Consider the following 56149-nt stretch of genomic DNA (forward strand, 5'->3'; position numbering starts at 1 on the left):
ATCCCATCCCGGCCGCCTGCGGTGCCAACTTGCCTAGACCGGCCTGCCGGCCCGGCTTGGTCCCGGACACGGAATTGCCCCTGGCCCTGGATAACCCTGCCGGCTATGCGGATCTCCGCCTGACTACGCGCCGAGCGAGACTACCGTTGCATTTCGTGCGCATCTGCCAGCGTGAAGACCTAATCCGACTAGGGGCGTGGCTGTCTCCAGGCCAGGGTGTTCTTGTCCCCGTCTCCGAAGGCTTCTACCTGGACAGGATCGAGGTGGTGAGCCGTCTGCAAACCCTGCGCCATCCAGTCATCTATAGCGCGAACTACATGCTCCGCGCCGGCGGCCTGATGGCGATCAAGCCCACCTCCGAGCCTACCGACGCTCCGCCGCGCGGCATTGAACTGGCCCGGCGCATTCTGGAAGGCGCGGATCCCGCGCGCATCCCCATCCAGCGCTCGGAAGGCTTCGAATTCATCATCAACCTGCGCGCAGCCCGGGCCATGGGCCTGACGCCGTCCAAGGCGGCCCTGCGGTCGGCCGACCGCCTGTTGCGCTGACCCTCACCCCCGCATCCCCAGCAGTTCACGATGCGTCCCGACCGCCCCCCCGTTGCCGCCCCACCCAGCGCGCCGCCCTCCGCCTCGCTGTGGCGCATGCGGCTGTGGCGCAAGCAGGCCCTGGCCTTCGGGCTGCTGGCCGCGCTGGTCATCCTGTTGTTCGGCGGGGTGGAGGTGTTCTTCGCCTACCGCGAGGCGGTGCGCTCCCTCAGTGCCAGCCAGGCGCTGCTGGCCCGGGAAGCAACAGGCGCCATCCAGGCCGAGCTGGGCTCGATCCAGCGCCACGTGCGGGCCACGGCCGGCCTGCCCTGGGACATTCCTGGCTGGCTGGCCGACAGCGACCGGCGCGATGAGTTCCTGCGCATCCTGAAGCTGGAACCGGCCCTGCAGGACCTGACCCACTACGACGCCCAGGGCCAGCCGCGGGTGCATGTGTCGCGGCTGGCCTTGTCCGAAGTGCCCGGCAGCGATCCGTCCGAGTTCACCCCCGCCACCCGCCTGCGCTGGGCAGACGGTTTGCCACCGGTGCAGGGCAGCATCGAATACGCCGAGGGCTATGAACCGCAGCTGCTGCTGGTGACGCCCGACCCGCGCATGGGCGCCGGGGTCACCGTGGCGCGCGTGAACCTGCGCACGCTGGCCCGCCACCTGGCCCCGGTGCTGCACAACGCCAACCTGGAGGCCTATGCGGTGGACCGGCGTGGGGTGGTGGTGCTGCATGCGGACACCACGCTGATGCTGGCCCAGCGCGCAGCCCCGCAGGGCACCACCACCACCACGGGCCCACGCCAGGCCCTGGCACGCGCCGGGCTGGAGGGCGCCCCGGTGCTGGCCAGCCAGTTCCCCCTGCCCGCACTGGGCTTGCAGCTGGTGATTGAGCAGCCGCGGGCGGTGGCCCTGGCACCGGTCTACAGCACGCTGGTGCGCACCGGCGTGGTCATCCTGCTGGCGGTGGCCGGGGCCATGCTGGCCGCGCTGTGGGTGGTGGGACGGGTGAGCCAGCCCATCCGCGCGCTGCACCAGGGTGCCACCGCGCTGGGCCAGGGGCATCTGGCCACCCGCATCGACGTCCACTCGGGCGACGAGCTGCAGGACCTGGCCGCCCAGTTCAACCACATGGCGGCCAACCTGCAGGAGCTCTACCGCGACATGTCGGCCAAGATCGCGGAGCGCACGCGCGACCTGGAACTGGCCAACCGCCACAAGTCGGAATTCCTGACCAACATGTCGCACGAGTTGCGCACGCCGCTCAACGCGATCATCGGCTTCTCCGATGTGCTGCGCGAGGAGCTGTTCGGCCCGCTGGGCGAGAAGCAGAAGGAATACGCCAACGACATCCATGCCTCGGGCGAACACCTGCTCTCGCTGATCAACGACGTGCTGGACCTCTCCAAGATCGAGGCCGGCCACATGGAACTGGCCCTGAGCGAGATCGACGTGGATGGCGTGTTGCACGGCACGGCCGCGATGATGCGGGAGCGCTGCACCCGCGCCGGGTTGCACCTCCAGCTGGATCTGGACGCAGCGCCGGACACCTGGGTGGTGGACGCGCGCCGCCTCAAGCAGATCTTGCTCAATCTATTGGGCAATGCGGTGAAGTTCACCCCGCCCGGTGGCACAGTCACCGTGCGGGCCGGCGAGAACGAGGCCGAAGGCCTGTGGGTCGAGGTGAGCGACACCGGCGTGGGCATCGCGCCGGAGCACCAGGCCATGGTGTTCGAGGAATTCCGCCAGGTGGGTGACGACATCCTGCGCAAGAGCGAGGGCACCGGCCTGGGCCTGCCGCTGGTGCGGCGCCTGGTGCGCCTGCACGGCGGCGAGGTCACACTGCACAGCCTGCCCGGCCAGGGCGCCACCTTCCATTTCAACCTGCCCCGACAGCCTGAGCCATGACCCTTCCGGTGCTCCACGTCATCGACGACGACAGCCGCAGCCGCAAGCTGGCGGCCGATGTCCTGGCCACCCAGGGCTTTGCCGTGCACCAGGCTGGCACCGCCGCCGAGGCCCAGGCGCAGCTGCTGGCCCACGGGGCCGACCTGGTGCTGCTGGACATCCAGCTGCCCGACAGCGATGGCTTCGCGCTGATCGCCTGGATCCAGCGCCAGCCCAGTCTGGCCGGGGTGCCGGTGGTGGCGCTGACCGCCTCGGTGATGCCCGCCTACCGTGGCCGCATCGACGAGAGCGGCTTTGCCGGCTTCATCGCCAAGCCGCTGTCCTCGGTGCGCGAGTTCGTGAACACGGTGCGCAGCCACCTGCGGCCGCCCACCCGGCCATGAGCCGCACGCCGCGTCTGCTGGTCGTCGACGACCAGGAGAAGAACCGCCGCCTGATGGAGGCCATGCTGGTCAGCCGCGGCTACGAGGTGCTGCTGGCCAGCGGCGGCCAGCAGGGCCTGGCGATGGCCCTGGAACACCAGCCGGACCTGATCCTGCTGGACGTGCTGATGCCCGACCTGGACGGCTTCAGCGTGTGCGCCCAACTGCGCGCGCTGGAGGGCATGCAGGCGGTGCCGGTGGTGATGGTCACCTCGCTGGACGCCAAGGAGGACCGGGTGCGCGGGCTGGACGTGGGCGCCGATGACTTCATCACCAAGCCGGTGGTGAAGGAGGAGCTCTGGGCCCGGGTGCGCTCGCTGCTGCGGGTCAAGGTGCTGTACGACGAGGCCCAGCGCCAGCGGGCCGAACTGGCCGCCTGGTCCTTCACGCTGGAGCAGCGCGTGAGCGAGAAGGTGCAGGAGGTGGAGCGGCTCTCGCAGCTCAAGCGCTTCTTCTCGCCCGCGCTGGCCAGCCGGCTGGTGGCCGGGGCCCAGGGCGACATCCTGCGCAGCCACCGGCGCGAGATCACCGTGCTGTTCGCCGACCTGCGGGGCTTTTCCGCCTATGCGGAGCGGGTCGACGCGCAGGCGCTGATGGACATGTTGCGCGAGTTCCATACCGCCATGGGCGAGCTGGTGTTCCAGCACGAGGGCACGCTGGAGCGCTTCACCGGCGATGGCTTCATGGTGTTCTTCAACGACCCGGACCCCCAGGCGGACCACAGCCTGCGGGCCGTGAAACTGGCCCTGGCCATGCGCGACCGGGCCCGGCCGCTGCAAGCGCGTTGGCAGTTCCTGGGGGGCCCGGCGGGCCTGGGCATCGGCCTGAGCCGGGGCGAGGCCACGCTGGGGGCCATCGGCTTCGAAGGGCGGCTGGACTATGCCGCGATCGGCTCCGTCACCAACCGGGCGGCCCGGTTGTGCACGGCCGCCCAGCCGGGCGAGATCCTGGCCTGCGACCACGCTGCCCAGACGGTGGCGGGGGCGGTGCAGTTCGGCCCCACCCGCTGGCTGGACCTGCGGGGCCTGGGCGCCGGGCAAGCCTGCCACCCGGTGCTGGACCTGCAACCGGCCTGAACCAGCCGCGCGCCTACCAGCGGTGCGGCAGGGCACGCAGCAAGCGGACGCGCCCCCGCTGCTGGGCCAGGTAGCCGCCCTTTTCCAGGTCCTTCATCAGCCGGCTGACCATCTCGCGCGAACAGCCGATGCGGTTGGCAATGTCCTGGTGCGTCAGACACACCTCCACCCCCACGCCGTCCGAGCCGAGCTGGGCGCTCTCGGCCCCCAGCAGCAGGCGCAACCGCCCATAAACATCGTTGAGGGCCAGCCGCTTGGCCGACAGCGTGACCGAACGGGCCCGCTGGATCACCATGGCCAGCAGCTCAAAGGCAAATTCGGGCTGCTCGGCGATGTAGCGCAGCAGCGTCTCACGCGTCAGCACCACACAGACGCTGGGTTCCAGCGTCATCACGCTGGCCGAGCGGGTGCCACCATCCAGGCTCATCTCACCGACGCACTCGCCAGCGCCGAAGCTGCCGTAAGTGATCTCCCGGCCCTGGTCATCGGCGCCAAAGGCGCGCAGCAACCCATGGAGGATGACGTACAAGGTGTCCCCGTGATCCCCCTCCTGGATGATCAGCGTCCCCTTGGCATAGCGCCGCACATCGCCCCGCCTCACCAGCCGCTGGAAGTGCGGGGAGAGGCGCAGGACGGCGGGAAAGTCAGCCAGTCCCGGACCGGGAACGCTGGCAAACGATGAAGGCCCTGGTGCAACCATGCCTCATCTTAGCCGGCCCGGCGGTGTCACCCGCCGGGACCGGGGATCCCCGGGTCAGTTGCGCACGCCGCCCAGCACGCTGAACAGGACGCCCATGTCCGAGAAGCCCGCCGAACGGGTCTCGCCCGACTGGCGCAGCGTGCCCACCAGCGGCGGCAGCACGGCCACCTGATGGATCAGGCTGCGGATGCTGTCCGAACCCGTCTTGGCCCGGATGTTGGCGATCTGGGTGCGCACCGTGGAGATGGCCACGCCATGGGACGTGGCGATCTTGGCCGGGCTGTCGCCGTCGCACAGGGCCACCAGCACCTGCTCCTCGCCCGGCGAGAGCTTGTGCGCCCGGGCAAAGCCCTGCACCGACAGGACGCCGCAGACCTGGCTCTTGCCCAGCACCAGCAGCGTGGCCGCAGCCGAGGATTCTCCCGGCAGCAACGGCAGTGGCACGACGGACACGCCGGCGCGCTGCTCGCCATCGCCCAGCGACAGCAGGCGGCGCAGGCCGCGGCGGCCGGCGCCTTGCAGGGCGTCCACCAGCGCGGTCTGGTCACGCAGGTCACGGGCGCGGAGTTGGCGCCCTTCGAGCATCAGTGGATGCTGGCCTTCCAGTTCCATCCGGGCGGCGTGGTTGGCGTGCATCACGCTGCCATCCTCGCCGATCATCACGAGGCCGTAGTCGATCTCGTCCAGCGCCAGGGCCATCAAACGGGCCATCAGGGCGGCGCCGGAGCGACGCTCAGGACCGCGGTAAGAAATGGCCCGCGTCAGTGCCGGCCAGGGGGTGCGCGGCGTGACAGTGCCGACGGACGGGGTGGGTTGGTTTTGTTCGAACACGGCTGACCTCCTTGATTTGAAGCCAGTGCGTCCATCCGCCTGTGGATGTCGATGACTCCAAGGCCTTCAGCTTAGAAGCCGGCCCTGCTAGTCCACCGTTAAGTTTGCACGGTCACTTGTGTGATGAATTCACACTCCGCGCCGCGGCAAGCCTCAAGTCCCCCCTAAATAGGGATTGAAACGACGTTCCCGGCCAAAAGTGCTCTCCGGGCCATGGCCGGGGATGAAGACCGTGTCGTCGCCCATCGGCCACAGACGCTCGGTGATGCTGGCGATCAGCGTGTCGTAGTCGCCCCCCGGGAAATCCGTGCGACCAATGGAGCCGGCGAACAGCACATCGCCCACAAAGCAGCGTTGGGCTTCGGCATGGTGGAACACCACATGGCCCGGCGTGTGACCCGGGCAATGGCGCACCACCACCTCGGTGTGGCCCAGCGCAACGGTGTCCAGATCGGACAGCCAGCGGGTCGGGGTGAAAGGCTCGGCCGGCGGAAAACGGAACATCCGGCTTTGTTCGGGCAGTTGCTCAATCCAGAACTGATCGCCCCGGTGGGGGCCGATGATCGGCAGGCCCAGGCGCCGCGCCATCTCGCCAGTGCCCCCGGCGTGGTCGATGTGGGCATGGGTGAGCCACAGTGCGGTGGGCGTGACCGCCAGGCGCTGCATCTCGGCGATCAGTCGGTCCACCTCGCCGCCGGGATCGATCACCGCGGCCTGCAGCGTCTCATCGCACCAGACGATGGAGCAGTTTTGCTGGAAGGCGGTGACGGGAACGGTGAGGTAGCGCAGCATCGTCGGCAAAGAAAGGTCATCCGGGGAAGGACGCCCTTCCCTCGCGTCCGATGTTAGTCGGGACGGCGCCCGACCGCTCAGGCGGCCAAGAAAAGGTCCGCCCGAACCGATTGGCATGGACAAGACCCCCAACTACCATCGTCCATGCCATGCTCCAGGAACCCACGTCCGCCAACGCCTCCACACCGGCCCCGCCCGACGGACCGGACACTCGCTTCGGCCCCTTGCGCACCCACGGACGGTTCGACTATCTGCCGATCACAGCGCGTGACCGCTATCGCTGGCCCAATGGCGCCCGTCTGGCGGTGTATCTCGGCTTCAACCTGGAGCACTTCGCCTTCGGCGAGGGCCTGGGCGCGAACCTCGGCCCACCGTCACCGCAACCCGACGTGCTGAACTTCAGCTGGCGGGAGTACGGCAACCGGGTGGGCGCCTGGCGCTGCCTGGATCTGTTCAGCGACCTGTCACTGCCCGCGGCCGCGATCCTCAACACGGCCTTGCTCGACCATTGCCCGGAACTCATCGAAGCCTGCCGGGCCCGCGGCGATGAGCTGGTGGCGCACGGCCACACCAATGCGCACCGACAGAGCGACCTCTCCCGCGAACACGAGGGGGATCTGATCCGCCACTGCCGAGAGCGCATCGCCGCCGCCACCGGGCAGGCGCCCACCGGCTGGCTGTCGCCCTGGATCTCGGAGACGGCCGACACCTGCGACCTGTTGGCGCGGGAGCACTACCGCTACACGCTCAACTGGTGCCACGACGACCGGCCGGTGCGCATGCGCACGGCCCATGGCCCGCTGTGGGCCGTGCCCTATCCGCAGGAAGTGAACGACATCCCGATGATCATCGGCCGGCAGCTCGACGGCGCCGCCTTCGCCGACATGATCATCGACCAGTTCGAGGAGATGCGCAGGCAGGCAGACCATCCCACGCGGGGCCAGCCGCTGGTGATGGGCATTGCGCTGCATCCCTATCTGGTCGGACAGCCCTACCGGCTGCGCCACCTGCGGCGTGCGCTCACGGGCATCGCGCAGGCGGCTCAGGCGGGAGACATCTGGGTGACGACCCCCGGGGCCATCGGTGCCCACATGGCCGTTGTCGAGGGTCAAGGCGACACGGCCATGTCGCCACGCACTGCGGTCGACGGGCAGAGCGGAACTCAGTTGGCCTGAAGCGTGAAGGCGCGCTCCAGAATGAGTTCCTGCGCCTTGGGGCGGGTCTGGGTGGCCGGGTCCAGATAGGTCCGCGAGGTGATCTTCATGTTGGTGCCAAACGGCACACCCACCGGGTTGTCGGCCGTGGGCTGCGGAATCGTCAGGCAGACGGGCTCGCCCGTGCAGTCATAGCTGATGGTCAGCGCATAAAGCTGGCTGTAGAGGGCGTAGCGCGGGTCGCTCGGATCCGTGATGCCCGCCATCTTCAGGGCGGAGCCGGCCAGCGCGGTGTTGTTGATCGCGACGACGCCGGTGTTGTTGTTCAGGTTCACCACCGAGTCACTGGTGTAGGTGGCCTTGCCGCTCTTCACATGGTCCACCCCGACAACCAGGATCTTGTCCTTCAGTTTGGCGGGGGTGTACTGGTAGGCGTCTTGCAGGTAGATGGCGTCGGGGTTGTCGCCATTGCAGACCTCGCCCATGTCCGCGCAGTAGTAGTTCTTGGTCTGCTGCAGCGTGGCCGCCACGTTGTTCTCGGTGATCGTGTACGCGGCGGCGTACTTGGCCTTGAGCTCGTTGACCAGTTGGTTGCGGGCCTGCTTCAGGTGGTCGGGCTCGGCCACGCCTTCACCCGGCACCTTGTAGGCGGGGGTGGGCAGGGGGGTCGACTCGCGCGATGCCAGCAGGGAGAGCTTCAGCGCGTTGATCGGAGCTGACGCCAGGTAGTCTGAGAAGGCGCTCTTGTTCGTGGGGTAAGCCGCCCGCATGAACAACGAATAGGTGTCGGCATCCGGGCCGGTGCCCATGTTCAGCGGCACGGCGGTGATCGGCAGGGCCAGCAGGTTGATGCCGGTGGTCGGGTAGCCCAGCGCGGTCAACTGGTTCACCACGTCCGAATAGGTGCGGCTGTCGGCCGTCATCACGAACACGGCCAGTTGGCTGAACGGCGCACCGCCAGGCGTGGGAGAACCCGCCGTCATGATGTCCAGTTGGTTGACGGAGTCATTCAGGGATTCAAACAACACCACCCTGCCCGACTTGGTCGGATCCGAGGGCAAGGGAGCGTAGTAGCGCGTGTTCAGGTAACTGGTGATGCCCAAGTAGCCCAGTTCGGGGGGCGTCTGCATGATGAGAACCAGGGCATCGGTCTTGTCGAGCCGGGTGGCGTAGTTCACGCTCCCCTTGAAGACGGCCGTTCCATACGGGGAATCTGGGTTGGCGCCATAGCAGTTCGTCATGCCGGCCGCGAAACAGGATTCCGGGGTGACAAAGGTCCAGGGGTATTGCTGGACGCTGAACGTGGTCGAGATGCCTGTGATGAACTGGTTGGTCAGGGTCTGGTAGTCATTGGCCGACCACAGGCGGACGGACGCCGCTGCCTGCGTGGCCATAACGGCAGGTGAGGCATGGACAGACGCCATGCCGAGAAGGCAGGACAGGGCGGCAAGCGCGAACTGGGGCTTCATGGAGGCTCCTGGAGAGGGGCAGACAGACGTGCATGACGCAAACAACCAGCACCCTCCAGCGGGTGCATGTGCATACCGCTAGTGGGCAGGTAAACCCTAGAGCTTGGCATCCTCTGACCTGAGGACTCGCCCGTCACATCCGGTCCGAAGGACCTGCGTCGCCCCACGGACCTGAGCCGTCAACGCGGCGCAAGCTGGGAAAAGCCAAGCAAGCAATGGGCCGAGAGGCCGGAAGAGGTGTCCTGTCTGGGTCAGACAGCAACGGTCTGACCGCCATCAACAGGCTCAAATGAGAACCCGGAGGATGGGTTCAAACGTCGTCACACGGCAGACCTTGTCGGCAAGACAAGGTGGCGCGCCCGGCTGGGATCGAACCAGCGACCCCTGGCTTCGGAGGCCAGTACTCTATCCACTGAGCTACGGGCGCGAAGTGTGGAAAGCATTGCATTCTAGCAGGCTCGCTGGCCCACCCGGACAGGGCCGTGGCGCAGGCCGGGAAATGAAGGGCCCTTGCCTATAATCAGAAAGCCTGCGATGCGTGGGGGCTATCCTGCGCGTTTTGTCCAGGATCGTGCGCCCGGTCTGCCTGCCACGATCCGCCGTCCACACCGTCCAGCGAACGAGGATTTCATGCGCCAAGCTCAAGACGCCCAACAGGCCTGCCAAGGGTCGACCAGGATGCACAAGCCGTCTGTGATGGGGACGTGGTCCGCCATCGTCCTGGCCATGGCCCTGCCCGGCGCCCTGCTGTCGGGCTGCAGCGGCCAGAGCGCCGGCGGTGACGAGCAAGCCATTGCGACCCGCATCCAGCCCGTGGGCACGGTGGAACTGTCGGCCGCCACCGGCGGCGGCGGCGGCAACCGCACCGGTGAAGAGGTCTTCAAGGCCGTGTGTGCCAGCTGCCATGCCACCGGCGCGATGGGCTCGCCCAAGTTCGGGGATGCCGCCGCCTGGGGGCCGCGCATCGCCACCGGCTACGACGCCCTGCTGCATTCGGCCCTGAACGGCAAGAACGCCATGCCGGCCAAGGGGGGCGCCACCGACCTGGCCGAGGTGGAAGTCGCGCGTGCCGTGGTCTACATGGCCAATGACGCCGGCGCCAAGTTCCCTGAGCCCAAGGCCCCGGCCGACGCGGCCAGCGGAGCCGCCAGCGGCGCCCAATAAGGCGTTCAGCGCCTGCCGACGACAGCCGCCCATGGGGCGGCTTTTTCATGCCCGCGCCTCAGGAGCGGGTGGCGGCCAGCGGGCTGCGCACAAAGCCGAAGCGCGCCGGCAGCTCGGCCGCACGCACGGGCTGCGGGTGCCAGCGCCCGGCCTCGACTTCGTCGGCGGCCACCGTCATGTCCTGGCTGTGCACCAGCCCCAGGCCCCGCTCGGTCTGCAGGTACAGGTGGCCGGTCTCGTCCAGCCAGAGGCCTTGCACCGCCCCCGCCGGCCACCCGGTGTGGGCCTGGATCTGCACCCCGCCCGCCGCGTCGCGCCGCAGGCGCCAGACCAGCGGTGTGGCCTCCAGCTCGACATAGACACGCTGCGGCCCATTCTGGAAGTACCAGCAACCCTGGGCATCGGCCTCGTAGTTGCGTTCGATGAACTCGCGCAGCTTGTCGTGCTGGATGCGGCTGCCCTTGCTCAGCGGGAAGGGCCCGGCGGCCTGGGTGCGGTCGTCGCGCATGTACCAGTCGCCCCGCGCGTCCAGCCCCAGCCAGCCATAGCAGTGGGGCACATGCGGCCACTTGGCCAGGGCCGCCTTCACCATCTCGTCCATCGCAGGCTCCTCGTCGTCAGCAGGGTGTGGCCAGCCAGTTCGCCACGGCCTCGGGCATGCACAGCACATGCCCGGGGAAGCGCCCGGCCGGAAAGCCCACGTGGCCACCGTGCGGGGGTTGCCACAGCGTGACCCAGCGGCCGACCGCCCCGGCCCGGGGCAGGCTGGCGATGGGCACGAAGGGGTCGTTGCGGGCGTTGAGGGCCAGTGCCGGCACCCGGATGCGGGCCAGGTGCGGCTTGGCCGAGGCGCGGGACCAATAGTCCTCCACACCCCGGAAGCCGTGCAAGGGGGCCGTGAACAAATCGTCGAATTCGTGCAGCGTGCGGGCCCGGCGCAGCCGCTCGCCATCGAACAGGCCCGGGTACTGCGCCAGCTTGGCCCAGGCCTTGGGCTTCATCGTGCCCAGGAACATGCGGCCATAGACCTGGTGGCTGAAGCCCCGGTCGATCGCCCGCCCGCCGGCGGTCAGGTCCAGCGGCGAACAAACGGCCGCCACCGCCGACACCACGCGGGCCGCGGTCTCGCCAGCCTCGCCAGCCCAGCGCAGCAGCGCATTGCCGCCCAGCGACACCCCCACCGCGCGCAGCGGCGCCGCACTGCGGGCGCGCAGACGCCCGAGGATCCAGCCAATCTCTTCGTGGTCGCCCGAGTGGTAGGCCCGGGGTGCCCGGTTGATCTCGCCCGAGCAGCCCCGGAAGTGCGGCACCGCGTAGGACCAGCCGCGCCGGGCCGCCACCTCGGCAAAGGCCTGGGCATAGGGGCTGGCCGACGAGCCCTCCAGACCGTGGAACAGCACCAGCCAGGGCGCGGCGGGGTCGGCGGCGGGCCGCAGGTCCACGTCGATGAAATCGCCGTCGGGGGTGTCCCAGCGTTCGCGCTGGAACTGCGGGGCTGGCCCGCGGTGGGCGCGCGAAACCCGCGCCGCCCAGATGGTCTGCAGGTGGCCGCCAGGTAGCCAGGACGGGGCCAGGAACGACTGCATCGGCCTTCGCTCAGGCCCGCAAGACGGCGTGGGCGCCCATCTCAGTGCAGCACGGCCGGGGTCTCGATGATCTCCGGCAGTTCGTCCTCGGAGGCGGGGCTGGCATGGTGCGCCACCATGCGCCAGCCCAGCGTCGTCTTCAGGTAGACGTTGGTGGCCATGACCCAGCCGACGCGCGGGCTGCCCTGGCTGCCCAGCATCTCGATGCGCTCCATCACGCTGTGCACGGCGCAGCCCAGGGTCTGGGTGCGGCGCACGTTCTCGGGTTGGATGGACACCGGGCCGTTGGCGCAGATGGCCTCGAAGGCCGCCCGCACCGCCGCCAGGCCGACCAGGCGCGGGCCGCCCGGGTGCACGCACAGCGGCTCATCCTCTTCGGACCAGACGGCCATGACCTTGTCGATCTCGGCCTCGCGCAGCCCTTCATAGAACTGCGCCTCGACATCATCCGGCGAGGCCATCAGCGCGGCGGTCTGGGCTTTGGCGCGGGGGGACGACGGCATGGGCAGGCTCCGAAAAGGGCAAGGTCAGGGGGTCAGCGGAAGACCACCGTCTTGTGGCCGTTGATCAGCACGCGGCGCTCCACGTGCCAGCGCACCGCGCGGGCCAGCACCACGCATTCCACGTCGCGGCCGACGGCGGTCAGGTCCTCGGCCGAGAGGGAGTGGTCCACCCGGGCCACGTCCTGCTCGATGATCGGGCCTTCATCCAGTTCCGGCGTCACGTAGTGGGCGGTGGCGCCGATCAGCTTCACGCCGCGGGCATGGGCCTGGTAATAGGGCTTGGCGCCCTTGAAGCTGGGCAGGAAGCTGTGGTGGATGTTGATGGCGCGCCCGCGCAGCTGCTCGCAGAACTCGCGCGAGAGGATCTGCATGTAGCGCGCCAGCACCACCAGGTCGATGCGCTCGGACGCGATCAGCCCCTCGATCTGCTTTTCCTGGGCGCGCTTGGTCTCGGCGTCCGAACCGCCCGCCAGCGGCAGGTGGAGGAACGGGATGCCGTAGCTCTCGACCAGGGACTGGAAGGTGGTGTGGTTGGAAACGATGGCCGGGATGTCCACCGCCAGCTGGCCGCTCTTCCAGCGGAACAGCAGGTCGTTCAGGCAGTGGCCATGCTGGCTGACCATCAACAGCAGGCGCGGGCGCTGGGCCGCGGCGCGGATGCGGGCCTCCATGCCGAACTGCTCGCGCACATGGGCGAACAGGTTCTCCAGCGTGGCCACATCGGCCAGGTGCGGCGGGGCCTGGAAATGCACCCGCATGAAGAACAGGCCGGTGGCACCTTCGCCCTGCACGTCGCCGAACTGCTGCGAGTCGATGATGTTGCAGCCGGCCTGGTAGAGCAGGCCCGAGACGTTGTGGACGATGCCCGTCGTGTCGACGCACGACAGGGTCAGGATGAATTCTTCTTCGGGGCGGGACATGATGGGCCGATTGTACGGAGCCCCTGCCGGGGCCGGCCCCGCGCGCCGATCCACCTGTTCTGGTGCGGTTCAGCCGTTTGATGCGCCTAAATCGGGCACCGATGGCACATGTTGAGGCACGGGCGACCGCCGCTCCCGGGGCACTCCCAGGGAAACGGGCCTGGCACGCGGGTTGCATATGACTTCCCCGTGACCCGTCCAGGTCACACGGTCAGGTTGTAAGGTACCAGAGCGGTTTTTGGACACAGGCGCCTCCCGGGCATCGTTTCCGGTGAGCCAGGAGGCGCCTTCTTTTTTACCCGCTCATCCTGCACTGACTGCTGCGCTCCAGGCGCCAGACCAACGACGGTCGGCCCGCCACACTCCCGCACCGCGCTGCACACGCTGCAGCGTGCGTCATCCCCCCAAGCGTCTCCATCACCCGGCCTGCGCCGGCGCCCGATGAAGACGCTTTTTGTTTTTCCGCCCCGCCCTTGTTTCCAGGCCTTCAGGAGAAGCCATGTCCTCGTCCAAAACCGTGATCGATCGTCGCCGCTTTGTCGCCGGGGCTGCCGCCCTGGCGGGTTCTGCCGGCCTGAGCCTGCCCGCGCTGGCCCAGAAGGCCGGCCGGCCGGAGAAGGAGGCACTGAAGTTCGGCTTCATCAAGCTCACCGACTGCGCCCCGCTGGTCATCGCCTACGAGAAGGGCTACTTCGAGGACGAAGGCCTGAACGTGCAGCTGGAGGCCCAGGCCAACTGGAAGGTGTTGCTCGACCGCGTGATCGACGGCCAGCTCGACGGCGCGCACATGCTGGCCGGCCAGCCGCTGGGCGCGGCCATCGGCTTCGGCACCAAGGCCGACATCGTCACCGCCTTCAGCATGGACATGAACGGCAATGCCATCACCGTGTCCAACGCCGTCTGGGCCGAGATGAAGAAGAACCTGCCGATGCAGGGCGGCAAGGTGGCGCACCCGATCAAGGCCGATGCCCTGAAGAAGGTGGTCGACGCCTGGAAGAAGGAAGGCAAGACCTTCAAGATGGGCATGGTCTTCCCGGTCTCCACCCACAACTACGAGCTGCGCTACTGGCTGGCGGCCGGCGGCCTGAACCCCGGCTACTACACCCCCGGCGACATCAGCGGCACCAAGAATGCGGACGTGCTGCTCTCGGTCACCCCGCCGCCGCAGATGCCCGCCACCATGGAGGCCGGCACCATCAACGGCTACTGCGTGGGCGAGCCCTGGAACCAGCAGGCCGTGGTCAAGGGCATCGGCGTGCCGGTGGTGACCGACGACGAGATCTGGAGGGGCAACCCCGAGAAGGTCTTCGGCGTCACCAAGGCCTGGGCCGAGAAGTACCCCAACACCCACATCGCCGTCGTCAAGGCCCTGATCCGCGCGGGCAAGTGGCTGGACGCCTCCATGGCCAACCGCGTCGAGGCGGTCAAGCTGCTGTCCAAGTCCCAGTACGTGGGTGCCGACGCCGCGGTGATCGGCAACAGCATGACCGGCACCTTCGAGTACGAGAAGGGCGACAAGCGCCCGGCGCCGGACTTCAACATCTTCTTCCGCAACTACGCGACCTACCCGTTCTACAGCGACGCCATCTGGTACCTGACCCAGATGCGCCGCTGGGGCCAGATTGCCGAAGCCAAGCCCGACAGCTGGTACCTCGACACGGCCAAGAAGGTCTACCGCCCGGACATCTACCTGAAGGCGGCCCAGGCCCTGATCGCCGAGAAGAAGCTGGCGGACAACGAGGTGCCCAAGACCGACGGCTTCAAGGGCGTGCAAAGCGGCTTCATCGATGGCGTGAACTACGACGGCCGCAAGCCCAACGACTACCTCGCCAAGTTCAAGATCGGCCTGAAGGCCCACGACAAGGTGTGATGCCATGGAACTCGCTGCCAAGTTGATTGCCCCGCTGCGCGACCCGCGCGAACTGGCCCGCAAGGCGCTGATGTCGCTGGGCGTGCCCCTGGTCGCCTTCGCGATCTTCCTGATGCTGTGGTCTGCCGTGGCCTCGCGCATCCAGACCAGCCTGGGCGCCGTCCCCGGCCCCATGGCGGTGGCCCAGCAGGCCGTGGCCCTGGTGCAGGACCACTTCGCCGAGCGCGAACGGGAGAAGGCCTTCTACGAACGCCAGGCCAAGCGCAATGCCGAGCGCCTGGCCGAAGACCCCAGCTACCAGCCGCGCGACTTCCGGTGGACCGGCAAGCGCACCTACATCGACCAGATCCTGACCAGTCTGAAGACGGTGTTCACCGGCTTCCTGCTGGCCACCGTGGTCGCCGTGCCGCTGGGCATCCTGGCCGGCACCTCCAAGGTGGTGCAGGCGGCCATCAACCCGATGGTGCAGCTGTTCCGCCCGGTCTCGCCGCTGGCCTGGCTGCCCATCGTCACGCTGATCGTCAGCGCGGTCTACGTGACCAGCGGCGAGCCGATGTTTGAGAAGTCCTTCCTGATCTCGGCCATCACCGTGACGCTGTGCTCGCTGTGGACCACGCTGATCAACACCGCCATCGGCGTGACCTCGGTCGACAAGGACCTGGTCAACGTCGGCAAGGTGCTGCAGCTGCCACTGGGCACCCGGGTGCGCAAGATCATCCTGCCCTCGGCCCTGCCCTTCATCTTCACCGGCATGCGCCTGTCGCTGGGCGTGGGCTGGATGGTGCTGATCGCCGCCGAGATGCTGGCCCAGAACCCCGGCCTGGGCAAGTTCGTCTGGGACGAGTTCCAGAACGGCAGCGCCGATTCGCTCAGCCGCATCATGGTCGCGGTGTTCACCATCGGCGGCATCGGCTTCGCGCTGGACCGCCTGATGCAGATGCTGCAGAACCTGGTCGCCCCGCGCTGAGGCGCCCCCACCGTCACTGAGGTCCGCCATGAACGTCGCCGTTCTGCCCCGTCCCGTGTCCGAAGACGCCGCCGCCCTGCCGCCCCACATGCGCCTGGTGCCCGCCACCGCCGCCCTGGAACTCCGCAACGTCTGCAAGGCCTACGGCCAGGGCAGCGGCCGCACCGAGGTGTTGCACGGGCTGAACCTGCGGGTGGAACCGGGTGAGTTCGTCGCCATCGTCGGCTTCTCCGGCAGCGGCAAGACCACGCTGATCAACCTGCTGGCCGGCCTGACCACGGCCGACAGCGGCGAGGTGCTCAAGAATGGCCAGCCCATCACCGGGCCGGGGCCGGACCGCGGCATCGTGTTCCAGAGCTACTCGCTGATGCCCTGGCTGAGCGTGCGCGAGAACGTGGCCCTGGCGGTGGACCGCGTGGCCCAGGGCAAGACGACCGCAGAGCGGGCCGCCATGGTCCAGCGCTATGTCTCGATGGTGGGCCTGACCCCGGCCATCGACAAGAAGCCGGCCCAGCTCTCGGGCGGCATGCGCCAGCGGGTCTCGGTGGCCCGCGCCCTGGCCACCGACCCCGACGTGCTGCTGCTCGACGAGCCGCTGTCAGCCCTGGACGCCCTGACCCGCGCCAACCTGCAGGACGAGATCGTCCGCATCTGGAGCGAGGACCAGAAGACGGTGGTGCTGATCACCAACGACGTCGACGAGGCGCTGATGGTGGCCGACCGCATCATCCCGCTGGAGATCGGCCCGCGCGCCCAGCTGGGCCCGTCCTTCACGGTGGACATCCCCCGCCCGCGCGACCGCCGCGCGATGAACCACGACGCCCGCTTCCAGCAGCTGCGCGCCGAGATCACCCAGCACCTGATCGCGCTGTCGCAATCGGCCGCGGCCGGCCAGGGCGGCCAGGTGGTGCCGCTGCCGGTGCTGACCCCGCGCCACGGCGCCGAACGCCCCGAGGCCCGCCGCACGCCCACGCTGGCCCGCCTGCTGGGCCTGCGCCATGCCGAGCTGGCCGAACGCATCGAAGCCGAAGCGGCCCTGCCCGACATGCCCACGCCGGACACCGACCGGGCCCCGCGCAGCGGCGACGAGCGTTTCGTCGAGTTCTCCCAGCTCATCAAGGTCTACCCCACGCCCAAGGGCCCGCAGACCGTGGTGGACGGCTTCGACCTCAAAGTCCGCAAGGGCGAGTTCATCTCGGTCATTGGCCACTCGGGCTGCGGCAAGTCCACCGTGCTGTCGATGATGGCCGGCCTGACCGACATCACCGACGGCGTGATCATCCTGGACGGTCGGCAGGTCACCCACGCCGGGCCGGACCGCGGTCTGGTGTTCCAGGCCCCCAGCCTGGTGCCCTGGCTGAGCGCCTTCGACAACGTGATGCTGGGCGTGGCCAAGGTCTTCCCGCACGCCAGCGAGGCCGAGCGCCGCGACACCGTCAGCTACTACCTGAACCGCGTGGGCCTGGGCTCGGCCCTGCACAAGCACGCCAGCGAGCTGTCCAACGGCATGAAGCAGCGCGTGGGCATTGCCCGGGCCTTCGCCCTGCAGCCCAAGATGCTGCTGCTCGACGAACCCTTCGGCATGCTGGACTCGCTGACCCGCTGGGACCTGCAGGAAGTGCTGATGGAGGTCTGGGCCCGCAGCCAGGTGACCGCGATGATGGTGACCCACGATGTGGACGAGGCCATCCTGCTGGCCGACCGCGTGGTGATGATGACCAACGGCCCGCGCGCCAGGATCGGCAAGCTCATGGACGTGCCGCTGGAGCGCCCTCGCACCCGCGAGGCCCTGCTGGCCCACCCGCAGTACTACGCGCTGCGCGAGGAACTGATCGGCTTCCTGGAAGACTGCGGCAGCCAGCACTGAGCCCATGCCCCTCAGGACATGATGAGCTGCAGGCTGCGCTCGTAGCTGTCGGTCAGGCGGTGGAACAGGTCCAGCAGGGCGTCGCTGGAGGCCGCCAGCACGCCCTGCACATCGATGCCCGGCCCACCGCGCAGGGCGCGCAAGAGGCGCAGCCATTCGTCGCGGGCGGCGCCCAAGGTTTCGCGGATGTCCGGGGTGGACAGCGGCGCCTGCTCCAGCTCGCGCAGCGTGGCCTCGAAGTCGTCCATCAACGCCGGCAGCAGCGCCAGCCGCTCGGGCTGGCTCAACAGACCGGCCAACAGGGCCTGCTTGGCCAGACGCTGCACCCGCATGCGCTGACGCCCGCACAGGTTGACGATGCGCAGCCCACCGCGCGCGCCGCCCGCCTCCAGCGCGGCGGTCAAGGTTTCGGCGGCCTGCAGCAAGGCTTCGGCGCGGGCATCGGCCTCCGCCAGCAGCGGCAGGCCCGGCTTGCCGGCCAGGCTCTGGCGCAGCGCGGCCCAGGCGCTCTCGGCGCCTTGCAGCGCGTCGCGCAAGGCCGCTGGCTGCGCCTCCAGCATTGGCAGGCCGGCCAGATGGGCCAGGTTGTCCTGCAGGCGCCGCGCGGCCTCATCCTGTGCCGCCCGCGCCCGCTTGACCTCCACAGCGGCCTGGCGCTGCGCGGCCAGCTTGACCAGGCGCTGCGACAGCATGCGCAGCTGGCCGGCGCGGTTGACCGCCTCGGCCCACTGGGCCGCCTCGATCACCGAGCGGGACAGGTCGCCCAGCCGCAGGTTGGCATGCATGGAGGCGCCGCGCAGCAGGCGGAAGGCCTCGTCCTCGCTGATGCCACGGGCGTTCATCAGCACCCCCTTGGCCTTGTCCACCCAGATGCGCTCCTCCAACTGGCGGCGCTGCTGCTGCTGCGCGGTGCGCAGGGCCTGCTCGTGCGTCCAGCGGGCGGCGTCCCACTGCAGGGCGCGACGCAGCAGCGCCGGGTCCTGCAACACGGTGCGCGGCCACCAGCCCGTCAGGCCCTGGTCCAGCCAAGTCTGCGGCGGCACCGCCGCCGGCAGCTCACCCACGCAGCTGACGGGCCCATTCAGCGCGGCCAAGCCCTGCGCCGGCCAGGCCTCGGCCGTCAGCACGATCTGAACCGGTGCAGTGCCCGCATCGGATGCACCGTCCTGGCGCAGGCGCAGAGCGTCCAGCCCCTCGCAGCGAACCGGCGGATCGGATCCTGCCAGGGCCGTCAGCAGCGCCTGGTCCCCCGATCCCGCGAGGACAACGAATGAGAAAGTCGACATGGGTGCAACGGTGCTCCGGGGCCGAGGATAGTCCATCCCCTGCCGGCCCGAGTTGGCATGCGGGTTGCATGCCAGGAGGCCACCAGTGTGACGATGCACTGCCCTGGTGAGGCTTCTGCAACGGAAGCCGTCCGGCCCGAACCGGCACCGATGACCTGTCTGGCGTGCGCCCTGTTCTTGGCGCGCCCCACCGCTCCCACTTCATTCAACCACCGCAGCCCCGGCCGTGCGCGCACGTCGGCGGTCGCTGCTCATTTTCCAGAGGTGCTGGCCATGTCCAAGTTCTCTGCATTTGCCCGCTCCGGTCACTGGCCCACGCTGGCGGCCTCGTTCCTGTACTTCGACTTCTGCTTCGCCATCTGGGTGCTGAACGGCGCCATGGGCCCGTTCATCAGCGAGACCTACGGCCTGACCCCGGCGCAAAAGGGCTTCATGGTGTCGGTGCCCATCCTGGCCGGCGCGCTGATGCGCTTTCCGCTGGGCGTGCTGTCGCAGTACATCGGGCGCAAGAACGCCGCGCTGGTGGAGATGGGCCTGATCGTGCTGGCCCTCGGCTTTGGCTACCTGTTCGTCGACAGCTACGACAGCGTGCTGGCCATGGGCGTGCTGCTGGGCATCGCCGGCGCCAGCTTCGGCGTGGCGCTGTCGCTGGGATCGGGCTGGTACCCGCCGCAGTACAAGGGCCTGGCGATGGGCATCGCCGGCGCGGGCAACTCAGGCACCGTGCTGGCCGTGCTGTTCGCCCCGCCGCTGGCCCAGGCCCACGGCTGGCAGACGGTCTACGGCCTGGCCGCGCTGACCATGCTGCTGCCGATGGCCGTGATGCTGCTGGCCGCCAAGGAGCCGCCCGACCGCGAGCACCAGAGCTTGCGCGAACACGTCGCCTGCCTGTTCGAGAAGGACGGCTGGGCCTTCAGCCTGATCTACGTGATCACCTTCGGCGGCTTCATCGGCCTGTCCAGCGTGCTGCCCACCTACTTCCACGACCAGTTCGGCGTGACCAAGATCCAGGCCGGTCAGCTGACCATGCTGGCCACGCTGATGGGCTCGGCGGTGCGGGTGCTGGGCGGCTGGATCTCCGACCGCGTCGGCGGGGTGAGCACGCTCAGCGGCGTGCTGGTGCTGGTGGCCCTCACGCTGGCGGCCTGCGGCTTCGCTGGCGGCTCGCTGCCGGTCACCACGCTGCTGTTCATGCTCTGCTTTGCCGCACTGGGTGCCGGCAACGGCGCGCTGTTCCAGCTGGTGCCGCTGCGCTGGCCGCTGAGCACCGCGGTCGCCGGCTCGATGATCGGTGAGGTCGGCGCGCTGGGCGGTGGCTTCCTGCCCAACGCGATGGGCCTGTCCAAACAGTACACCGGCAGCTACCTGGCGGGCTTCCTGGCCTTCACCGCACTGACGCTGGTGATGCTGGCCCTGCTGCGCGTGGTGCAGCGCCGCTGGACCCGCACCTGGGCTGAAAAAGGCGGTCGCGCCCGCGTCGGCACGCCCGCCGTGGCTGCCCGCGACGCCCTGTACTACCCGGCCGGCATCCGCCACGTCGGCTGACGCCCGCCACCACGGCGCTCTCTCGCCCAGACCCCCGTCATGACCCCTCTGAAACTCGTGATGATCGGCAACGGCATGGCCGGCGTGCGCACGCTGGAAGAGCTGCTGCGCATCGCGCCCGGCCACTACGACATCACCGTCTTCGGCGCCGAGCCGCACCCCAACTACAACCGCATCCTGCTGTCGCCGGTGCTGGCCGGTGAGCAGACGCTCGACGAGATCATCCTCAACCCGCTGAGCTGGTATGCCCGGCACGGCATCACGCTGCACCTGGGCAAGACGGTCACCCAGATCGACCGCATCCGCCGCACCGTGACCGCGGCCGACGGCACCCGCGCCCGCTACGACCGGCTGCTGATCGCCACCGGTTCGCAGCCTTTCGTGCTGCCGGTGCCCGGCGCGGACCTGGCCGGCGTGATCGCCTACCGCGACATCGCCGACACCCAGACCATGATCGAGACCGCCCGCACCCACCGCCACGCGGTGGTCATCGGCGGCGGCCTGCTGGGCCTGGAGGCGGCCAACGGATTGGCCATTCGCGGCATGTCGGTCACGGTGGTGCACCTGGGTGAATGGCTGCTGAACCGCCAGCTGGATCCGACCGCCGGCGCGCTGCTGGAAACGAGTCTGCGCCAGCGTGGCCTGGATTTCGCGCTGGGCGCCCAGACGGCCGCCCTGCTGGATGACGGTGCAGGCCGCGTGCGTGCGGTGCAGCTGAAGGACGGCCGCACGCTGCCGGCCGACCTGGTGGTGATGGCCGCCGGCATCGTGCCCCACACCGCGCTGGCCGAGCAGGCCGGCCTGCTGTGCCAGCGCGGCATCGTCGTGAACGACACCCTGCAGACCGTCACCGACCCGCGCATCTACGCGGTGGGCGAATGCGCTGCCCACCGCGGCGTGGCCTATGGCCTGGTGGCCCCGCTGTTCGAGCAGGCCCAGGTCTGCGCCACCCACCTGGCCGAATTCGGCATCGGCCGCTACGGCGGCAGCCAGACGCACACCAAGCTCAAGGTCACCGGCATCCACCTGTTCTCGGCCGGCGACTTCATGGGCGGCCAGGGCACCGAGGCCATCCTGCTGTCCGACCCGGTGGACGGTGTCTACAAAAAGCTGGTGCTCAAGGGCGACCGGCTGGTGGGCGTGTGCCTCTATGGCGACACCGGCGACGGCCCCTGGTACTTCGAGCTGCTGCGCGAAGGCCGCCCGCTGGGCCCGCTGCGCGACCGGTTGATGTTTGGTGAGGCGGCCTGCCGGCCTCTCGCCACCGACGCCCCCGCTGCCTGGCGCGAAGCCGCCTGATCGAGCGCCCGCGCGACCGCCTGTCCAAGGACCTGTCATGACCGAAACCCGTTCCACCTGCCCCTACTGCGGCGTCGGCTGCGGCGTGCTGATCGAACACGATGGCCAGCGCATCACCGGTGTGCGCGGCGACCCGGACCACCCGGCCAACGCCGGCCGGCTGTGCACCAAAGGCGCCACCCTGCACCTGACCGCCGCCGAGAGCGTGCAGCAGCAGACCCGCCTGCTCGCGCCGATGCAACGCACCCGGCGCGGCGTCGCGCCGCACACCGTGGACTGGGACAGCGCGCTGGACGACGCCGCCGAGCGCCTGGCCGCCATCCACCAGCAGCATGGCGCCGACGCGATCGGCGTCTATGTCTCGGGCCAGTTGCTGACCGAGGACTACTACGTCTTCAACAAGCTGGTGAAGGGCCTGCTGGGCACGAACCACATCGACACCAACTCGCGCCTGTGCATGTCCAGCGCGGTGGCCGGCTACAAAGCCACGCTGGGGGCCGACGCGCCGCCCTGCAGCTACGAGGACTTCGCCCACGCCGACACGGTGTTCATCACCGGCAGCAACCTGGCCTGGGCCCACCCCATCCTGATGCGCCGGCTGGAGGACGCCCGCCGCGCCCGGCCGCAGCAGAAGTGGATCGTGGCCGACCCGCGCCGCACCGAGACGGCTGAGATGGCCGACCTGCACCTGGCCCTGAAGCCCGGCAGCGACGTGGCGCTCTACCACGGCCTGCTTCACCTGCTGCTGGCGCAAGGCCTGACCGAGCCGGCCTACATCGCGGCCCACACCACCGGCTTCGAGGCCCTGGCCGAACGGGTACGCGCCTTCCCCCCGGCCGAGACGGCCCGCCTGACCGGCCTGGCCGAGGCCGATCTGCACACCGCCGCGCGCTGGTTCGGCGAGAGCCCCGCCACGCTGAGCCTGTACTGCCAGGGCCTGAACCAGAGCAGCCACGGCACCGACAACAACGCCGCCCTGATCAACCTGCACCTGGCCACCGGCCAGATCGGCCGGCCCGGCGCGGGCCCCTTCAGCCTGACCGGCCAGCCCAATGCCATGGGCGGGCGCGAGGTGGGCGGCCTGGCCAACCTGCTGTCGGCCCACCGCGACCTGGCCAACCCCGCCCACCGGGCCGAGGTGGCGCAGCTCTGGGGCCTGCCCTCGGTGCCCGCCACCCCGGGCCGCACCGCCATCGAGATGTTCCAGGCCGCCGCCGACGGCGCGGTCAAGGCGCTGTGGATCGTCTGCACCAACCCGGCCCAGAGCCTGCCGGACCAAACCCTGGTGCGCCGCGCGCTGGAGCGGGCCGAGTTCGTCATCGTGCAGGAGGCCTTTGCCACCACCGTCACCTGCGCCTACGCCGACCTGCTGCTGCCTGCCACCACCTGGGGCGAGAAGGACGGCACCGTCACCAACAGCGAACGCCGCATCAGTCGGGTGCGCGCCGCCCTGCCGCCGGCCGGGGAGGCGCGCCACGACTGGGCCATCGCCGCCGACCTGGGCCGCCGCCTGGCCGCCCGCATCGCCCCGGCGCGCATCGCGCTGTTCCCCTACACCACGCCCGAATCGGTCTGGAACGAGCACCGCGACAGCACCCGCGGCCGCGACCTGGACATCACGGGCCTGAGCTATGCACGGCTGGAAGAGCAGGGCCCGCAGCAGTGGCCCTGCCCCGAAGGCGCCCGCGAAGGCCGCAGCCGGCTCTATGCCGATGGCGTCTACCCCACCGCCGATGGCCGGGCCCGCTTTGCCGACGTGTCGCTGAGCCCGCTGGCCGAGGCCCCGGATGCCGCCTACCCCTTCAGCCTGCTGACCGGCCGCTTGCGCGACCAGTGGCACGGCATGAGCCGCACCGGCCTGCTGGGCCGGCTCTACGGCCACGAGGGTCTGCCCGCGATCGACCTGGCGCCGGCCGACATGGACCGCCTGGGCCTGCACGACGGCGACCTGGTGCGTGTGGCCTCTCGCCGCGGCACGCTGGTGCTGCCCGCCCGGGCCCGTGACGAGCTGCCAGCCGGCCAGGCCTTCATCCCCATGCACTGGGGTGAAGAGGTGCTGAGCGGCCACGACGACCAGGGCCGCACGCTGAACGGCGTGAACGCGCTGACCACCCCGGCCTTCTGCCCCAAGTCCAAGCAGCCCGAGCTCAAGCACGCGGCCGTGGCCATCGAGAAGGTGGTCCTGCCCTGGCGCCTGTCGGCCATGGCCTGGCTGCCGGCCGACCAGGCCCTGGCGGTGCGCGAACAGCTGCGCCCGCTGCTGAAGGCCTTTGGCTGGGCCAGCTTGCTGCCCTTCGGCCGCGAGCCCGATGCCCAGGGCCGCGTCGGCCTGGTGCTGCGCGCCGCGGCGACCGCACCGGTGGAGGCGGCCCTGCTGGCCACCGCGCGGCGGCTGCTGGCCCTGGAGGGCCCCGAGGTGCTGCGCTACCGCGACGACGCCCAGGCGCAGGACCGCGCCCTGCGCGTGCAGCGCACGGCCGACGGCGCCACCCATCTGCAGGGCTTCTGGCTGGCCGGCGACGCCAGCGGCGAGGCCTGGCTACGCGCCCTGCTGGACAGCGACGAGGCCCTGCCCGGCCCGGCCCGGCTGCTGCTGGCCCCCGGCGGCCTGGCCCAGGCGCTGATGGGCGATGCTGCCACGCCGGCCAGCCCGCAGGTCTGCACCTGCTTCAACGTGCGCGAAGACACCATCCGCGCCACGCTGGGCGGCTGCGCCGGCTCGCCGGCGGAACGCCTGGCGGCCCTGATGGGCGCGCTGCGCTGCGGCACCAACTGCGGCTCCTGCCTGCCCACGCTGCGGCGCCTGACCAAGGAAGTCCCGGTGCGGCAGGTTCCCGCCGCGGCCTGAGGCGAGAGAATAGGTCACCCTCACTTTCTCCCGTTCTGCCATGAGCATCGCCCCCTACCTGCGAGAGATCGGCCGCGGCAAGGAAGGCGCCCGTTCGCTGAGCCGCGAACAGGCCTGCGACCTGATGAGCCAGCTGCTGGACGACCGGCTGACCGACCTGGAGAAGGGCGGCTTCGCGCTGGCCATGCGCATCAAGGGCGAGACCGCCGAGGAGCTGGCCGGCTTCATGGACGCGGTGCGGCCGCGCCTGCTGCCGCTGGCCGCGCCCAGCACCGCGGTGCTGCTGCCCAGCTACAACGGCGCGCGCAAGCTGCCCAACCTGACCCCGCTGCTGGCCCTGCTGCTGGCGCGCGACGGCGTGCCGGTGCTGGTGCACGGACCGCTGACCGACCCGGGCCGCGTCACCAGCGCCCAGGTCTTCGAGGCCCTGGGCCTGCCGCCCGCGCTCAGCCCCGAAGCGGCCCAGGCCCAATGGGCGGCCGGCCAGCCAGTCTTCATGCCGCTGTCGGTGTTGCACCCGGCGCTGGACCGGCTGCTGGCCCTGCGCCGCGTGCTGGGCCTGCGCAACCCCGGCCACACCCTGGCCAAGCTGCTGCCGGCGGTGCCCGGTGGCGTGCGGGTGGTCAACCACACCCATCCCGAGTACTCGGTCAGCCTGTCACAGTTCCTGGAACTGACGAAGGCCGACGCGCTGCTGCTGCGCGGCACCGAGGGCGAGCCGGTGGCCGACGCCCGCCGCTGCCCGGCGCTGAAGGTCTTCGTGCAAGGCCAACTGAGCGAGGTGCTGTCGGTCGAGGCCCAGGGCGGCTCGCTGGCCGAGCTGCCCGACCTGCCCCACCTGGACCCAGCCGAGACCGCCACCGCCATCCGCGCCATGCTGGCCGGCCAGCGCCCGGTGCCTGCCCCCATCGACCGCCAGCGCCGCGTGCTGCTGGCCCTGCGCGACGCCGCCGTTGCCGCGGCCGACACCGACTGACCTGCCCCCGGAGCACCGCCATGGCCCCCGTCCTCCACCCCGTCCACCTTGTCGGCGCCGGCCCGGGCGACCCGGAGCTGCTGACCCTGAAGGCGCTGCGCGTGCTGCGGGCGGCCACCGTCATCCTGGTGGACGACCTGGTGGGCGAGCAGGTGCTGGCCAGCGCGCTGGATGGCCTGCAGCCGATGCCGCGCATCGTGCCGGTGGGCAAGCGCGGCGGCTGCGAATCCACGCCCCAGGCCTTCATCGAGAAGCTGCTGGTGCGCGAGGCCCTGGCCGGCGAGAAAGTGGTGCGGCTGAAGGGCGGCGACCCACTGGTCTTTGGCCGCGCGGGCGAGGAGATCGCTGCCCTGCGTGAGGCCTGCGTGCCGTTCGAGGTGGTCAACGGCATCACCGCCGGCCTGGCCGCCGTCAACGCGCTGGGCACCGGCTGGACCGACCGCCGCCACGCCCAGGGTGTGATGCTGGTCACCGGCCACCCGCAGACCGGCGGCGCCGGGCCGGACTGGGACGCCATCGGCGCGGCCGCCGCCAGCGGCCTGACGCTGGTCATCTACATGGGCGTGACCCAGGCCCCGCGCCTGGTGGACCAATTGCTGCCCCGGCTGGGCGCCGACTGGCCGGCCGCGGTGGTGCAGGCCGCCAGCACACCGGGCCAGCGCCAGGTGCTGGCCACGCTGGGCACGCTGGTCGAGACGATTGCGCGCGAACAGCTGGGCAGCCCGGCGGTGCTGGTGCTGGGCCGGGTGCTGGAGGCCTCGGCCCTGGCCGGGCTGGCCGCGCAGGCGCAGCGCCAGGCCAACGCCTGAGCGCCCGCCCGTCGGCGCGGGGTGCGGCTCATCCCGCGCCAGCGCCACTTGGTCGCAGGGCGCTGGCGACCCGGCCGCCCACCGGCGACAGTCTCTCCAACGGCCCCGCCACGAGGGCTTCTGGAGAAACCACCATGACCCCCGTTCCGACCCCGTCCTTCCTGCAACGCGCCAGCGCCCTGGGCCTGGCCGCCCTGGTCACGTTGAGCGTGCTGCACAGCCTGGGCGGCATCGCCGACCGGCAGGTCGATGACGCCGTGCTGGCGCTGCGGGCGCAGAGCTGCTCATCGGTCGCACAGACCGCGGCGCCCCACCCCGCCCGGGCCGTGTGAAGCTCAGAATTGCCAGGCCAGGCGTGCCCAGACCCGCGGGTGCCGCTCGGGCGTGATGGTCACCGACTCATGGTCAAGCGCCCAGGCGGCGTCGACACTGACGCTCCAGGGCCCTTCGGCCCAGCGCCCCCCCAGACCGGCGCCGGCCAGACGACGTCGGTTGTCGACGCCAGCCTCCCAGGCGTGGCTGTTGATCTGCACCATCCCGGCGTCGGCAAACGCCACGGCCTGCCAACCCGACGCCCATTGCCACGCGAGTTCGGCCGTGCCAAGCCAACCCCGGTCGCCAGAGGCTTCGCCTTCGGGATAGGCCCGCACGCCCTGGGCCCCCCCCAGGGTCATCTTCTCGGCAGAGGGCAGGTTGTTGTCTGCCGTCTGGGCGCGGGCGCTGAGCATCAAGGTCCAGGCCGGCGCCAGGGCCTGCCAGCGCTGAGCATCCAGGCCCAACTTGGCAAAGCCGGCGTCCGTGCGGGCCCCCTGCGCGTCCAGCGCCCGGCTGGTGGCGTCCAGCCGCACATCGCCCACCTGGGCGGACAGGCTGGCGCGGCTGCTGGCGGACTGGCCCAACCAACCGTCCTGCCATTGCGCCTGCAGACTGAAGGTGGGGGTGAAGATGTGCTGCTCGGTGCGGGTGCCCACACTGTGGATGCGGTCGATCAGGTGCTTGTTGTCCAACTGAGCGGAAGCGTAGACGGTGGCCTCGCGACCGCGCACCAGGGGCTGACGCCAGTACACGCTGACCGTGCTGGCCTGGCCATCGGCATCCAGCACCTCGAACGCCTTGCCCAGTTGGTAGTCCATGGCGGTCACAGCCACGCCGACGCGGCCGCCCTCCCGCCCCACGGGCAGTTGATAACCCGCCATCAGGGCGTGCTGGGCGTTCTCGGACACCTGGGCCCGCAGGCTGAGCTGATCCCCCACGCCCAGCGGGTTGTTCCAGGCCAGGCGAGCACCCGCGCGCACCGCCCCGGTGCTGTCGCTGCCTTGGTTGTCCAGGTCCAGCCCGCCCGTCCAGGTGGTGTCGGAGGCCACATCCACCAGCAGTTCCGAACTGCCCACCGTTTGCCCTGGCCGCAAGGTGGCGGACACCTTCACCCCCGGCAGATCACGCAAGGCCATCAGCACCGACTCCAGCTGATCCGACCGCAGCACATCGCCTGCCTGCAGGGATGTCAGCGGCAGCAGCGCATCACCGCCCAGGTCCGCACCGCCTTCGCGCGTCACCCGGTCCAGTCGGCCCTCGACGACGGCGATCTCCACTGCGTCGCCACTGACCTTCTGCGCCGGCAAATAGGCGCGCGCCACCAGGTAGCCGGCCTGCCGATAGTGTTGGGTGATGCGAGCCGCCAACGCCTGAAGCCCCGCCAGGCTCAGCGGACGCCCCCGTCCATCGGCCAGCAACGCCTGCAGCTCGGCCTGCGGGAACACCGTGACGCCAGAGAGGCGGAACTGGTGAACCGTGACCTGAGGGCCACCCTCGGCGACAGGTGTCAACGCGGGCTCGTCGATGGTCAGCGCGCCGCTGGGCGCCGCAGGCATCTGCCTCGGCACGGTCTGCAAATCTTTCAGCAGCTGGCCCGCGTCGGGGCTGGCCGCCAGGGCCGAACCGGTGGACAAGGCCAGCGCCGACAGGCTCAGCACGGACAAGGTCAGGGGATGTCGCATGGAAGCGTTCTTCATGGGGAAGGGGAAATGTCCGTTCATGTGTCTCAGCGCGACACGGCGCAGGCTTGCTCCGCCTGAACGCCCCAGCAGGCCACCTTCAGCCCCAGGGACTCCAGGCCCGTCGCGGGGACGCCGGCATCGGGGGTGGCTGCTTCAGGCGGGGAACGCCGGGGCGCCGCCGTCCCACTGGCACTCACCGTGGCCGTCAGCCCTGCGCTCTGGCCGGAGCCTGAGCTGGCCGCCGCCTGCACCGATGAGGTGGCTGCCAAATCGGCAGGCCTCAGGGGCTCGCGGGGGGGGATAGGTGCTGGCGCGGGTTCAGGCACGGGAACGGGCGTCGGCGTCGGCGTCGGCGTCGGCGTCGGCGTCGGCGTCGGCGTCGGCGTCGGCGTCGGCGTCGGCGTCGGCGTAGGCGTAGGCGTCGGCGTAGGCGTAGGCGTCGGCGTAGGCGCAGGCAGTGGCTCGGTCGGAATGGGACTGGGAGGCGGCTCATGCACGGAGAGGAGCCCGCTCATGTATTCGATCGCGTAGTTGCGACTTTCCAACCCAGAAGCCGTGATGACATAGACGCCGGGCAGCACAGCGCCTTGCGCGCTGCCACCATAGACCAGGCTGCCGCCCAGCACGCTGGCATCCTCACCGTTCACGAAGCCGCGGAACGTGACCCCAAAGCCACCACTGAAGGGTAGGCCGCTGGCAATGATGTAGTCATCGACGACGTTCACATTGAGCCGCGTGGGGTTGATGCTGGCCGTGGCCGTGGCATTGGCCACCAGGGTGTAGTTGCCCGCATCCTCGCCATCCAGTCTGCTGCTCACGTTGACCGTCTTGCCATTGCCTGCGTCCTTGTCCACAAAACTGCCGCTGCTGCTCGCGCGCAAGTGGTCACCCAGTACCATCCCACGGAGCGAGGTGCTGGTACTGGCGCTGGTGGTGCCGTCGTAGAACTTGTCTTCCGCCCTGATCACCAATGTGATCTCCTTGGGCGTGATGCTGGCCGTGGTCGTGGCATGGGTCGTCACGGTGTAGTTGCCAGCGTCTGCGCCGCTCAGGCTGCCGCTCACGTTCACCGTTTTGCCACTGCCTGCGTTCTTGTCCGCAAAGCTGCCGGTGCTGACCAGGCTCACCATGTCACCCGCGATCACGTCGTTGACGTTGAGCGCGCCGCTGACACTGGCCGTGGATGTCCCGTCGTACACCTTGTCGGCCGCCACGATCGCCCCGCTGATCGCCTTGGGCGTGATGCTCACCGTGCCTTCGGTGTAGCTGATGTCATAGCCTTGCTGGCCGGAGTACAGACCCGAGGTCTGCGTGGTGTAGACGCCCACGTTCCTGTTGCCGGTGCTGACCACGGCGGTGCCTTGCACCAGGCTGCCGTCCACGCCGTCGGCAAGGCTCACGCCCAGGCCGGTGTCGGTGCGGCCGTCATAGACCTTGTTGCCGCTGTTGACCGTCACCGTCGTCGCGGTCAGGAAACTGCGCAGCAGCGGAGCCGTCTGGCCGTCGTAGATGCGCCAAACCGCGGTGCTGCCCCCTTGGGTGGCCACATCCCAACCCGCGTCGGTGTATGTCCTGGCGTCCAGGGCCTCGCTGGCGCTCAGTCCGCGGGTGAACGAGTCCACCGTGCCCGGGTCATCCCCAATCCCCGCCAGACTCGCGCCGCTCTGCCAGAAGGAAGCCTGGATCAGGCCGCTGTTGGTCCCCACCAGCGCCCCCGCCACACCGCCGGGGCTGGTCACGGTCACACTGCCCGTGGCATAGCTGTTGGTGATGTTCTGCAGGTTTTCTCCGGCCAGACCGCCGACGTAGTTCGGGCCGGAAACGTTGCCCGTGGCGTAGGCGTTTGACAGGTCCCCTCGCTGCTCGCCAATCAGGCCTCCGGTGTTGTCGCCGGTGGCAGTGACATTCCCGGTGGCGTAGCTGTTGGTCACGGTGGCGTTGTTCTGCCCCATCAAGCCCCCCGTGGCCATGTCAGCCGACACATCCCCGTGGGCCACACTGCCGCTCACCGTGCCGTTGTTCTCGCCGATCAGGCCCCCGGTGCGTACCTGGCCTTGCACCGTCCCTGACGCCGAGGCCTGGCTCACCGTGCCGTCGTTGCGGCCGATCAAGCCGCCGGTGCCCCACCCGGTGCCCACAACGGGCACGTTGGCGCTGACGCCCGTGACCGTGCCATTGTTGAACCCCACCAAAGCCCCTGTGTCGTCACCCCCCGTCACCCCCCCGCCCGTGAGACGGAGATTGCTGATGACGCCATCGCTGAAGCCAAAGAGGCCAACGTAGGATGAACCGCCCCGGTTGATCGTCAGCCCGCTGATCTGGTGGGCGTCGCCATTCAACATGCCCGCGAACATGTCGATCGGGGCGAAGCCACTGCTGGTCCACATGCCGCTGGCGTCGCCGCCGCTGGTGGCGCTGGCGTCGATGTCGTTGGCCAGGGTGTAGCTGGCGCCCAGGTCCACGCCCATCAACTGCAGCTGGTGGGCGTTGCGGATGACCGTGCTGTATTCGCTGTAGAGGAAGGGGCGGGTCGCGCCCTCGATCATCGCCCAGGTGTTGCGGCTGCCGTCGTTGGCCACCCAGACGCCAGAGCCCGGGGTCGCTTCCGTCCAGGTGCCCAGGTTGGCATAGCTGGCGTGGTTGTAGGCGGTGCTGCTGGTGACGTCGCTGACGTTGCTGAAGCTTCCTCCGATATTGAAGGGGGTCGCGCTGGATTTGCCGGTGCTGCTGCTGTCCCAGTACGAATTGCTGATGTCGCAGAAATCACACCACCCGACCAATCCACCGGCAAGGCCACTCACCCCGACCCGGCCCGTCGCATAGACATTGCTGAACGTGCTGTGTCGGGCATAGCCCACCAACCCCCCCATCGGGGCCGCGCCGCCCCCTGCCACCGCGCCTGTCGCGTAGACGTTGCTGAGGGTGCTGTGCTCGGCATAGCCCAACAACCCGCCCAGATAGTTCCGCCCTGTCACTTCGCCGGTGGCGTAGGCGTTGCTGAGGGTGCCGTCGATGTGGTAGCCGACCAGCCCACCGACATTGGTGTCCCCCCAGACAGAGCCCGTCGCGTAGACGTTGCTGAGGGTGTCGCTCTCGGCATGACCCACCAGCCCCCCCACATCGAAGCCCTGCCCCGTCACCCCGCCTGTGGCGTAAGCGTTGCTGATGTTGCTGCCACTCAGGGTCTGGCCGACCAGGGCGCCGACGCGTGCCCCGCCGGTCACACTGCCCCCCACCAGCCCGATGTCACGGATCGTGCCGCTGTTCTGCGCGAACAGGCCGACGGAGTCGCTGCTGGGCGCGTTGATCACCAGGTTGGACACCGTGTGGCCCAGGCCGGTGAAGGTGCCGCTGAAGACATTCGCGTTGTCACCCACCAATGCGCCGGCGTAGGTGCTGCCGGTGGCATCCAGGTTCTGCGCCAGCGCGTACCGACCACTGAGGTCGTTGTCGATCGCATCGAACTGGGTCAGCGAGTGGACCAGCGTGTAGGCCTGCCCGTTCATCGTCAGGCCTGCGCTGGCGCCGCTGAGCGTCACCGGCGCGGCAATGGCGTAGTCCCCTCCATAGTTGAGCACCAGCCCGGCGCTGCTGCCCGTGGCCGTGATGGGGGCATTGACGTTGATGTTGCGTGCCGCGGTCAGTGTCAGCGTGGTGTTGGCGCCCCAGCCCACGGCCGCGTTGACATGGATGTCCCCGCTGTCACTGCCGCTGGCATCGGTTTGCAGCGTCACGTTGTTGCTGGCCAGCTGGGTGTTGAGCGTGTCCGCCCCGATGCCCGAGGGGGTCTGGCTGCCGCTGCCCGCGCTGATGGTGAAGTCGGTCGGGTCCACCAGCCAGGTCCCGGTTTTGCCTGCGCCGGACAGGGTGCTGATCCGCGCCCCGTCGGCCACCTTCACATGCGCGCCGCTGGTTTCGATGAAGCCGCCGCCGTGCGCGGTGGAGGAGGCATCCAGCGTGCCGGCCACGCTCACGGTGCCGCCATTGAAGCCGCCCAGCAGCTCGATGGTGCCGCCGTCGCTGCGGATACCGCGGGCCTGGATGAGGCCGCTGTTGTTGACCACCGTCTCCAGCAGCGCGTCCTTGGCCGTGGCCGTCATCAGCACCGTGCCGTCATCGGCCTGGATCAGACCCCGGTTGTCCACCAGCGCCTGATAGGTGCCTTTGTCCACCAGCACCGACAGCAGGCCGTTGCCGGCAAAGCTCAGCGTGACCGCGTCCCCGGCAGCCAGCGCCGTGGTGCCCCCCGCTGTGGTGACAGCGCCCTGGTTGCTCACCTGTTTGCCCAGCAAGGCCACGTAGCCGCCCGTCAGGCTGCCTTCGTTCGTGACATGGCCCTGCCCGCCATTGGCGCTGAAGCTGTAGCGCCCGGCCAGGAAGTCCGTGTCCGACAGGTTCAGCGTGGAGGCCACCAAGCCCCCGGTGCTCACCTGGGCCGTCTTGCCGAACAGCACGCCGTTGGGGTTGAGCACCCAGACCTGCCCGTTGGCCTTGAGCGCGCCATCGATCACCGAGCCGCCGCTGCCGGTGACCCGGTTGAGCGCAATGGCCGATGACCCCGGCTGCACAAAGGTGACCGACTCGCCCTTCCCGATGTTGAAGCCGCCCCAGTTGATGACCAGCTTGCTGCTGTCCTGGGTGATCGTGGTGGTGGTGCCCGACTGGACGATGTGACCCGAGCCGGACGACACCGCGCCCCCGGACGGTCCGGCCCAGACCGGGCTGGTCAGGCAGACCAACGCCGCCGCGGCCAACGCATGGCGGCGCTGGCGCCTCCGCCCGGAGCCACCAGGCCCCCCGTGGGAACGGGCGCACTCGGGCGCGGGCACAAAGCTCTGGCTCTGGTCGTTCCAGACCAGTCGGTGACTGTGGTTCATCGCAGAAGACGTCGGGCGACCTGATGCAGCCGTCGGTGGGTGAATGTGGGTGACATGACGTTATCGGTACCTCGCGGACACAATGGAGCAAATTGGACCGGGAGCCACGGCCATTTCCGCCCGGCGCGCTAAGCTTGCGTCCCCGAGCTTTTCGCTTGCCGCCCCCGACCTGACCCGATGCGCCTGCTGCTGGTGGAAGACGACCGCATGATCGGCGAGGCCTTGCGCGCCGCGCTGCGCCCCGAGGGCTTTGCCGTCGACTGGGTGCGCGACCTGGCCGCTGCCCGCGCCGCGCTGGGCAGCGAACGCTTCGACCTGGTGCTGCTGGACCTGGGCCTGCCGCCCGGCGGGCCGGGTGCCGCCACGGCGCCGGAAGCCGACGGTCTGAGCCTCTTGCGCGAGCTGCGCCAGCGCAGCGACACCACGCCGGTCATCGTGCTGACCGCCCGCGACGGCCCGGGCGACCGGGTGCGCGGCCTGGACACCGGGGCCGACGACTACCTGGTCAAGCCCTTCGAGTTCGACGAACTGACCGCCCGCATCCGCGCCGTGCTGCGCCGCCAGGGCGGCCATGCCCAGCCGGTGCTGCGCCACGGCGCCATCACGCTGGACCCGGCCACCCGCCAGGTCCAGGTCGGCAGCGAGCCGGTGCTGCTGTCGGCGCGCGAGTTCGCGGTGCTCGAAGCCCTGATGCAACGCCCCGGCGCCCTGCTCTCGCGGGCGCAGCTGGAGGACAAGCTCTACGGCTGGGGCGAGGAGATCGAGAGCAACGCCGTCTCGGTCTATGTGCACCAGCTGCGCCGCAAGCTGGGGGCCGAGCGCATCGGCACCGTGCGCGGGGTGGGCTACTTCCTGACCCCGGTGGACGCCGCATGAGGCTCTGGCGCTCGCTGCGCTGGCGGCTGCTGCTGTCGCTGCTGGCGGTGCTGGCCGCCGCCGCCGCGGTGGTGGCCGGGCTGACCTACCGCTCGGTGCTGGCCGACACCGAGGCCTTGTTCGACTACCAGCTGCAGCAGATGGCGCTGTCACTGCGCGACCAGGGTGCCATCGCGCCCGACCAGGCCCGCGCGCTGGCCGACCAGCGGCTGGACTTTGTCGTGCAGGTCTGGAGCGAGGACGGCCTCAGCATCTATGCCTCGCAGCTGCCGCAGGCCCTGCCCGAGAAGGCGGTGCTGGGCCTGGCTGACATCGCGGTCGGCGGCGAGGTCTGGCGCAGCTTCGCGGTGGCCTCGGCCGGCCGGGTGATCCAGGTGGCCCAGCCCGAGCGCATCCGCCGCGGCCGGGCGGCCCAGGCCGCGCTGCGCAGCGTCGCGCCCCTGGCCTGGCTGGCCCTGCCGCTGGTGGCCCTGCTGTGGTGGCTGGTGGACCTGCTGACCGCCCCGCTGCAGCGCCTGGCACGCGACGTGGGCCGGCGCGACGCCACCGCCCTGTCGCCCCTGCCCGAGGCCGAGCTGCCCGACGAGGTGCGGCCCCTGGTGGCCGCGCTCAACGCCCTGCTGGCCCGGCTGGGCGGCAGCCTGGCCACCCAACGCGCCTTCGTGGCCGATGCGGCGCACGAGCTGCGCTCGCCGCTGACCGCGCTGAAGCTGCAGCTGCGCGCGCTGAAGGACGCCTCTGCCGAAGCCGAGCGCGGCGCGGCCATCCAGGCCCTGGGCGAAGGGATCGAGCGCGCCGCGCGCCTGGTCGAGCAGTTGCTGGCCCTGGCCCGCAACGAACCCGGCAGCCCGCCGCCGGAGCCGCAGGCGCTGGACCTGGCCGAACTGGCTGGCGAGGCCCTGGCCGACCTCTGGCCCCAGGCCCAGGCCCGCCACGCCAGCCTGGCGCTGGAGGCCGAGCAGCCGGTGCCGATGCGCGGCGACCGCGCCGCCCTGTCGGCGCTGGTGCGCAACCTGGCTGACAACGCCCTGCGCTACGGCCGCGACGGCGGCCAGGTGCGGCTGCAGGTGAGCGCCGAGGCCAACGGCCCATGCCTGACGGTGGACGACGACGGCCCCGGCATCCCGCCGGCCGAGCGCGAACGGGTCTTCGACCGCTTCTGGCGCCGCGACACCGGCCGCGCCGACGGCTCCGGCCTGGGCCTGGCCATCGCCCAGGCGGTGGCCCAGCGGCATGGCGGGCGGATCACGCTGGCCGATTCGCCGCTGGGGGGCTTGCGGGTGCAGGTGCGCTTTGCGGCCACCCCGGGGCCGGCCGCGCCCTAACCTTCGCTTCATCTTCGCCTCACGAAGGCCTCATCGCCCTTGTCCACCATGCAGGCAAGCGGTTCTGCCGCGCCCATCCACGACAAGGAGTTCTGCGATGAACAGCCGTACCAAGACCCTGTCCACCATCGTCATCACCGCCGCCGCGACCACCGCGATCGTCGCGGCGGCCAGCGCCGGGGCGATCGACTTCAAGCACCTGTTCTCGGGCAACGGCCAGACGCCGGTGGCGGCGGCCGCCGCCGCGGCCGTGGTGCCCGCCGCCCCGGTGGCGCCGCTGCCCCCCGGCGCGGTGCCGGACTACCGCGCCATCGTCAAGCAGGCCGGCCCGGCCGTGGTCGGCGTGATGGTCTCGGGCGAGCGTCAGCCCGACCCGAACGAGGACGGCCCGGACATCCAGAACGACCCCTTCTTCCGCTTCTTCCGCGGCATGCCGGGCTTCCAGATGCGCGGCGGTCAGCCGCACGGCAAGGTGCCCTTCCGCGGCCAGGGCTCGGGCTTCATCATCGCCTCGGATGGCCTGATCCTGACCAATGCCCACGTGGTGCGCGACGCCAAGACGGTGACGGTGCGCCTGACCGACCACCGCGAGTTCGAGGCCAAGGTGCTGGGCTCCGACCCGGTGACCGACATTGCGGTGCTGCGCATCGCCGCCAAGGACCTGCCCACCGTGCGCCTGGGCAATTCGGACGCGGCCGAGGTGGGCGACCGGGTGCTGGCCATCGGCGCGCCCTACGGCCTGGAGCAGACGGCCACCCAGGGCATCGTCAGCGCCAAGGGCCGCTCGCTGCCCGACGACACCGTGGTGCCCTTCATCCAGACCGACGCCGCGGTGAACCCCGGCAACTCCGGCGGCCCGCTGTTCGACGGCAGCGGCGCGGTGATCGGCATCAACGCCCAGATCTACACCCAGAGCGGCGGCTTCCAGGGCCTGTCCTTCGCCATCCCGATCAACATCGCGATGAAGGTCAAGGACCAGATCGTCGCCACCGGCCATGTGCAGCACGGCCGCCTGGGCGTGATGATCCAGCCGGTCAACCAGGCCCTGGCCGACTCCTTCGGCATGGCCAAGCCCGAGGGTGCGCTGGTGTCCAAGGTGGAAAAGGGCAGCGCCGCCGCCGAGGCCGGCATCAAGCCGGGCGACGTCATCACCCAGGTCAACGGCAAGCCGGTGACCGACGCCGGCTCGCTGTCCAGCCAGATCGGCCTGGCCGCGCCGGGCGAGAAGGTGACGCTGACCGTCTGGCGCGACCACGGCAGCAAGACCATCGAGGCCAAGCTGGGCAAGGCACAGGACGACAGCGCCTCGTCCGGCAACGCCGCCGGCGAAGGCCCGCAGCTGGGTCTGGCCCTGCGCAACCTCAGCCGCGACGAGAAGCGCCAGGCCGGCGTGGACGGCGGCCTGCTGGTGGACGACGCCGAAGGCGCGGCCGCGCGGGCCGGCATCGAGGCCGGCGACATCGTGCTGGCCATCAACGGCAAGCCGGTCAAGGGCATGGACGACATCCGCAGCGTGCTCAAGACCCATCCCAAGCAGGTGGCCCTGCTGATCAAGCGCGACGACGAGACCCTGTTCGTGCCGGTGCCGCTGAACTGACTCCATCGCACGCCGCCGCGTCACATCCTGTCACGCCTGGGGGCGGGGCGACGTCACGGAACGGGGGTACAACCCCGGACCGGGGCGCCGCCCGCCCCCCATGCATTCCAACCGTGACAGGGACCCCGATGATCCGTTCGATGCACGCCCGCCTGCGCGCGGGCCTGGCCGGCCTGATGCTGGCCGGCACCCTGGGCAGCCTGGCCATGCCGGCTGCCGCCGCCCCCAGCTGGGCCACCGATGTGGCCGGCGGCCAGGACCACCCGCTGCTGCAGCGCTACACCGATTCCTGGCTGATCGCCTACCAGCAGCAGTCCTTCGCCCAGACCAGCTTTCCCGGCAAGCTGGGCCTGGACAGCAAGAACCACTTCCTCGCGCCGGTGACGGTGGAGGGCCAGGTCACCCGCCTGGTCTACCTGGCCCCGCCGGGCAAGACCCCGCTGGAGGTGCACCGCAACTACGAGCAGGCCCTGGCCGCCGCCGGCTTCAAGGCGGTGGTCAGCTGCACGCCCAGCCAGCCCCTGTGCGAGAAGATGCGCTACGGCTTTGCCGACGAGCGCTACGACCAGCTCAAACAGGCCAACTTCGCGGCCAGCCGCGACCGCCAGTCCGACCCCCAGCTGGCCCACGCCATCAACGGCCTGGGCGGCGTGAACATGGTGGGCACCGAGGACCTGTTCTTCAGCTACGGCACGCTCAACCGCAACGGCGCCACCGTGCATGTGATGGTCAACACCGGCAAGGTCGACAACAGCCCCTTCGTCGGCACCTACATCGAGATCGCCGAGCCCAAGGCCATGCTGGGTGGCCAGGTCACCGTCAACGCCGACGCGCTGAAGAACGGCCTGCAGGCCGAGGGCAAGATCGCCCTCTACGGCATCTACTTCGACACCGGCAAGGCCGCGCTCAAGCCCGAGTCCAAGGCCCAGCTCGACGAGATGGCCCGGCTGCTCAAGACCCAGCCCGCGCTGAAGGTCTATATCGTCGGCCACACCGACAACCAGGGCACGCTGGCGGCCAACCTGACGCTGTCGCAGCAGCGCGCGCAGGCGGTGGTGGATGCGCTGGTCAAGCAGTACCAGATCCCGGCGGCCCGGCTGGCCGCCCAGGGCGTGGCCAGCCTGGCCCCGGTGGCCGCCAACGCCGCCGAGGCCGGACGCGCCAGGAACCGCCGCGTCGAGCTGGTCGTGCAGTGAGCCCCACCGCCCCGGAGCAGAGCGCGCTACACTGCGCCTCGCTCCGGGGTGCGCGCGCAGCGCTGAGAGGGTGACCCACCCAACCCGAGAACTTGATCCGGTTCGTACCGGCGGAAGAAGAGCGCTAGACCCACCCTGAGGGCGTGGTCCGTGGCTCGGGCGCGAGCCCGGCCGTGGCCCCGCCCGCATCAGCCGGGGCGGGGCGGTCTCCGGAGCAGTCCATCTGTTCCTTTCAGGAGACCGCCATGAACGCGCCCGAGAAGCCCCCCTTCGCCTCCCTGCTGGCCCAGGCCTGCGCGCCCTTTCCCGCCTCGCGCAAGGTGCATGTGCCCGGCACGCGGCACCCCGGCGTGGCCGTGCCCCTGCGCGAGATCGCGCTGAGCAACGGCGAGCGCGTCACCGTCTACGACACCTCCGGCCCCTACACCGCACCGGGCTTCACGGCCGATGTGCGCGCCGGCCTGCCCGCGCTGCGCGCACCCTGGCTGGACGCCCGCGGCGACACCGAACCCTACGCCGGCCGGGCCCCGCAGGCGGTGGATGACGGCGACCGCCGTGACACCCCGGATGCCGAACGCCTGCAGGCCCTGCGCCAGCAGGCCGCCGGCCTGCAGCGCACCCCGCGCCGGGCCCGCGCCGGCCAGTGCGTGACCCAGATGCACTACGCCCGCCGCGGCATCGTCACACCGGAAATGGAGTTCGTCGCCCTGCGCGAGATGGGCCGGCGCGAGTGGATGCAGGCCTATGGCAGCGACGCCGAGCGCGAGGCCCGGCTGCGCGGCGACGCCCGCGGCGCCCGCATCCCGGAGGTCATCACCCCCGAGTGGGTGCGCGACGAGGTGGCCGCCGGCCGGGCCGTCATCCCGGCCAACATCAACCACCCCGAACTGGAGCCCATGGCCATCGGCCGCAACTTCCGGGTCAAGGTCAACGCCAACATCGGCAACTCGGCCGTCAGCTCCGGCATCGAGGAAGAGGTGGAAAAGCTGGTCTGGTCCACCCGCTGGGGCGCCGACACGGTGATGGACCTCTCCACCGGCCGCCACATCCACACCACCCGCGACTGGATCCTGCGCAATGCGCCGGTGCCCATCGGCACGGTGCCCATCTACCAGGCGCTGGAAAAGGTGGGCGGCGTGGCCGAGGACCTGAGCTGGCCGATCTTCCGCGACACCCTGATCGAGCAGGCCGAGCAGGGCGTGGACTACTTCACCATCCACGCCGGCCTGCGCCTGCCCTTCATCCCGCTGACCGCCAAGCGCCGCACCGGCATCGTCTCGCGCGGGGGCTCCATCCTGGCCAAGTGGTGCATCACCCACCACCGCGAGAACTTCCTCTACACCCACTTCGCCGAGATCTGCGACATCATGCAGGCCTACGACGTGAGCTTCTCGCTGGGTGACGGGCTGCGCCCGGGTTCGCTGAGCGACGCCAACGACGAGGCCCAGTTCGCCGAGCTGCGCACCCTGGGCGAGCTGACTCAGATCGCCTGGCAGCACGACGTGCAGACCATGATCGAGGGCCCGGGCCATGTGCCGATGCACCTGATCCAGGCCAACATGGACGAGCAGTTGAAGCACTGCCACGGCGCTCCCTTCTACACCCTGGGCCCGCTGACCATCGACATCGCCCCCGGCTACGACCACATCGCCAGCGCGGTGGGCGCGGCCATGATCGGCTGGATGGGCACGGCCATGCTCTGCTACGTCACGCCCAAGGAGCACCTGGGCCTGCCCGACCGCGAGGACGTCAAGCAGGGCCTGATCGCCTACAAGATCGCCGCCCACGCGGCCGACGTGGCCAAGGGCCACCCTGGCGCCCGCGCCCACGACGACGCGATGAGCCAGGCCCGCTTCGAGTTCCGCTGGGAGGACCAGTTCAACCTGGGCCTGGACCCGGACACCGCGCGCAGTTTCCACGACGAGACCCTGCCCAAGGACGCGGCCAAGCAGGCCCATTTCTGCTCCATGTGCGGGCCCAAGTTCTGCTCAATGAAGATCAGCCAGGACGTGCGCCAGTTCAGCGCCGAGCAAGAGGCCGCGGCCGAAGAAGGCATGGCCGCCAAGTCGGCCGAGTTCAAGGCCGCCGGCGGCGCGCTCTACATCCCCATCCAGCCGGAGGCCTGAGATGAGCGCCTCATCGCGACCCCATGCCGGCATTGCCGGCGCCGGCGTGCTGGGCCGGCTGCTGGCCTGGCGCCTGGCCCACGCGGGCTGGCGCGTCAGCGTGGTGGACCCGGCGCCCGATGCCCTGGCCCCGGCCCGCGGCAGCCTGTTTCACGCACCCCATGCGGCCGGTTTCACCGCCGCCGGCATGCTCAGCCCCCTGGCCGAGCTGGACCAGGCCGAGCCTGACGTGGCCGCACTGGGCTGGCGCTCGCTGGACCTGTGGCAGGCGGTGGCCGCGCGGCTGCCGGCGCGCGCCGATGCGCCGCAAGGCCTGGTGCGCCGCCAGGACAGCCTGCTGCTGGCCCACCCCAGCGACCTGGGCGCGGCCCAGCGGGTGCTGGCCCGGCTGGAAGCCGCCCGCGCACAGGATCCGGCCTGGCCCGCCGCCCAGCCGCTGGACGCCGAGGCCCTGCACGCCCTGGAGCCCGCCCTGGCCCCGCGGCTGTGGGGCTGGCGCCTGCCCGGCGAAGGCCAGGTGCTGGGCCCGGCCCTGCTGGAGGCCCTGGCCGCCGACGCGCCCGGCGTGGCCTGGCACTGGGGCCGGCGGGTCACCGACGTGTCCCCGCACCGCCTGACGCTGGAGGACGGCCAGGTGCTGAACGTGGACCTGGCCATCGACGCCCGTGGGCTGGGTGCGCGACCGGAGGCCGAAGCCCAGGCTCATCTCATGAGCCCATCGGACCCGCGGCCCACCTTGCGCGGCGTGCGCGGCGAGGTGGTCTGGCTGCACGCCCCCGGTGTGCCCCTGAATCGCCCGCTGCGCCTGCTGCACCCGCGCCACCGCGTCTACCTGGTGCCGCGGCCGGGCGACCTGGTGCTGCTGGGCGCCAGCGAGCTCGACAGCGAGGACCGCTCACCGGTCAGCCTGCGCAGCGCGGTGGAGCTGATGGCCGCGGCCCACAGCGTCATCCCCGAGCTGGCCGAGGCCCGCATCGTCCACCTGGAGGCCAATCTACGCCCGGCCCTGCCGGACCACCGACCCTGGGTGCAGACGGCACCGGGCTGGCTGGCGATCAACGGCCTGTTCCGCCACGGCTGGCTGCTGGCCCCGGCGCTGGTGGAGCAGGCCCTGACCGGGCTCGGCCTGCCCACCCTCACGCCCGATCAGGAGGCCGCCCATGCCTGAGACCACGCCCACCGTGACCCTCAACGGTGAACCGCGGCCCTGGCGGCCCGGCCTGAGCCTGGCCGACCTGCTGGCCGCCGAAGGCCTGGCGTCCGAGGCCGTGGCCAGCGCGGTCAACGCCTGCTTCGTGCCCCGTCCCCAGCGCGCGGCCACCCTGCTGCAACCGGGCGACGAGATCGCTCTTTTCCAAGCCATCGTCGGAGGCTGATGCCCATGTCCCTCGACACACTCGATTCCCCCTGGACCCTGTACGGCGTGCCGCTGCGCAGCCGCCTGCTGCTGGGCACCGCCGGCTACCCCTCGCCCGAGGTGCTGGCCCGCGCCCTGGCCGCCAGCGGCGCCCAGGTGCTCACCGTGGGCCTCAAGCGCACCCTGGCCGGCGGCGACAACGGCTTCGTCGCCGGCCTGCGCGCCCACCTGCGCGACCACGGCGGCCACCTGCTGCCCAACACCGCCGGCTGCCGCAGCGCGCGCGAGGCCATCGCCCTGGCCCGCATGGCGCGCGAGCTCTATGACACCGCCTGGATCAAGCTGGAGGTGGTGGGCGACGAGCACACCCTGCAGCCCGACCCCTGGGAGCTGGTGCAGGCGGCCGAGGTGCTGGTGCGTGAAGGCTTCCAGGTCTTCCCCTACTGCACCGACGACCTGGTGGGCTGCCAGCGCCTCTTGGACGTGGGCTGCCAGGTGCTGATGCCCTGGGCCGCGCCCATCGGCTCGGGCCAGGGCCTGCTCAACCCCTTCGCGCTGCGCACCCTGCGCGCGCGCCTGCCCGGCGTGCCGCTGATCGTGGACGCCGGCCTGGGTGCCCCCTCGCACGCGGTGCAGGCCCTGGAGCTGGGCCTGGACGGCGTGCTGCTCAACTCCGCGGTGGCCCAGGCGGGCGACCCGGTGCGCATGGCCGCGGCCTTCGGCGCCGCGGTGCGGGCCGGCCGCGCGGGCTTCGAGGCCGGCCTGATGGCGCCGCAGCCCATGGCCGTGGCCAGCACGCCGGTGGGTGGGCGGCCCTTCCTGATCGGTTGAGCACGCCATGACCCACGACTTCCCCGTCCGCCCGCGCATCGCCAGCGTGGCCGGCACCGACAGCGGCGGCGGCGCGGGCCTGTCGGCCGACCAGCGCGCGGCCCAGGCCTTTGGCGTGCACCTGTGCCCGGTGGTGGCCGCCGTCACCGCCCAGCACAGCCAGGCGGTGCGCCACATCAAGGCCCTGTCCCCCGCCCTGCTGCAGGCCCAGCTGGACGCCCTGGCCGAGGACCTGCCGCCCGCGGCCCTCAAGACCGGCCTGCTGGGCAGCGCGGCCAACGCCCGCGCGCTGGCCCGCTGGGTCGACGCCCAGCGCCGCCACCAGCCCGACCTGGCCCTGGTGGTGGACCCGGTGCTACGCGCCTCCACCGGCGCACCCTTCGCCGACGCCGAGCTGCTGGCCGCCTACCGCGACGAGCTGCTGCCGCGCGCCACCCTGGTCACGCCCAACCGGCGCGAGGCCGCGGCCCTGTTGGGTCAGACGGACGAGGCCGGGCCCGAGGCCCTGCCCGCCCAGGCCGCTGCGCTGCGTGCGTTGGGCGCCCAGGCCGTGCTGCTGACCGGCGGCGATGCCCAGGCCGAAACCCAGGCCCTGGACTGGCTGGACAGCCCGCAGGCCCGCGGTGGTCTGGCCCATCCGCGCTTGGCCACGCCGCACAGCCATGGCACCGGCTGCACCCTGGCCACGGCGGCCGCCGCCGCGCTGGCCCGGGGCTTTCCGGTGGCCGATGCCGCGGTGCTGGCCAAGCTGCTGACCACCCACGCGCTGCGCCAGGCCGGGCCGCAAGGGGCCGGCGCCGGGCCGGTCTGGGCCACGCCCGGCTGGGGCCAGGCGGGTGCCACCCTGCCCACGCTGGGCTGGGACGACCTGCCCGCGGCGGTGGCCGAAGCTCCGGCGCCCCCGACCTTCGCCCCCGGCCTCTACGGCATCGTGGACAGCGCCGAGGCGGCCCTGGCCCTGCTGCGCCAGCCCGGCCTGCCGCTGCGCCACCTGCAGCTGCGCTGCAAGGCCCCGCCCACCGGCGCCGACGCGGCCTGGCACGCCGCGCTGGCCGACACCATCCGCCGCTGCCTGCCGGTGGCCGAGGCGGCCGGCGTGACGCTGTGGGTCAACGACCACTGGCAGACCGCCCTGGCCGCCGGGGCCCGCGCCCTGCACCTGGGGCAAGAGGACTGGGCCGCCTTGAGCGTGCCGGAACGGGCGCAACTGCAACGGGCCCGTCGGCAGGACGGCGTGGCCCTCGGCCTGAGCAGCCACAGCGTCTGGGAGCTGGCCCGCGCGGCCGGCCTGCGGCCCGACTACATCGCCTGCGGGCCGGTGTGGCCCACCACCACCAAGGCCATGCCCTGGCACCCGCAGGGGCTGGACAACCTGGCCTGGTGGGCCGCCCTGTCACCGGCGCCGGTGGTGGCCATCGGCGGCGTGCTGCAGCCCGACCAGGCGCGCGCCGCCGCCGCGGCCGGCGCCAGCGCGGTCTGCCTGGTGCGCGGACTGGCCGGCGCCACGCCCACCACGCTGCAAACCTGGCAGGCGGCCTGGACGGCGGGCCGGGCCACCGAGGATGACCGCTCCGCCGGCCCGGACTGGCCGCACCCGAGCCTGCCGCGGACGGCCTGAGCGCCGGGGACGCCCATCGCCGACACTGTCGGCATGGCTGCTTACGACTTTCTGCTGTTCGACCTGGACGGCACCCTCAGCGATCCGCTGCTGGGTGTCGGCCGCTCCATCAACCATGCGCTGGCCCGTTTCGGCCACCCCGAGGTGCCGCTGGAGCAGATGTCCGCCTGCATCGGGCCGCCGCTGGAGCAGTCCTTCCGCCGCCTCACCGGCGTGCAGGACGAGGCCCACATCCTGGCCCTGATCGGCGCCTACCGGGAGCGCTACGGCGCCATCGGCTACGCCGAGAACACCCTCTACCCCGGCGTGCCCGAGGCCCTGCAGGCCCTCTCCGCGGCCGGCATGCCGATGGCGCTGTGCACCTCCAAGCGGGCCGACTTCGCCGCCAAGGTGCTGGACCTGTTCGGCCTGCGGCCGCACTTCCGCTTCATCAGTGGCGGCGACGTCGGGCGCGAGAAGTGGCAGCAGATCGCCGAGTTGAAGGCCGAAGGCCGGATCGCGGCGGCCACGCTGATGATCGGCGACCGGGCGGTGGACATCAGCGCCGCCCGGCGCAATGGGCTGGACGGGGCCGGCGTGCTGTGGGGGCATGGCTCGCGCGAGGAGCTCGAGGCCGCGCAGCCGCGCCAGCTGTTCCAGCAGCCCGACGAGCTGCCCAGTCTGGCGCCCCGGGCGATGGAATAAACCGCCGCCCTGCCGTGTTCATGCAGCACCCCTTCTTCTTTTTGCGAGGCCCTGCGATGAACCGCTTCTTCTCCCTCCCCTCCCTGTGCGCCCCCGCGCTGCTGGCCGTGGCAGCGCTGGCACCCGGCCTGGCCCAGGCGGCCGAACCGGCCCTGGTGCTGGACGGCGCGCTGGTCGACCCCGCCCACCGGACGCTCTACACCTTCGACCAGGACAGCGCCGGCAGCGGCCAGAGCCGCTGCAACGGTCCCTGCGCCGCCAACTGGCCGCCGCTGCTGGCCCCGGCCGGCGCCATGGCCCAGGGCGACTGGAGCCTGGTGAAACGTGAGGACGGCACGCAGCAGTGGGCCTACAAGGGCCGGCCGCTCTACCACTGGGCCCAGGACCAGCAGCCCGGCGACCGCACCGGCGACGGCTTCAAGGGCGTCTGGCACATCGCCAAGCCCTGACCCTGGCGCCCTATGGCCGAGCTGCGCCCCGACGCGATGGTGCCGCTGCTGCCGCGGCTGCGGCGGCACGCCCGTCTGCTGACGGGCCAGGCCGCGCGGGCCGACGATCTGGTGCAGGACACGGTGGAGCGCGCCTGCCGCAAATGGGCGCTGTGGACGCCGCGCGACGAGGCCACCGCCTCACTGCTGGCCTGGCTGCTGACGCTGATGCACCGCCTTTACCTGAACGGCCTGCGCGATGGCCGCGAGCACCTGATGGACCCCTGGGACGAGGAGGACGGCCCGGCGCTGCCCACCCACGACCCGACACCGGCCCTGGGCGCGGCGCTGGACCTGCAGCGCGCCCTGGCCCGGCTGAGCCCGGCCGCGCGCGAGGTGCTGCTGCTGGTGGCGGTGGAGGAATACAGCTACCGCGAGACCGCCGAGATCTTGGCCTTGCCCCTGGGCACGGTGATGTCGCGCCTGTCGCGGGCCCGCGAGCAACTGCGCGCCCTGCTGGAGACCCCGGCCCCCCGGTCCACCCCGCTGCGGGTGGTGAAGTGAACCCCATGGACACCGATCGCCCCGACGACTTCACGCTGCACGCCCTGGCCGATGGCGAGCTGGACGCCGCCCAGGCCGCGCAGGTGGCCGCCTGGCTGGAGCAGCACCCCGCCGAGGCCGCCCGCGTGATGGGCTGGCAGGCCCAGCGCGGCCAGCTGCAGGCCCTGGGCCGCGAATGGCTGGCCGAGCCGGTGCCCGCGTCCCTGCTGACCGCACTGCAGCCCCCGCCGCCCCGCCCGCGGCCGCGCTGGGGCGGGCTGGGCACGCCCCGGGTCCAGGCCCTGGCGGCCGCGCTGATGCTGAGCCTGGGCGCGGGCAGCGGCTGGTGGGCCCGCGGCGCCTGGCCCGGCACCACGCCACTGGCCCCGCAGGTCGCCGTGCCGACCTTCGTGCAGGACGCGGCCATCGCCCATGCGGTCTACACCCCCGAGCAACGCCACCCGGTGGAGGTGGCGGCCGACCAGCAGGCCCACTTGGTGCAATGGCTCTCGCGCCGCCTGGGCACGCCGCTGCGCGCGCCGGATTTCAGCGCCCAGGGCTTTGCGCTGGTGGGCGGGCGCCTGCTGCCCGCCGGCGCTGGCGAAACCGCCGCCGGGCCGGCGCGGGCCCAGTTCATGTACCAGGATGGACAGGGCCAGCGGCTGACGCTCTATGTCTCGGTGCTGCCGCCGGGCGCGGCCGGCCCCACCGGCTTCGGCCAGGCCCGGGCCGGCGACACCCGCAGCTTCTACTGGCTCGACGGGCGGCTGGGCTACGCACTCAGCGGCCCGGTCGGCCAGGCCGGGCCCGTCGACCTGGCGGCGCTGGCCCGGGCGGCCTACCACCAGCTGCAGCCCTGAACCGCAGGGCGCCGGCCGGTGTATGGTCGCGCCACCATGAGCTTCGACCGCCACCAGTACCAGCGCATCGTGGTCCTCACCGGGGCCGGCATCTCGGTGGCCTCGGGCCTGCACACCTACCGCGGCCCCGACGGCGTCTGGGCGGCGCACGATGTCGAGCGCCTGGGCCATGCCCGGGCGCTGGCCGAATCCCCGCAGGACACCTGGCGCCTGTTCGGCGGCATGCGCGGCCCGATTGCCCAGGCCCGGCCCAATGCGGCCCACCGTGCCCTGGCCCGCTGGGAGGCCGAGCTGCGGCCCGGCCAGCAGCTGCTGCTGGTCACGCAGAACGTCGATGGTCTGCACCAGGCCGCCGGCAGCCGCCATGTCTGCGAGCTGCATGGCAACGTGATGCTGACCCGCTGCAGCAACCCGGACTGCGACCTGCCCCCGTTCGAGGACCTGGCGCCGCACACCGAGGCGGTGCCCCGCTGCCCGCGCTGCGGCAGCGTGCTGCGGCCCGACATCGTGCTGTTCGGCGAGCCGCTGCCGCTGCAGGCCCTCTGGCAGGTGGACCGGGCGCTGCGGGACTGCGACCTGTTCCTGGCCATCGGCACCTCGGGCCTGGTGGACCCGGCCGCCAGCCTGGTGCGCTACGCCGCCCAGGCCGGTGCGCGCACCGTGTTCATGAACCTGGAGCCGCTGGTGCCGCCCAACCCGGCCTTCCAGGAGACGGTGCTGGGCCGCGCCGAGACCGTGCTGCCGGCCTGGCTGGGCTGGCCCGAATGACCCCCCGCCCCCGCGCGGCGCCGCTCGCGCGACAATGCCGCCCGATCCTGCGTGCCCTGCGAGGTCCCGATGCGTTCCCGTTCCCTGTTCCTGCCGCTGCTGCTGATTGGCATCGGCGCCTACTTTCTGCTCTCCCGCCTGGGCTGGATGCCCCCGCTGGGCCGCTGGCTGAACCACTGGTGGCCGGTGGCGCTGATCGGCCTGGGGCTGGTGATGCTGCTGGGCCGGCTGCGCTGAAGGGACGGCCGCGATGCTGATGCAGCTGCTGCGCCATGTGCACTACAAGGCCGTCGGGATGGCGATGATGGTCACGCTGCTGCTCGACGGGCTGACCGGCATCCTGCTGACGCTGTTCATGGGCCGCAAGGCCCTGCCCGACGGGGCCAGCCAGGCCGATCTGCAAAAGGCCTTCGAGGCCATCGGACAGTCGCCGTCGTACCTGGGCGCCTCGCTGCTGCTGGGCTCGGCCAGCACGGTGCTGGGCGGCTACCTGGCCGCGCGCATGGCCGGCCGCCTGCCCTACCTGAACTCGGCCGCCTATGGCGTGCTGGGCCTGCTGCTGATGCTGCTGCTCGGCGCGCCGGACACGCCGCTGTGGTTCGACCTGTTCGGCGACCTCAGCACGCTGCCGCTGGCCCTGGCCGGCGGCCACTGGGCCAGGCGCGAACAGCAGGCCCGCCAGACACCGCCCCGCTGACGGGCGCGGCTCAGGCTGCCGCCAGCATCACCCGGAAGGTGGTGCCGCCACCCCGGCCGTCCGGGCCGGCCAGCACGCTGTCGACGCGGATCTCGCCGCCCATGGCCTGCACCAGCATCTGCGACAGCGCCAGCCCCAGCCCGACGCCGCCCACCGGCCCGTGCTCGCGCCCCAGGCGGCTGAAGGGCTGGAACAGCTCGGAGAGCCGCTCCGGCGCGATGCCGCTGCCCGTGTCGGCCACCGCCAGGGTCCAGCCGGCCGCGCTGGCCTGCGCGCTCAGGCGCACCCGCCCCTGCGGCCGGTTGTACTTGATGGCGTTGGAGACCAGGTTCAGCAGCACCTGCCGCAGCCGCCGCGCATCGGCCCGCACCATGGCGCCGGGCGGCACCGGCGGAACGTCCAGCACGATGCCCGCCGCCTCGGCCTGCGGCTGGATCAGCGCCTGCACCTCGGCCAGCAGGTCGGCCAGCACCACCGCCTCGGGCTGCAGGTGCAGACGGCCGGCCTCCACCAGCGACAGGTCCAGCAGGTCGTCGATCAGGGCCTGCAGATGCTCGCCGGCCTGCTGCACATGGGTCAGCCGGCGCTGCTGGGCCGGGGGCAGTGGGTGATCGGGGTCGCTCGCCATCAACCGGGCGAAGCTGAGCACCGCGTGCAGCGGCGTGCGCAGCTCGTGGCTGACGCGCGACAGGAACTGGGTCTTGGCCGCGTTGGCGGCCTGGGCCACGGCGCGCTCGCGGCGGGCCTCCTCCAGCGCGTGCTGCAGCGTGGCGTCGGTCTGGGTGCCCAGCATGCGCACCGGGTTCAGGTCCGCATCGCGCTCCACCACCCGGCCGCGTTCCTCGATCCAGCGCCAGCGGCCATCGGCCGCGCGGGCGCGGTAGCGGGTCTGATAGAGCGGCGTCTCACCGCGCGCATGGGCCTGGTAGGCGGCCTCGGCACCCGCCGCGTCATCGGGGTGGATGAGGCGGTCCCAGTCGGCCTGGGTGTGGCCCAGTGCGTCGGGGTCGTAGCCCAGCATCAGCGCGCCCTCGTCGATGTCGCTCAGCACATCGGTGCGCAGGTCCCATTCCCAGACGTAGGTGCCGGCCTCGCGCATGGCCACCTGCACCAGCGACAGCGAGGCGGGCGAGCGCTGCCCGCGCGCTTCGAGCCAGAGGGCCAGCAGCTCGGCCGTGGTCTCCAGCAGCGGGGCCAGCAGGTCCAGCAACGCGCCGCGGTCGTCGCCCGCGGGGCCGGTGGCGAACCAGACCGTGCCGACGCGCTCGCCGGTGCAGTCCAGCGGCTTGGACCAGCCCTGGGCCTGCAGCGCGGCCGGCGAAGCCGTGGGCCCCCCCAGCCAGCAGCCCGCACCGCTGTCGTCGGCGCGGGCCCCGCCGACCAGGGCGACCTCGCGGCCGGCGGCCAACGCCAGCGAGCGGGTGGCCCGGCGCAGCGCATGCGCCGGGTCGTTGCGGCGCAACTGGTCCAGCAGCGCGGCCTGGGCTTCGCGCCAGACGAATTCGCGCGTGGCCGGCCCGCCGCTCACGGCTTCAGTGGCCGTGCGGGATCTTCTCGCCCGCCTTCAGGCGGTAGACGGTGCCGCAGTACGGGCACTGGCCTTCGCCGGCGTGGCTGAGGTCCACGAACACCTTGGGGTGGTGGTTCCACAGCGGCATCTTGGGGTTCGGGCAGAACACCACGCCCGGGCCTTGCAGGTCCTGGGCGGTGACTTCGACGACGGCGGGGGCTTGGGTGGCGGCGCTCATGGATTCAACCTTGGAAGCAGTCAATGTCGGAACGGGTCGGACGCGCCCGGCTCAGACCCGGGTCAGCCAGTGGGCGTACTTCGGGTTGCGGCCGTTGACGATGTCGAAGAAGGCGTTCTGGATCTTCTCGGTCACCGGGCCGCGCACGCCGCTGCCGATCTGCACGCGGTCGAGTTCGCGGATCGGGGTCACTTCGGCGGCGGTGCCGGAGAAGAAGGCCTCGTCGGCGATGTAGACCTCGTCGCGGGTGATGCGCTTCTCCACCAGCTTCAGGCCCAGGTCCTCGCAGATGTGGAACAGGGTGTTGCGCGTGATGCCGTTGAGGGCGCCGGCCGACAGGTCGGGGGTGTAGACCACGCCGTCCTTGACGATGAAGACGTTCTCGCCCGAGCCTTCGGAGACGAAGCCGGCGGCGTCCAGCAGCAGGGCCTCGTCGTAGCCGTCGTCGGTGGCCTCGGTGTTGGCCAGGATGGAGTTGGTGTAGTTGGACACCGTCTTGGCCTGCGTCATCGTGATGTTGACGTGGTGACGGGTGTAGCTGCTGGTCTTGACGCGGATGCCCTTGGCCAGGCCGTCCTCGCCCAGGTAGGCGCCCCAGGCCCAGGCCGCCACCATCAGGTGCACCGAGTTGCCCTTGGGCGAGACGCCCAGCTTCTCGGAGCCCAGCCAGGTCAGCGGGCGCAGGTAGCAGCTCTCCAGCGCATTGGCCTTGACCACCGCCTTCTGGGCCTCCTCGGCCTGCTCGATCGTGAACGGCAGCTTCATGCGCAGGATCTTGGCGCTGTTGAACAGGCGCTGGGTGTGCTCGCGCAGGCGGAAGATGGCCGTGCCCTTGTCGGTCTTGTAGGCCCGCACGCCTTCGAAGGCGCCGCAGCCGTAGTGCAGCGTGTGGGTCAGCACGTGGACCTTGGCGTCGCGCCAGTCCACCAGCTCGCCGTCCATCCAGATCTTGCCGTCGCGGTCGTCCAGGCCCATGGGGTGTTCCTTGTCGTAGGGAGATGCAGTGAGATCGCCGATTTTACGGGGCCGGGCTCAGCGTGGCTGCGGATCGCCGGGCGCATCCTGCGCGGCGTCCCAGCCATAGGCCCGCTCCACCTTGGCCACCCGCAGCTCGTAGTGGCTGTACCAGTGGGCCCGGCCTGCGTCGCGGGCGGCGGCGTGTTCGGCCTCGCGCCGCCAGGCGGCGATGGCCTCCAGGCTCTGCCAGTAGGAGACGGTGATGCCCAGGCCGTCCTCGCCGCGGGCGCTCTCGGCCCCCAGGTAGCCGGGCTGCTGCTGGGCCAGCGCGACCATGCGGTCGGCGGTCTCGCCATAGCCGTCGTCCACGGCCGTGCGCTGGCTGGTGAAGATCACCGCGTAGTAGGGCGGCGTCGGGCGGGGGGCGAAGCTCATGAGAAACGTCCTTGGGGGCGTGGAAGGAGTCAGTCCAGCGAGCGCAGCAGGTCGATGGCCTCGTCGATGCGCTCGACGGCATGGATGGTCAGGCCCTCGATGGGCTTCTTGGGCGCATTGGCCTTGGGCACCACCGCCACGCTGAAACCCAGCTTGGCGGCTTCCTTCAGGCGCTCCTGGCCGCGCGGGGCGGGCCGCACCTCGCCGGCCAGACCCACCTCGCCGAAGGCGATGAAGCCGCGCGGCAGCGGCTTGCCGCGCAGGCTGCTCTGGATGGCCATCAGCACCGCCAGGTCGGCCGCCGGCTCGGAGATGCGCACCCCACCCACTGCGTTGACGAACACGTCCTGGTCGGCGCAGGCCACGCCGGCATGGCGGTGCAGCACCGCCAGCAGCATGGCCAGGCGGTCGCGCTCCAGGCCGACCGACAGCCGCCGCGGGCTGGGCCCGCCGGCATCGACCAGGGCCTGGATCTCCACCAGCAGCGGGCGGGTGCCCTCCAGGGTGACCAGCACGCAGGCACCCGGCACCGGCTCGCTGTGGGTGGACAGGAAGATGGCGCTGGGGTTGGACACGCCGCGCAGGCCGCGCTCGGTCATCGCGAAGACGCCGATCTCGTTGACCGCGCCGAAGCGGTTCTTGAAAGCCCGCACCAGGCGGAAGCTGCTGTGGGTGTCGCCCTCGAAGTACAGCACCGTGTCGACGATGTGCTCCAGCACCCGCGGGCCGGCCAGTGCGCCTTCCTTGGTCACATGGCCCACCAGCACCATGGCGCAGCCGCTGCCCTTGGCGGTGCGGGTGAGCTGGGCCGCGCATTCACGCACCTGGGCCACCGAGCCCGGCGCGCTGCTGAGCTGGTCCGAATAGACGGTCTGGATCGAGTCGATCACGCAAAAGGCTGGCTGCTCGGACGCGATGGTGGCCAGGATCTTCTCCAGGTTGATCTCGGCCAGCACCCGCACCGCGGCGCCGGAAAGATCCAGCCGCTGGGCGCGCAGCGCCACCTGGGCGGTCGATTCCTCGCCCGTCACGTACAGCACCTTGAGCTGGCGCGAGAGCGCATCGACCGCCTGCAGCAGCAGCGTGGACTTGCCGATGCCCGGGTCGCCGCCGATCAGCACCACCCCCCCCTCGACGATGCCGCCGCCCAGCACCCGGTCCAACTCCTCCAGGCCGGTGGGCGTGCGCGCCACGTCGCCGGCCTCGATCTCCGACAGGGTGGCCACCGGCTGCGATTGCGCCAGGGCCTGGAAGCGGTTCTTGCCGGCCGAGGGCGCCTCGGCCACCGTCTCCTCCAGCGTGTTCCAGGCCTTGCAGTGCGGGCATTGGCCCAGCCAGCGCGGGCTGGTACCACCACATTCGCGGCAGGTGTAGACGGTCTTCTGCTTGGACATGGGGCCGGATTGTGGCCCGGCGTGATGGATCTGACAGCCAGGGCGCTGGCGTGGCGCCGCTTCACCAATAAGCCCCAGAAAGTCCTGACAACGCGGACGGCACCCTTCAAAATGAGGATGTATCGGGGAGTGTCAGATAAGCTGTCGACCAGCAGACACAGACGACGGAGGGGTGCAGCCGAGGCTGCACGGATGGGCGTGGTACAGGACAGGGCTTTCCCGCCGGAAGCCAGCATGGGTTTGAAGGGCACGACGCCTGCCGCGGCCACGCCGCGGGGCTGGCAGATGGCCTTGTCGCCGCTGCTGCTCAGCCACGCACTGGCGGCCCTGCTGGTGCTGGGCATTGCCGCTTACGTGATGCAGGTCAGCCACGACACCTTCGCCCGCCAGGCCGAGGTCACGGCCCAGACCCGGGCGGCCGATCTGCGCCAGGAAGTGACCGCCGATCTGCAGCGCATTGATTTGGCCATGCGGCATGTGGCGCTGGCCAATCTGCGCGAGACCAGCAACCCGGAGGCCAAGCGCCGGCTGATCGACGAATCGCTGGCGGAACACATGGTGCTGGTGCCTGAGGTCTACCACCTGCGCCAGACCGATGCCGAGGGCATCGTGCGTTTTCACGGTGCCGTGTGGCAGAAGGATGGCGACAGCCTGGCGCAGGATCCGGTGTTCCTGCAGGCCCGCCAGCAGCGCAGCGCCGCGCTCTTGCTGGGCGAACCGCGGTTCGACGAGACCAGCGGGCAGTGGACCCTGGCGGTGGCCCGGCGGGTGGAAGACCGCAAGGGCAACTTCCAGGGCATCGTCATCGGCGATCTGGGTCTGACGCATTTCGACCAGTTGATCGACCGCCACCCGCTCAGCCCCACCGACTCGCTGAGCCTGCGCAACCACCACCTGGCCCTGCTGAGCCGGCAGACCGGGCGTGACGGCGAGGCCCAGCCCCTGGGCACCACCCGCATCGTGCCCGCGTTTGCCACGGCCCTGAAAACCCACCCGGAGGCCGGCGTCTTCACCGGCCGCAACGTGATCGACGGTGTGGAGCGCATCAACGCCTATGCCATGGCCACGCCGTACCCATTGATGGCCATCGCCGGCCTGAGCCGCGACGAGGTGATGGCGCCCTGGCGGGCCCAGGCCTGGCGCATTGGCGGCGTGGCGCTGCTGGCAGCGCTGGGGGTGCTGGGCAGCGCCACGCTGACCTGGCGCGCCCACCGGCTGCAGCGCGACAGCCTGCGCCGCATGGACGAGGCCAGTCGGCTCACCCGCGTGCTGCTGGCCGCGGCCGCCGACGGCGTGCACGTGCTGGACCGCGAGGGCCGGGTCGTCGAGATGAGCGACTCCTTTGCGCAGATGCTGGGCTGGCGGCGCGAGGAACTGCTGGGGCGCCATGTCAGCACCTGGGACCGGGGCGACACGCCCGAGGCGCTGACCGCCCGGATCCGCGGCTACCGGATCGGTGAACGCCAGTCCTTCGAAACCGAGCACCTGCGCGCCGACGGCCAGACGATCCACGTCGAGATCTCCTGCGTGGCCTTGACGCTGGACGGCCGTGAACTGCTGTACTGCGCCTCGCGCGACATGACCCGGCGCCAGCAGCTGGAGGCCGAACAGACGGCCATGCTGGACAACGAGGTCGTGGGCATCGTGAAGATGCAGGGGCGCCGGCTGGTCTGGGCCAACCGGGCCGTCTACCGCATGTTCGGCCTGCCCGACGATGCCGACCTGACCCTGCTGGCCCCGCAGCTGGCCCCCGCCGACCTGGACCTGCCCGGCCGGCTGGCCGCGCGCCACGACGACCTGGTGGCCGGCCGCCCGGTGCGTGTGCAGCTGTGCATGCGGCGCCTGGACCACAGCACCATCTGGGTCGATGTCAACGGCGCCCTGCTCTCGGAGGACCGGCAGGAGACCTTGTGGGTGCTGGCCGACATCACCGCCCTCAAGCGCTACCAGGAGGAGATCGAGCACCTGGCGATGCACGACGCGCTGACCGGCCTGCCCAACCGCCGCCTGCTGGAAGACCGCCTGGTCCAGGGCATGGCGATCAGCCGGCGCGATGGCCTGCTGCTGGCGGTCTGCTACATCGACCTGGACGGCTTCAAGGGCGTGAACGACCGGCTGGGCCATGCCGCGGGCGACCTGCTGCTGCAGGATGCGGCCCAGCGCATCTCCGAATGCGTGCGCGAGCACGACACCGTCTGCCGCATCGGCGGTGACGAATTCGTCGTGCTGCTGCCGCTGCTGACCCAGGACAGCGAGGCCGAGCACGTGGTGCAGCGGGTGCTGCAGTCGCTGCGCCGCCCCTACAGCCTGGGCAAGAGCCCGGCAGAGCACATCTCGGCCAGCGCCGGCCTGGCGCTCTACCCGGCCGATGCGCGCGATGGCGACTCGCTGCTGCGCCTGGCCGACGTGGCGCTCTACCAAGCCAAGGCCGCCGGCCGCGACCAGATGGTGCGCTGGGGCCAGCCCGAGGCACGGCTGGACCAACCCGCTCCGGCCCCGGCCCCAGCCCCGGTACACCACACGCGCGGCGGCCCGGAACAGCCTGCCCTCACCTGAGCCCGGGACAAGGCCGCGGGCCTACACTGTCGGCCCCTGCCCGATGGGCCCGCAGAACCGACCCGCACCATGGACTTCTCGACCTGGCTCCCCTTCTTCCTGGCCACCGTGGCCATCAGCCTGTCGCCCGGCCCGGGCGCCATCGCCGCCATGGGCTCGGGCCTGAACCATGGCTTCCGCCAGGGTCAGCGCATCGCCTTCGGCCTGGCGCTGGGCGTCATCACCCAGCTGCTGGTGGTGGGCGTGGGCCTGGGCGCCCTGCTGGCCACCTCCGAGCGCGCCTTCGCGCTGGTCAAATGGGCCGGCGCGGCCTACCTGGTGTGGCTGGGCATCCAGGCCTGGCGCTCGCCGGCCAAGCCCATCGCCTCGGCCGACGCCGAAGCGGCCGAGGCTGGCGCGGGTCACACCCGCTCGCTGCTGCTGCGCGGCTGGACGGTCAACGCGCTCAACCCCAAGGGCACGGTCTTCCTGCTGGCGGTGATGCCGCAGTTCCTGGACACCAGCCGCCCGCTGGCCCTGCAGTACCTGGCCATCGGCGCCACCTTCGCGGTGGTGGAGTTCTGCGTGATGACCGGCTATGTGGGCCTGGCCAGCAAGGTGCTGGGCCTGCTGCGCAGCCCGCGCCAGATCCGCTGGATGAACCGCAGCTTCGGCAGCCTGTTCATCACCGCCGGCGTGGTGCTGGCCACCTTCAAACGCGCGGCCTGAGGCCGCGGCCGTCATGCTGTTCCGCCGCCAGGCCGCCAACCCCTAC

General features: G+C 71.0%; 49 protein-coding genes, 1 tRNA gene, 1 pseudogene and 1 riboswitch (2 of these 52 running past the window's edge). Of the genes and pseudogenes, 34 read left to right on the forward strand and 17 right to left on the reverse strand.

Going from position 1 to position 56149, the window contains the following annotated elements; translation table 11 throughout:
• The 4 genes in view from KGA65_RS16700 to KGA65_RS16715 are tightly spaced (at most 30 nt apart) and all read left to right on the forward strand, a layout consistent with a single transcriptional unit that may run on beyond the window.
• Positions 1 to 548: the 3' portion of an ABC transporter substrate-binding protein gene (locus KGA65_RS16700; RefSeq protein WP_225864259.1), read on the forward strand. It extends 430 nt beyond the left edge of the window; the window shows 548 of its 978 coding nt (coding positions 431-978); the start codon falls outside the window, past its left edge; its stop codon occupies positions 546 to 548.
• A gap of 30 nt (positions 549 to 578) precedes the next feature.
• Positions 579 to 2441, forward strand: coding sequence for a sensor histidine kinase (locus tag KGA65_RS16705; protein WP_225864260.1), 1863 nt, complete (start codon positions 579 to 581; stop codon positions 2439 to 2441).
• Entirely contained in the window at positions 2438 to 2824 is a 387-nt protein-coding gene (locus KGA65_RS16710; RefSeq protein ID WP_225864261.1) for a response regulator, read from the forward strand. Before KGA65_RS16705 ends, KGA65_RS16710 begins: the two co-directional genes overlap by 4 nt.
• The gene (locus KGA65_RS16715) at positions 2821 to 3939 is read left to right on the forward strand and encodes an adenylate/guanylate cyclase domain-containing protein (protein WP_225864262.1); all 1119 of its coding nucleotides are present in this window, start codon (positions 2821 to 2823) and stop codon (positions 3937 to 3939) included. The genes KGA65_RS16710 and KGA65_RS16715 overlap by 4 nt, the downstream gene beginning before the upstream one ends.
• Before the next feature lie 13 nt (positions 3940 to 3952).
• Here KGA65_RS16715 and KGA65_RS16720 read toward each other — a convergent pair whose 3' ends face one another.
• From KGA65_RS16720 to KGA65_RS16730, 3 genes are all read right to left on the reverse strand, one after another.
• Positions 3953 to 4540 (reverse strand): Crp/Fnr family transcriptional regulator, encoded by a 588-nt coding sequence (locus KGA65_RS16720; protein ID WP_225864263.1) that lies wholly within the window; start codon positions 4538 to 4540, stop codon positions 3953 to 3955.
• Between the two features lie 153 nt (positions 4541 to 4693).
• Positions 4694 to 5470 carry a helix-turn-helix transcriptional regulator gene (locus KGA65_RS16725; protein ID WP_225864264.1) on the reverse strand — a complete coding sequence of 259 codons (777 nt, stop codon included), beginning with the start codon at positions 5468 to 5470 and terminating at the stop codon, positions 4694 to 4696.
• A 153-nt stretch (positions 5471 to 5623) separates the two neighbouring features.
• On the reverse strand, positions 5624 to 6262 hold the full coding sequence (locus tag KGA65_RS16730; protein ID WP_225864265.1) for an MBL fold metallo-hydrolase: 639 nt from the start codon (positions 6260 to 6262) through the stop codon (positions 5624 to 5626).
• Between the two features lie 149 nt (positions 6263 to 6411).
• Between KGA65_RS16730 and KGA65_RS16735 the strand changes: the two genes are divergently transcribed.
• Positions 6412 to 7437: a polysaccharide deacetylase family protein gene (locus tag KGA65_RS16735; protein ID WP_225864266.1), complete on the forward strand. Its 1026-nt coding sequence runs from the start codon at positions 6412 to 6414 to the stop codon at positions 7435 to 7437.
• On the opposite strand, the gene KGA65_RS16740 is transcribed toward KGA65_RS16735, so the two are convergent.
• Positions 7425 to 8810 (reverse strand): hypothetical protein, encoded by a 1386-nt coding sequence (locus KGA65_RS16740; RefSeq protein ID WP_225864267.1) that lies wholly within the window; start codon positions 8808 to 8810, stop codon positions 7425 to 7427. The genes KGA65_RS16735 and KGA65_RS16740 overlap by 13 nt on opposite strands.
• A 426-nt stretch (positions 8811 to 9236) precedes the next feature.
• Positions 9237 to 9312: transfer RNA gene (locus KGA65_RS16745), tRNA-Arg, on the reverse strand.
• Positions 9313 to 9581: 269 nt separating this feature from the next.
• Between KGA65_RS16745 and KGA65_RS16750 the strand changes: the two genes are divergently transcribed.
• A complete protein-coding gene (locus KGA65_RS16750) occupies positions 9582 to 10049 on the forward strand; it encodes a c-type cytochrome (RefSeq protein WP_375142650.1) in 468 nt (155 codons plus the stop codon).
• Positions 10050 to 10107: 58 nt separating this feature from the next.
• Here KGA65_RS16750 and KGA65_RS16755 read toward each other — a convergent pair whose 3' ends face one another.
• From KGA65_RS16755 to purU, 4 genes are read right to left on the reverse strand one after another with little or no spacing between them, the layout of a single operon-like run.
• A complete protein-coding gene (locus KGA65_RS16755) occupies positions 10108 to 10650 on the reverse strand; it encodes a DUF2946 family protein (RefSeq protein ID WP_225864268.1) in 543 nt (180 codons plus the stop codon).
• A 16-nt stretch (positions 10651 to 10666) separates the two neighbouring features.
• A complete protein-coding gene (locus KGA65_RS16760; RefSeq protein ID WP_225864269.1) occupies positions 10667 to 11635 on the reverse strand; it encodes a YheT family hydrolase in 969 nt (322 codons plus the stop codon).
• Positions 11636 to 11676: 41 nt separating this feature from the next.
• Entirely contained in the window at positions 11677 to 12138 is a 462-nt protein-coding gene (locus KGA65_RS16765; protein ID WP_225864270.1) for a YybH family protein, read from the reverse strand.
• Between the two features lie 32 nt (positions 12139 to 12170).
• Entirely contained in the window at positions 12171 to 13058 is an 888-nt protein-coding gene (purU, locus tag KGA65_RS16770) for a formyltetrahydrofolate deformylase (protein WP_225864271.1), read from the reverse strand.
• 499 nt (positions 13059 to 13557) lie between these two features.
• On the opposite strand from purU, the gene KGA65_RS16775 reads away from it, so the two are divergent.
• The 3 genes from KGA65_RS16775 to KGA65_RS16785 are packed head-to-tail and all read left to right on the forward strand — an operon-like array spanning position 13558 to position 17762.
• Entirely contained in the window at positions 13558 to 14928 is a 1371-nt protein-coding gene (locus tag KGA65_RS16775) for a CmpA/NrtA family ABC transporter substrate-binding protein (protein ID WP_225864272.1), read from the forward strand.
• Positions 14929 to 14932: 4 nt separating this feature from the next.
• Positions 14933 to 15895 (forward strand): ABC transporter permease, encoded by a 963-nt coding sequence (locus KGA65_RS16780; protein ID WP_225864273.1) that lies wholly within the window; start codon positions 14933 to 14935, stop codon positions 15893 to 15895.
• A gap of 28 nt (positions 15896 to 15923) precedes the next feature.
• Positions 15924 to 17762, forward strand: a complete 1839-nt coding sequence (locus KGA65_RS16785) for an ABC transporter ATP-binding protein (RefSeq protein ID WP_225864274.1) — start codon at positions 15924 to 15926, stop codon at positions 17760 to 17762.
• Between the two features lie 11 nt (positions 17763 to 17773).
• Here KGA65_RS16785 and KGA65_RS16790 read toward each other — a convergent pair whose 3' ends face one another.
• Positions 17774 to 19048, reverse strand: coding sequence for an ANTAR domain-containing protein (locus KGA65_RS16790; RefSeq protein WP_225864275.1), 1275 nt, complete (start codon positions 19046 to 19048; stop codon positions 17774 to 17776).
• A gap of 273 nt (positions 19049 to 19321) precedes the next feature.
• Between KGA65_RS16790 and KGA65_RS16795 the strand changes: the two genes are divergently transcribed.
• The 6 genes and pseudogenes from KGA65_RS16795 (at position 19322) to KGA65_RS16820 (ending at position 26857) form a co-directional block, all read left to right on the forward strand.
• Positions 19322 to 20593 carry an MFS transporter gene (locus KGA65_RS16795; RefSeq protein WP_225864276.1) on the forward strand — a complete coding sequence of 424 codons (1272 nt, stop codon included), beginning with the start codon at positions 19322 to 19324 and terminating at the stop codon, positions 20591 to 20593.
• A 39-nt stretch (positions 20594 to 20632) separates the two neighbouring features.
• Positions 20633 to 21841 (forward strand): annotated as a pseudogene (locus tag KGA65_RS16800) (NAD(P)/FAD-dependent oxidoreductase); the annotation flags it as partial.
• 88 nt (positions 21842 to 21929) lie between these two features.
• A complete protein-coding gene (locus tag KGA65_RS16805) occupies positions 21930 to 24740 on the forward strand; it encodes a nitrate reductase (protein WP_225864277.1) in 2811 nt (936 codons plus the stop codon).
• Between the two features lie 40 nt (positions 24741 to 24780).
• On the forward strand, positions 24781 to 25716 hold the full coding sequence (gene ybiB, locus KGA65_RS16810; protein WP_225864278.1) for a DNA-binding protein YbiB: 936 nt from the start codon (positions 24781 to 24783) through the stop codon (positions 25714 to 25716).
• 20 nt (positions 25717 to 25736) lie between these two features.
• Positions 25737 to 26525 carry a uroporphyrinogen-III C-methyltransferase gene (gene cobA, locus KGA65_RS16815; RefSeq protein ID WP_225864279.1) on the forward strand — a complete coding sequence of 263 codons (789 nt, stop codon included), beginning with the start codon at positions 25737 to 25739 and terminating at the stop codon, positions 26523 to 26525.
• Positions 26526 to 26659: 134 nt separating this feature from the next.
• Positions 26660 to 26857: a hypothetical protein gene (locus KGA65_RS16820; protein ID WP_225864280.1), complete on the forward strand. Its 198-nt coding sequence runs from the start codon at positions 26660 to 26662 to the stop codon at positions 26855 to 26857.
• A 3-nt stretch (positions 26858 to 26860) separates the two neighbouring features.
• Here KGA65_RS16820 and KGA65_RS16825 read toward each other — a convergent pair whose 3' ends face one another.
• Together KGA65_RS16825 and KGA65_RS16830 are read right to left on the reverse strand one after the other, a co-directional pair.
• Positions 26861 to 28522, reverse strand: a complete 1662-nt coding sequence (locus tag KGA65_RS16825) for a ShlB/FhaC/HecB family hemolysin secretion/activation protein (protein ID WP_225864281.1) — start codon at positions 28520 to 28522, stop codon at positions 26861 to 26863.
• A 44-nt stretch (positions 28523 to 28566) separates the two neighbouring features.
• A complete protein-coding gene (locus KGA65_RS16830; RefSeq protein ID WP_225864282.1) occupies positions 28567 to 33399 on the reverse strand; it encodes a two-partner secretion domain-containing protein in 4833 nt (1610 codons plus the stop codon).
• 177 nt (positions 33400 to 33576) lie between these two features.
• Here KGA65_RS16830 and KGA65_RS16835 point away from each other — a divergent pair, with 177 nt between their 5' ends.
• The 16 genes from KGA65_RS16835 (at position 33577) to KGA65_RS16910 (ending at position 48305) form a co-directional block, all read left to right on the forward strand.
• Complete coding sequence (locus tag KGA65_RS16835) at positions 33577 to 34275, forward strand: response regulator (RefSeq protein ID WP_225864283.1); 699 nt, start codon at positions 33577 to 33579, stop codon at positions 34273 to 34275.
• Complete coding sequence (locus KGA65_RS16840; RefSeq protein WP_225864284.1) at positions 34272 to 35600, forward strand: sensor histidine kinase; 1329 nt, start codon at positions 34272 to 34274, stop codon at positions 35598 to 35600. Before KGA65_RS16835 ends, KGA65_RS16840 begins: the two co-directional genes overlap by 4 nt.
• 97 nt (positions 35601 to 35697) lie before the next feature.
• Positions 35698 to 37197 (forward strand): DegQ family serine endoprotease, encoded by a 1500-nt coding sequence (locus KGA65_RS16845; RefSeq protein WP_225864285.1) that lies wholly within the window; start codon positions 35698 to 35700, stop codon positions 37195 to 37197.
• Between the two features lie 128 nt (positions 37198 to 37325).
• Positions 37326 to 38393 (forward strand): OmpA family protein, encoded by a 1068-nt coding sequence (locus KGA65_RS16850; protein WP_225864286.1) that lies wholly within the window; start codon positions 37326 to 37328, stop codon positions 38391 to 38393.
• A gap of 34 nt (positions 38394 to 38427) precedes the next feature.
• Positions 38428 to 38529: riboswitch (TPP riboswitch) on the forward strand.
• Positions 38530 to 38638: 109 nt separating this feature from the next.
• Entirely contained in the window at positions 38639 to 40519 is a 1881-nt protein-coding gene (gene thiC / locus KGA65_RS16855) for a phosphomethylpyrimidine synthase ThiC (protein ID WP_225864287.1), read from the forward strand.
• A 1-nt stretch (position 40520) separates the two neighbouring features.
• Positions 40521 to 41687 (forward strand): FAD-dependent oxidoreductase, encoded by a 1167-nt coding sequence (locus tag KGA65_RS16860; RefSeq protein ID WP_225864288.1) that lies wholly within the window; start codon positions 40521 to 40523, stop codon positions 41685 to 41687.
• Positions 41680 to 41895 (forward strand): sulfur carrier protein ThiS, encoded by a 216-nt coding sequence (gene thiS, locus KGA65_RS16865; protein ID WP_225864289.1) that lies wholly within the window; start codon positions 41680 to 41682, stop codon positions 41893 to 41895. The genes KGA65_RS16860 and thiS overlap by 8 nt, the downstream gene beginning before the upstream one ends.
• Before the next feature lie 5 nt (positions 41896 to 41900).
• Positions 41901 to 42707 carry a thiazole synthase gene (locus KGA65_RS16870; RefSeq protein ID WP_225864290.1) on the forward strand — a complete coding sequence of 269 codons (807 nt, stop codon included), beginning with the start codon at positions 41901 to 41903 and terminating at the stop codon, positions 42705 to 42707.
• Between the two features lie 7 nt (positions 42708 to 42714).
• Positions 42715 to 44325: a bifunctional hydroxymethylpyrimidine kinase/phosphomethylpyrimidine kinase gene (gene thiD / locus KGA65_RS16875; RefSeq protein WP_225864291.1), complete on the forward strand. Its 1611-nt coding sequence runs from the start codon at positions 42715 to 42717 to the stop codon at positions 44323 to 44325.
• 33 nt (positions 44326 to 44358) lie between these two features.
• On the forward strand, positions 44359 to 45009 hold the full coding sequence (locus KGA65_RS16880) for an HAD-IA family hydrolase (RefSeq protein ID WP_225864292.1): 651 nt from the start codon (positions 44359 to 44361) through the stop codon (positions 45007 to 45009).
• Between the two features lie 56 nt (positions 45010 to 45065).
• Entirely contained in the window at positions 45066 to 45458 is a 393-nt protein-coding gene (locus KGA65_RS16885; protein WP_225864293.1) for a COG4315 family predicted lipoprotein, read from the forward strand.
• A gap of 12 nt (positions 45459 to 45470) precedes the next feature.
• Positions 45471 to 46001 (forward strand): RNA polymerase sigma factor, encoded by a 531-nt coding sequence (locus tag KGA65_RS16890; RefSeq protein WP_310740982.1) that lies wholly within the window; start codon positions 45471 to 45473, stop codon positions 45999 to 46001.
• 5 nt (positions 46002 to 46006) lie between these two features.
• Positions 46007 to 46840, forward strand: a complete 834-nt coding sequence (locus KGA65_RS16895) for an anti-sigma factor family protein (protein ID WP_225864294.1) — start codon at positions 46007 to 46009, stop codon at positions 46838 to 46840.
• A gap of 36 nt (positions 46841 to 46876) precedes the next feature.
• Positions 46877 to 47608 carry an SIR2 family NAD-dependent protein deacylase gene (locus KGA65_RS16900; RefSeq protein WP_225864295.1) on the forward strand — a complete coding sequence of 244 codons (732 nt, stop codon included), beginning with the start codon at positions 46877 to 46879 and terminating at the stop codon, positions 47606 to 47608.
• 69 nt (positions 47609 to 47677) lie between these two features.
• Positions 47678 to 47845 (forward strand): LiaI-LiaF-like domain-containing protein, encoded by a 168-nt coding sequence (locus tag KGA65_RS16905; RefSeq protein WP_225864296.1) that lies wholly within the window; start codon positions 47678 to 47680, stop codon positions 47843 to 47845.
• Between the two features lie 13 nt (positions 47846 to 47858).
• Positions 47859 to 48305, forward strand: a complete 447-nt coding sequence (locus tag KGA65_RS16910) for a hypothetical protein (protein WP_225864297.1) — start codon at positions 47859 to 47861, stop codon at positions 48303 to 48305.
• Between the two features lie 10 nt (positions 48306 to 48315).
• Here the strand turns inward: KGA65_RS16910 and KGA65_RS16915 are convergent, their stop codons facing one another.
• The 5 genes from KGA65_RS16915 to radA are packed head-to-tail and all read right to left on the reverse strand — an operon-like array spanning position 48316 to position 52839.
• Positions 48316 to 49833 (reverse strand): sensor histidine kinase, encoded by a 1518-nt coding sequence (locus KGA65_RS16915; RefSeq protein ID WP_225864298.1) that lies wholly within the window; start codon positions 49831 to 49833, stop codon positions 48316 to 48318.
• Between the two features lie 4 nt (positions 49834 to 49837).
• Positions 49838 to 50053: a zinc-finger domain-containing protein gene (locus KGA65_RS16920; RefSeq protein WP_225864299.1), complete on the reverse strand. Its 216-nt coding sequence runs from the start codon at positions 50051 to 50053 to the stop codon at positions 49838 to 49840.
• Between the two features lie 51 nt (positions 50054 to 50104).
• Entirely contained in the window at positions 50105 to 51028 is a 924-nt protein-coding gene (locus KGA65_RS16925) for a branched-chain amino acid transaminase (protein ID WP_225864300.1), read from the reverse strand.
• Positions 51029 to 51085: 57 nt separating this feature from the next.
• Positions 51086 to 51445, reverse strand: a complete 360-nt coding sequence (locus KGA65_RS16930) for an antibiotic biosynthesis monooxygenase family protein (protein ID WP_225864301.1) — start codon at positions 51443 to 51445, stop codon at positions 51086 to 51088.
• Between the two features lie 29 nt (positions 51446 to 51474).
• Positions 51475 to 52839, reverse strand: a complete 1365-nt coding sequence (gene radA, locus KGA65_RS16935; protein WP_225864302.1) for a DNA repair protein RadA — start codon at positions 52837 to 52839, stop codon at positions 51475 to 51477.
• A gap of 234 nt (positions 52840 to 53073) precedes the next feature.
• Here radA and KGA65_RS16940 point away from each other — a divergent pair, with 234 nt between their 5' ends.
• The 3 genes from KGA65_RS16940 to KGA65_RS16950 form a co-directional block, all read left to right on the forward strand.
• Positions 53074 to 55395: a diguanylate cyclase domain-containing protein gene (locus KGA65_RS16940; RefSeq protein WP_225864303.1), complete on the forward strand. Its 2322-nt coding sequence runs from the start codon at positions 53074 to 53076 to the stop codon at positions 55393 to 55395.
• 69 nt (positions 55396 to 55464) lie between these two features.
• Positions 55465 to 56103 carry a LysE family transporter gene (locus tag KGA65_RS16945; RefSeq protein WP_225864304.1) on the forward strand — a complete coding sequence of 213 codons (639 nt, stop codon included), beginning with the start codon at positions 55465 to 55467 and terminating at the stop codon, positions 56101 to 56103.
• 13 nt (positions 56104 to 56116) lie between these two features.
• Positions 56117 to 56149, forward strand: the 5' portion of a protein-coding gene (locus KGA65_RS16950) for a hypothetical protein (protein ID WP_225864305.1). The gene runs 237 nt beyond the window's last position; the window shows 33 of its 270 coding nt (coding positions 1-33); its start codon is at positions 56117 to 56119; the stop codon falls past the right edge of the window.

Origin of the sequence: Ideonella benzenivorans (genome assembly GCF_020387415.1) — a bacterium.
GTDB classification, from domain to species: domain Bacteria; phylum Pseudomonadota; class Gammaproteobacteria; order Burkholderiales; family Burkholderiaceae_C; genus Ideonella; species Ideonella benzenivorans.

Coding starts and splice junctions, on each gene's coding strand:
- KGA65_RS16765 (WP_225864270.1), bottom strand. CDS start 12,138: ATGCCGTCGTCCCCCCGCGCCAAAGCCCAGACCGCCGCGCTGATGGCC.
- KGA65_RS16775 (WP_225864272.1), top strand. CDS start 13,558: ATGTCCTCGTCCAAAACCGTGATCGATCGTCGCCGCTTTGTCGCCGGG.
- KGA65_RS16760 (WP_225864269.1), bottom strand. CDS start 11,635: ATGCAGTCGTTCCTGGCCCCGTCCTGGCTACCTGGCGGCCACCTGCAG.
- KGA65_RS16715 (WP_225864262.1), top strand. CDS start 2,821: ATGAGCCGCACGCCGCGTCTGCTGGTCGTCGACGACCAGGAGAAGAAC.
- cobA (WP_225864279.1), top strand. CDS start 25,737: ATGGCCCCCGTCCTCCACCCCGTCCACCTTGTCGGCGCCGGCCCGGGC.
- KGA65_RS16890 (WP_310740982.1), top strand. CDS start 45,471: ATGGCCGAGCTGCGCCCCGACGCGATGGTGCCGCTGCTGCCGCGGCTG.
- KGA65_RS16790 (WP_225864275.1), bottom strand. CDS start 19,048: ATGTCGACTTTCTCATTCGTTGTCCTCGCGGGATCGGGGGACCAGGCG.
- KGA65_RS16730 (WP_225864265.1), bottom strand. CDS start 6,262: ATGCTGCGCTACCTCACCGTTCCCGTCACCGCCTTCCAGCAAAACTGC.
- ybiB (WP_225864278.1), top strand. CDS start 24,781: ATGAGCATCGCCCCCTACCTGCGAGAGATCGGCCGCGGCAAGGAAGGC.
- KGA65_RS16925 (WP_225864300.1), bottom strand. CDS start 51,028: ATGGGCCTGGACGACCGCGACGGCAAGATCTGGATGGACGGCGAGCTG.
- KGA65_RS16940 (WP_225864303.1), top strand. CDS start 53,074: ATGGGTTTGAAGGGCACGACGCCTGCCGCGGCCACGCCGCGGGGCTGG.
- radA (WP_225864302.1), bottom strand. CDS start 52,839: ATGTCCAAGCAGAAGACCGTCTACACCTGCCGCGAATGTGGTGGTACC.
- KGA65_RS16755 (WP_225864268.1), bottom strand. CDS start 10,650: ATGGACGAGATGGTGAAGGCGGCCCTGGCCAAGTGGCCGCATGTGCCC.
- KGA65_RS16840 (WP_225864284.1), top strand. CDS start 34,272: ATGAGGCTCTGGCGCTCGCTGCGCTGGCGGCTGCTGCTGTCGCTGCTG.
- KGA65_RS16945 (WP_225864304.1), top strand. CDS start 55,465: ATGGACTTCTCGACCTGGCTCCCCTTCTTCCTGGCCACCGTGGCCATC.
- KGA65_RS16835 (WP_225864283.1), top strand. CDS start 33,577: ATGCGCCTGCTGCTGGTGGAAGACGACCGCATGATCGGCGAGGCCTTG.
- KGA65_RS16780 (WP_225864273.1), top strand. CDS start 14,933: ATGGAACTCGCTGCCAAGTTGATTGCCCCGCTGCGCGACCCGCGCGAA.
- KGA65_RS16705 (WP_225864260.1), top strand. CDS start 579: ATGCGTCCCGACCGCCCCCCCGTTGCCGCCCCACCCAGCGCGCCGCCC.
- KGA65_RS16895 (WP_225864294.1), top strand. CDS start 46,007: ATGGACACCGATCGCCCCGACGACTTCACGCTGCACGCCCTGGCCGAT.
- KGA65_RS16870 (WP_225864290.1), top strand. CDS start 41,901: ATGTCCCTCGACACACTCGATTCCCCCTGGACCCTGTACGGCGTGCCG.
- KGA65_RS16830 (WP_225864282.1), bottom strand. CDS start 33,399: ATGAACCACAGTCACCGACTGGTCTGGAACGACCAGAGCCAGAGCTTT.
- thiS (WP_225864289.1), top strand. CDS start 41,680: ATGCCTGAGACCACGCCCACCGTGACCCTCAACGGTGAACCGCGGCCC.
- thiC (WP_225864287.1), top strand. CDS start 38,639: ATGAACGCGCCCGAGAAGCCCCCCTTCGCCTCCCTGCTGGCCCAGGCC.
- KGA65_RS16740 (WP_225864267.1), bottom strand. CDS start 8,810: ATGGCCACGCAGGCAGCGGCGTCCGTCCGCCTGTGGTCGGCCAATGAC.
- KGA65_RS16825 (WP_225864281.1), bottom strand. CDS start 28,522: ATGCGACATCCCCTGACCTTGTCCGTGCTGAGCCTGTCGGCGCTGGCC.
- KGA65_RS16900 (WP_225864295.1), top strand. CDS start 46,877: ATGAGCTTCGACCGCCACCAGTACCAGCGCATCGTGGTCCTCACCGGG.
- KGA65_RS16795 (WP_225864276.1), top strand. CDS start 19,322: ATGTCCAAGTTCTCTGCATTTGCCCGCTCCGGTCACTGGCCCACGCTG.
- KGA65_RS16910 (WP_225864297.1), top strand. CDS start 47,859: ATGCTGATGCAGCTGCTGCGCCATGTGCACTACAAGGCCGTCGGGATG.
- KGA65_RS16805 (WP_225864277.1), top strand. CDS start 21,930: ATGACCGAAACCCGTTCCACCTGCCCCTACTGCGGCGTCGGCTGCGGC.
- KGA65_RS16880 (WP_225864292.1), top strand. CDS start 44,359: ATGGCTGCTTACGACTTTCTGCTGTTCGACCTGGACGGCACCCTCAGC.
- purU (WP_225864271.1), bottom strand. CDS start 13,058: ATGTCCCGCCCCGAAGAAGAATTCATCCTGACCCTGTCGTGCGTCGAC.
- KGA65_RS16845 (WP_225864285.1), top strand. CDS start 35,698: ATGAACAGCCGTACCAAGACCCTGTCCACCATCGTCATCACCGCCGCC.
- KGA65_RS16750 (WP_375142650.1), top strand. CDS start 9,582: ATGGGGACGTGGTCCGCCATCGTCCTGGCCATGGCCCTGCCCGGCGCC.
- KGA65_RS16930 (WP_225864301.1), bottom strand. CDS start 51,445: ATGAGCTTCGCCCCCCGCCCGACGCCGCCCTACTACGCGGTGATCTTC.
- KGA65_RS16885 (WP_225864293.1), top strand. CDS start 45,066: ATGAACCGCTTCTTCTCCCTCCCCTCCCTGTGCGCCCCCGCGCTGCTG.
- KGA65_RS16710 (WP_225864261.1), top strand. CDS start 2,438: ATGACCCTTCCGGTGCTCCACGTCATCGACGACGACAGCCGCAGCCGC.
- KGA65_RS16860 (WP_225864288.1), top strand. CDS start 40,521: ATGAGCGCCTCATCGCGACCCCATGCCGGCATTGCCGGCGCCGGCGTG.
- thiD (WP_225864291.1), top strand. CDS start 42,715: ATGACCCACGACTTCCCCGTCCGCCCGCGCATCGCCAGCGTGGCCGGC.
- KGA65_RS16920 (WP_225864299.1), bottom strand. CDS start 50,053: ATGAGCGCCGCCACCCAAGCCCCCGCCGTCGTCGAAGTCACCGCCCAG.
- KGA65_RS16820 (WP_225864280.1), top strand. CDS start 26,660: ATGACCCCCGTTCCGACCCCGTCCTTCCTGCAACGCGCCAGCGCCCTG.
- KGA65_RS16785 (WP_225864274.1), top strand. CDS start 15,924: ATGAACGTCGCCGTTCTGCCCCGTCCCGTGTCCGAAGACGCCGCCGCC.
- KGA65_RS16905 (WP_225864296.1), top strand. CDS start 47,678: ATGCGTTCCCGTTCCCTGTTCCTGCCGCTGCTGCTGATTGGCATCGGC.
- KGA65_RS16850 (WP_225864286.1), top strand. CDS start 37,326: ATGATCCGTTCGATGCACGCCCGCCTGCGCGCGGGCCTGGCCGGCCTG.
- KGA65_RS16735 (WP_225864266.1), top strand. CDS start 6,412: ATGCTCCAGGAACCCACGTCCGCCAACGCCTCCACACCGGCCCCGCCC.